The sequence below is a fragment of the Paraglaciecola sp. IT1134 genome (assembly GCF_058068185.1).
In genome coordinates, this window is the sequence record NZ_CM176486.1 from 3978844 (window position 1) to 4036514 (window position 57671).

At 47.0% G+C, this 57671-nt stretch carries 55 protein-coding genes (2 of these 55 only partly in view); 30 read left to right on the top strand and 25 right to left on the bottom strand.

What is annotated here, in order from left to right; all coding sequences use genetic code 11:
• The 3 genes from metK to mscL all read left to right on the top strand — a co-directional run.
• On the top strand, positions 1-43 hold the 3' end of the coding sequence (gene metK / locus AC3RV5_RS17435) for a methionine adenosyltransferase (RefSeq protein ID WP_489728857.1). It extends 1106 nt beyond the left edge of the window; 43 of the gene's 1149 nt are visible here — the last part of the coding sequence; its start codon lies beyond the left edge, outside the window; it ends in the stop codon at positions 41-43.
• Between the two features lie 225 nt (positions 44-268).
• Positions 269-1075: a M48 family metallopeptidase gene (locus tag AC3RV5_RS17440; protein ID WP_489728858.1), complete on the top strand. Its 807-nt coding sequence runs from the start codon at positions 269-271 to the stop codon at positions 1073-1075.
• Positions 1076-1253: 178 nt separating this feature from the next.
• Positions 1254-1679 carry a large-conductance mechanosensitive channel protein MscL gene (gene mscL / locus AC3RV5_RS17445; protein ID WP_489728859.1) on the top strand — a complete coding sequence of 142 codons (426 nt, stop codon included), beginning with the start codon at positions 1254-1256 and terminating at the stop codon, positions 1677-1679.
• Between the two features lie 78 nt (positions 1680-1757).
• Here mscL and AC3RV5_RS17450 read toward each other — a convergent pair whose 3' ends face one another.
• On the bottom strand, positions 1758-2597 hold the full coding sequence (locus tag AC3RV5_RS17450; RefSeq protein WP_489728860.1) for a mechanosensitive ion channel family protein: 840 nt from the start codon (positions 2595-2597) through the stop codon (positions 1758-1760).
• A gap of 264 nt (positions 2598-2861) precedes the next feature.
• Between AC3RV5_RS17450 and AC3RV5_RS17455 the strand changes: the two genes are divergently transcribed.
• From AC3RV5_RS17455 to AC3RV5_RS17465, 3 genes are all read left to right on the top strand, one after another.
• Complete coding sequence (locus AC3RV5_RS17455) at positions 2862-3020, top strand: hypothetical protein (RefSeq protein ID WP_489728861.1); 159 nt, start codon at positions 2862-2864, stop codon at positions 3018-3020.
• Positions 3021-3212: 192 nt separating this feature from the next.
• A complete protein-coding gene (locus AC3RV5_RS17460) occupies positions 3213-3941 on the top strand; it encodes a 16S rRNA (uracil(1498)-N(3))-methyltransferase (protein ID WP_489728862.1) in 729 nt (242 codons plus the stop codon).
• A gap of 97 nt (positions 3942-4038) precedes the next feature.
• Positions 4039-5478: a GAF domain-containing sensor histidine kinase gene (locus AC3RV5_RS17465; protein WP_489728863.1), complete on the top strand. Its 1440-nt coding sequence runs from the start codon at positions 4039-4041 to the stop codon at positions 5476-5478.
• A 223-nt stretch (positions 5479-5701) separates the two neighbouring features.
• On the opposite strand, the gene AC3RV5_RS17470 is transcribed toward AC3RV5_RS17465, so the two are convergent.
• The 10 genes from AC3RV5_RS17470 to AC3RV5_RS17515 form a co-directional block, all read right to left on the bottom strand.
• A complete protein-coding gene (locus tag AC3RV5_RS17470; protein ID WP_489728864.1) occupies positions 5702-6721 on the bottom strand; it encodes an alpha/beta hydrolase in 1020 nt (339 codons plus the stop codon).
• Positions 6722-7437: 716 nt separating this feature from the next.
• Complete coding sequence (locus AC3RV5_RS17475) at positions 7438-8184, bottom strand: glutathione peroxidase (protein ID WP_489728865.1); 747 nt, start codon at positions 8182-8184, stop codon at positions 7438-7440.
• 135 nt (positions 8185-8319) lie between these two features.
• On the bottom strand, positions 8320-8550 hold the full coding sequence (gene yacG, locus AC3RV5_RS17480) for a DNA gyrase inhibitor YacG (RefSeq protein ID WP_489728866.1): 231 nt from the start codon (positions 8548-8550) through the stop codon (positions 8320-8322).
• A gap of 19 nt (positions 8551-8569) precedes the next feature.
• A complete protein-coding gene (gene zapD, locus AC3RV5_RS17485) occupies positions 8570-9322 on the bottom strand; it encodes a cell division protein ZapD (RefSeq protein ID WP_489728867.1) in 753 nt (250 codons plus the stop codon).
• A 137-nt stretch (positions 9323-9459) separates the two neighbouring features.
• Positions 9460-10065, bottom strand: a complete 606-nt coding sequence (gene coaE / locus AC3RV5_RS17490; protein WP_489728868.1) for a dephospho-CoA kinase — start codon at positions 10063-10065, stop codon at positions 9460-9462.
• 86 nt (positions 10066-10151) lie between these two features.
• Entirely contained in the window at positions 10152-11027 is an 876-nt protein-coding gene (locus tag AC3RV5_RS17495) for a prepilin peptidase (RefSeq protein ID WP_489728869.1), read from the bottom strand.
• Positions 11028-11103: 76 nt separating this feature from the next.
• On the bottom strand, positions 11104-12315 hold the full coding sequence (locus AC3RV5_RS17500) for a type II secretion system F family protein (RefSeq protein WP_489728870.1): 1212 nt from the start codon (positions 12313-12315) through the stop codon (positions 11104-11106).
• Between the two features lie 91 nt (positions 12316-12406).
• Positions 12407-12877 (bottom strand): pilin, encoded by a 471-nt coding sequence (locus AC3RV5_RS17505; protein WP_489728871.1) that lies wholly within the window; start codon positions 12875-12877, stop codon positions 12407-12409.
• Between the two features lie 175 nt (positions 12878-13052).
• Positions 13053-13898: a carboxylating nicotinate-nucleotide diphosphorylase gene (gene nadC, locus AC3RV5_RS17510; RefSeq protein WP_489728872.1), complete on the bottom strand. Its 846-nt coding sequence runs from the start codon at positions 13896-13898 to the stop codon at positions 13053-13055.
• Positions 13899-13930: 32 nt separating this feature from the next.
• Complete coding sequence (locus AC3RV5_RS17515; RefSeq protein WP_489728873.1) at positions 13931-14470, bottom strand: retropepsin-like aspartic protease family protein; 540 nt, start codon at positions 14468-14470, stop codon at positions 13931-13933.
• Positions 14471-14540: 70 nt separating this feature from the next.
• On the opposite strand from AC3RV5_RS17515, the gene ampD reads away from it, so the two are divergent.
• From ampD to AC3RV5_RS17565, 10 genes are all read left to right on the top strand, one after another.
• Positions 14541-15101: a 1,6-anhydro-N-acetylmuramyl-L-alanine amidase AmpD gene (gene ampD, locus AC3RV5_RS17520; RefSeq protein WP_489728874.1), complete on the top strand. Its 561-nt coding sequence runs from the start codon at positions 14541-14543 to the stop codon at positions 15099-15101.
• Positions 15102-15172: 71 nt separating this feature from the next.
• Positions 15173-15985, top strand: coding sequence for a beta-lactamase regulator AmpE (gene ampE, locus AC3RV5_RS17525; RefSeq protein WP_489728875.1), 813 nt, complete (start codon positions 15173-15175; stop codon positions 15983-15985).
• A 218-nt stretch (positions 15986-16203) separates the two neighbouring features.
• Positions 16204-16959, top strand: coding sequence for a GntR family transcriptional regulator (locus tag AC3RV5_RS17530; RefSeq protein ID WP_489728876.1), 756 nt, complete (start codon positions 16204-16206; stop codon positions 16957-16959).
• A gap of 117 nt (positions 16960-17076) precedes the next feature.
• Complete coding sequence (gene aceE / locus AC3RV5_RS17535; RefSeq protein WP_489728877.1) at positions 17077-19749, top strand: pyruvate dehydrogenase (acetyl-transferring), homodimeric type; 2673 nt, start codon at positions 17077-17079, stop codon at positions 19747-19749.
• Between the two features lie 14 nt (positions 19750-19763).
• The gene (gene aceF / locus AC3RV5_RS17540; protein WP_489728878.1) at positions 19764-21455 is read left to right on the top strand and encodes a dihydrolipoyllysine-residue acetyltransferase; all 1692 of its coding nucleotides are present in this window, start codon (positions 19764-19766) and stop codon (positions 21453-21455) included.
• A 114-nt stretch (positions 21456-21569) separates the two neighbouring features.
• Positions 21570-22991 (top strand): dihydrolipoyl dehydrogenase, encoded by a 1422-nt coding sequence (gene lpdA, locus AC3RV5_RS17545; RefSeq protein ID WP_489728879.1) that lies wholly within the window; start codon positions 21570-21572, stop codon positions 22989-22991.
• Between the two features lie 390 nt (positions 22992-23381).
• Positions 23382-25448, top strand: coding sequence for a M13 family metallopeptidase (locus AC3RV5_RS17550; RefSeq protein ID WP_489728880.1), 2067 nt, complete (start codon positions 23382-23384; stop codon positions 25446-25448).
• A 210-nt stretch (positions 25449-25658) separates the two neighbouring features.
• A complete protein-coding gene (locus AC3RV5_RS17555; protein ID WP_489728881.1) occupies positions 25659-25910 on the top strand; it encodes a DUF1289 domain-containing protein in 252 nt (83 codons plus the stop codon).
• A gap of 288 nt (positions 25911-26198) precedes the next feature.
• On the top strand, positions 26199-26471 hold the full coding sequence (locus AC3RV5_RS17560; RefSeq protein WP_489728882.1) for an HU family DNA-binding protein: 273 nt from the start codon (positions 26199-26201) through the stop codon (positions 26469-26471).
• 540 nt (positions 26472-27011) lie between these two features.
• Positions 27012-28463, top strand: a complete 1452-nt coding sequence (locus AC3RV5_RS17565) for a hypothetical protein (protein WP_489728883.1) — start codon at positions 27012-27014, stop codon at positions 28461-28463.
• Positions 28464-28894: 431 nt separating this feature from the next.
• Here AC3RV5_RS17565 and AC3RV5_RS17570 read toward each other — a convergent pair whose 3' ends face one another.
• Positions 28895-29794 carry an alpha/beta fold hydrolase gene (locus AC3RV5_RS17570; RefSeq protein ID WP_489728884.1) on the bottom strand — a complete coding sequence of 300 codons (900 nt, stop codon included), beginning with the start codon at positions 29792-29794 and terminating at the stop codon, positions 28895-28897.
• Positions 29795-30061: 267 nt separating this feature from the next.
• Here AC3RV5_RS17570 and AC3RV5_RS17575 point away from each other — a divergent pair, with 267 nt between their 5' ends.
• From AC3RV5_RS17575 to AC3RV5_RS17585, 3 genes are all read left to right on the top strand, one after another.
• Positions 30062-30922, top strand: coding sequence for an HDOD domain-containing protein (locus tag AC3RV5_RS17575; protein ID WP_489728885.1), 861 nt, complete (start codon positions 30062-30064; stop codon positions 30920-30922).
• A gap of 166 nt (positions 30923-31088) precedes the next feature.
• Positions 31089-31805, top strand: a complete 717-nt coding sequence (locus AC3RV5_RS17580; RefSeq protein ID WP_489728886.1) for a DUF481 domain-containing protein — start codon at positions 31089-31091, stop codon at positions 31803-31805.
• Positions 31806-31877: 72 nt separating this feature from the next.
• Entirely contained in the window at positions 31878-32627 is a 750-nt protein-coding gene (locus AC3RV5_RS17585; protein WP_489728887.1) for a DUF481 domain-containing protein, read from the top strand.
• A gap of 203 nt (positions 32628-32830) precedes the next feature.
• On the opposite strand, the gene AC3RV5_RS17590 is transcribed toward AC3RV5_RS17585, so the two are convergent.
• From AC3RV5_RS17590 to AC3RV5_RS17605, 4 genes are all read right to left on the bottom strand, one after another.
• Positions 32831-36451 (bottom strand): FimV/HubP family polar landmark protein, encoded by a 3621-nt coding sequence (locus AC3RV5_RS17590; RefSeq protein ID WP_489728888.1) that lies wholly within the window; start codon positions 36449-36451, stop codon positions 32831-32833.
• Between the two features lie 421 nt (positions 36452-36872).
• Positions 36873-37889 carry an aspartate-semialdehyde dehydrogenase gene (locus tag AC3RV5_RS17595; protein WP_489728889.1) on the bottom strand — a complete coding sequence of 339 codons (1017 nt, stop codon included), beginning with the start codon at positions 37887-37889 and terminating at the stop codon, positions 36873-36875.
• 84 nt (positions 37890-37973) lie between these two features.
• Entirely contained in the window at positions 37974-39098 is a 1125-nt protein-coding gene (locus AC3RV5_RS17600) for a 4-phosphoerythronate dehydrogenase (protein WP_489728890.1), read from the bottom strand.
• Positions 39099-39190: 92 nt separating this feature from the next.
• A complete protein-coding gene (locus AC3RV5_RS17605; protein ID WP_489728891.1) occupies positions 39191-39568 on the bottom strand; it encodes a hypothetical protein in 378 nt (125 codons plus the stop codon).
• Positions 39569-40161: 593 nt separating this feature from the next.
• On the opposite strand from AC3RV5_RS17605, the gene AC3RV5_RS17610 reads away from it, so the two are divergent.
• The gene (locus tag AC3RV5_RS17610) at positions 40162-40692 is read left to right on the top strand and encodes an RNA polymerase sigma factor (RefSeq protein WP_489728892.1); all 531 of its coding nucleotides are present in this window, start codon (positions 40162-40164) and stop codon (positions 40690-40692) included.
• A gap of 60 nt (positions 40693-40752) precedes the next feature.
• On the opposite strand, the gene AC3RV5_RS17615 is transcribed toward AC3RV5_RS17610, so the two are convergent.
• Positions 40753-41202: a DUF1294 domain-containing protein gene (locus AC3RV5_RS17615; protein WP_489728893.1), complete on the bottom strand. Its 450-nt coding sequence runs from the start codon at positions 41200-41202 to the stop codon at positions 40753-40755.
• A 417-nt stretch (positions 41203-41619) separates the two neighbouring features.
• Here AC3RV5_RS17615 and AC3RV5_RS17620 point away from each other — a divergent pair, with 417 nt between their 5' ends.
• Positions 41620-42198: a DUF6151 family protein gene (locus AC3RV5_RS17620; protein WP_489732199.1), complete on the top strand. Its 579-nt coding sequence runs from the start codon at positions 41620-41622 to the stop codon at positions 42196-42198.
• A gap of 224 nt (positions 42199-42422) precedes the next feature.
• Positions 42423-42608 carry a hypothetical protein gene (locus AC3RV5_RS17625; RefSeq protein WP_489728894.1) on the top strand — a complete coding sequence of 62 codons (186 nt, stop codon included), beginning with the start codon at positions 42423-42425 and terminating at the stop codon, positions 42606-42608.
• A 69-nt stretch (positions 42609-42677) separates the two neighbouring features.
• Here the strand turns inward: AC3RV5_RS17625 and fabB are convergent, their stop codons facing one another.
• Positions 42678-43892 carry a beta-ketoacyl-ACP synthase I gene (fabB, locus tag AC3RV5_RS17630; RefSeq protein WP_489728895.1) on the bottom strand — a complete coding sequence of 405 codons (1215 nt, stop codon included), beginning with the start codon at positions 43890-43892 and terminating at the stop codon, positions 42678-42680.
• A 229-nt stretch (positions 43893-44121) separates the two neighbouring features.
• Here fabB and mnmC point away from each other — a divergent pair, with 229 nt between their 5' ends.
• The gene (gene mnmC / locus AC3RV5_RS17635) at positions 44122-46143 is read left to right on the top strand and encodes a bifunctional tRNA (5-methylaminomethyl-2-thiouridine)(34)-methyltransferase MnmC2/FAD-dependent 5-carboxymethylaminomethyl-2-thiouridine(34) oxidoreductase MnmC1 (RefSeq protein WP_489728896.1); all 2022 of its coding nucleotides are present in this window, start codon (positions 44122-44124) and stop codon (positions 46141-46143) included.
• Positions 46144-46297: 154 nt separating this feature from the next.
• Entirely contained in the window at positions 46298-46948 is a 651-nt protein-coding gene (locus AC3RV5_RS17640; RefSeq protein WP_489728897.1) for a cell envelope integrity TolA family protein, read from the top strand.
• On the opposite strand, the gene AC3RV5_RS17645 is transcribed toward AC3RV5_RS17640, so the two are convergent.
• From AC3RV5_RS17645 to AC3RV5_RS17655, 3 genes are read right to left on the bottom strand one after another with little or no spacing between them, the layout of a single operon-like run.
• Positions 46945-47253: a YfcL family protein gene (locus tag AC3RV5_RS17645; protein WP_489728898.1), complete on the bottom strand. Its 309-nt coding sequence runs from the start codon at positions 47251-47253 to the stop codon at positions 46945-46947. The genes AC3RV5_RS17640 and AC3RV5_RS17645 overlap by 4 nt on opposite strands.
• 26 nt (positions 47254-47279) lie before the next feature.
• Positions 47280-48437, bottom strand: a complete 1158-nt coding sequence (locus tag AC3RV5_RS17650; protein ID WP_489728899.1) for an ATP-NAD kinase family protein — start codon at positions 48435-48437, stop codon at positions 47280-47282.
• Positions 48434-49039: an elongation factor P hydroxylase gene (locus AC3RV5_RS17655; protein ID WP_489728900.1), complete on the bottom strand. Its 606-nt coding sequence runs from the start codon at positions 49037-49039 to the stop codon at positions 48434-48436. Before AC3RV5_RS17655 ends, AC3RV5_RS17650 begins: the two co-directional genes overlap by 4 nt.
• Before the next feature lie 112 nt (positions 49040-49151).
• On the opposite strand from AC3RV5_RS17655, the gene AC3RV5_RS17660 reads away from it, so the two are divergent.
• From AC3RV5_RS17660 to AC3RV5_RS17675, 4 genes are read left to right on the top strand one after another with little or no spacing between them, the layout of a single operon-like run.
• Positions 49152-49874, top strand: a complete 723-nt coding sequence (locus tag AC3RV5_RS17660) for a sugar-binding protein (RefSeq protein WP_489728901.1) — start codon at positions 49152-49154, stop codon at positions 49872-49874.
• A 1-nt stretch (position 49875) separates the two neighbouring features.
• Positions 49876-50598 (top strand): DUF8198 family protein, encoded by a 723-nt coding sequence (locus AC3RV5_RS17665; protein ID WP_489728902.1) that lies wholly within the window; start codon positions 49876-49878, stop codon positions 50596-50598.
• Between the two features lie 3 nt (positions 50599-50601).
• The gene (locus AC3RV5_RS17670; RefSeq protein ID WP_489728903.1) at positions 50602-51063 is read left to right on the top strand and encodes an acyl-CoA thioesterase; all 462 of its coding nucleotides are present in this window, start codon (positions 50602-50604) and stop codon (positions 51061-51063) included.
• Between the two features lie 17 nt (positions 51064-51080).
• Positions 51081-52220 (top strand): retropepsin-like aspartic protease family protein, encoded by a 1140-nt coding sequence (locus tag AC3RV5_RS17675; protein ID WP_489728904.1) that lies wholly within the window; start codon positions 51081-51083, stop codon positions 52218-52220.
• A 124-nt stretch (positions 52221-52344) separates the two neighbouring features.
• Here the strand turns inward: AC3RV5_RS17675 and AC3RV5_RS17680 are convergent, their stop codons facing one another.
• Complete coding sequence (locus tag AC3RV5_RS17680; protein WP_489728905.1) at positions 52345-53202, bottom strand: PA4780 family RIO1-like protein kinase; 858 nt, start codon at positions 53200-53202, stop codon at positions 52345-52347.
• Between the two features lie 410 nt (positions 53203-53612).
• Between AC3RV5_RS17680 and AC3RV5_RS17685 the strand changes: the two genes are divergently transcribed.
• Positions 53613-54452 carry a hypothetical protein gene (locus tag AC3RV5_RS17685; RefSeq protein WP_489728906.1) on the top strand — a complete coding sequence of 280 codons (840 nt, stop codon included), beginning with the start codon at positions 53613-53615 and terminating at the stop codon, positions 54450-54452.
• A gap of 176 nt (positions 54453-54628) precedes the next feature.
• Complete coding sequence (locus AC3RV5_RS17690) at positions 54629-55525, top strand: DapH/DapD/GlmU-related protein (protein WP_489728907.1); 897 nt, start codon at positions 54629-54631, stop codon at positions 55523-55525.
• Between the two features lie 101 nt (positions 55526-55626).
• Here AC3RV5_RS17690 and arsB read toward each other — a convergent pair whose 3' ends face one another.
• The 3 genes in view from arsB to AC3RV5_RS17705 are tightly spaced (at most 41 nt apart) and all read right to left on the bottom strand, a layout consistent with a single transcriptional unit that may run on beyond the window.
• Complete coding sequence (arsB, locus tag AC3RV5_RS17695; protein ID WP_489728908.1) at positions 55627-56679, bottom strand: ACR3 family arsenite efflux transporter; 1053 nt, start codon at positions 56677-56679, stop codon at positions 55627-55629.
• Between the two features lie 33 nt (positions 56680-56712).
• On the bottom strand, positions 56713-57402 hold the full coding sequence (gene arsH, locus AC3RV5_RS17700) for an arsenical resistance protein ArsH (protein WP_489732200.1): 690 nt from the start codon (positions 57400-57402) through the stop codon (positions 56713-56715).
• A gap of 41 nt (positions 57403-57443) precedes the next feature.
• On the bottom strand, positions 57444-57671 hold the end of the coding sequence (locus AC3RV5_RS17705; protein WP_489732201.1) for an arsenate reductase ArsC. 243 nt of this gene lie beyond the right edge of the window; the window shows 228 of its 471 coding nt (coding positions 244-471); its start codon lies beyond the right edge, outside the window; it ends in the stop codon at positions 57444-57446.

Consider the following 57671-nt stretch of genomic DNA (forward strand, 5'->3'; position numbering starts at 1 on the left):
GAAAACCGACAAAGCCGAGGCACTACGAGCAGCCGCCCTTTAATAGCCGCCAAATGTCAGCGCGCTTTAATTACACCAAGGCTTAGCTGTTACCCCAGCTAAGCCTTTTTGGTTGCCGAGAATAAACTCCCTCGTGCAAAAAGAACTTAAGTATTAGCCACTACATGGGGATGACATTCAAAAACTCAGGCAAATACTTAACGAATAATGCATAACGAGTTACTATCGCTACAATATCAGCAAGCAGCATTTTATGTGGAAGGCCTTAATGTCACTCAAATTTATCAAGCAGATTACTTTAGTTAGCACGTCATTACTGGTGCTATCCAGTTGCGCAACATCGCCCTTGGGGCGTAACCAATTTAAATTGTATTCCTCTGACCAGCTCGCCAATATGGGTGCGCAAACCTTTGATGGTATGAAGGCAGAACAAAAAGTATCCACCTTACCGGTCACTAATCATTTTGTCTCTTGCGTAGCCGATGCCATTACCCAACATGTGCCTAAGTCGGTATTCGCCGGAAAATGGGAACTGGTGGTGTTTGATGATCCTCAAGTGAACGCCTTCGCCCTGCCAGGTGGGAAAATAGGCGTCTATAGCGGTTTGTTGAAAGTAGCCGAAAATCAGGACCAATTAGCCGCCGTCATAGGCCATGAAGTGGGCCATGTGATTGCCGAACACGGCAACGAGCGCATGTCCAGCAGCACCTTGATCGGTGTGGGTATGGAGGTCACCAATCAATTGTTGGAAACCAATCAAATTGCCAACAATAATCTAATCATGGCAGCAATAGGGGTGGGTGTGCAGGTAGGTGTACAATTGCCGTTTAGTCGCACCCATGAAACCGAAGCGGATCTAATCGGTTTACAGTTAATGGCAAAATCCGGTTTTGACCCCAAACAATCGGTGAATTTGTGGCAGAATATGGCCAAAGCCAGCGGAGACAATCGTCAACCGGAACTGTTATCGACTCACCCGTTACCTACTACGCGCATTGATACCCTGCACAAAAATATGCCCGGCGCCCTGAGTCTCTATAACGCAGCCACCAATAAACCGGATTGCCGTGAATAAATACAGCCACCTCAAGAGCGACTCAAAGCTCTTGGGGTTTATTCCATGGTCTTAATTTGACTGCTTATTGTACAAATTACACACCCCATATACACTCAAATCACTTTGTTGTTCAAGTAACAGCCAAGAAAGAAAGAAATAAAATCCTGTAAAATAACAATCAGTTGAGGAATAAAACATGAGTTTTGCATCAGAGTTCAAAGAATTTGCTGTAAAAGGAAATGTAGTAGATATGGCTGTCGGTATAATTATTGGTGCGGCATTTGGTAAAATTGTTGCCTCGTTCGTGGCTGATATCCTTATGCCCCCCATTGGACTAGCCTTGGGCGGCGTTAATTTTGTGGATCTGGCTGTTGTGCTTAAAGCCGCAACAGCTGACACGCCGGCGGTCTTACTAGCCTGGGGCAAGTTTGTGCAAACGATCATAGATTTCGTGATTATTGCGATGGCCGTATTTGTGGGTATTAAAGCCATGAATTCCCTAAAACACAAAGAAGAAGCCGTGCCAACTAAACCAGTTGCACCGCCTAAACAAGAAATATTATTAGAAGAAATTAGAGATTTACTGAAAACTAAAAACATTCAAACGGTAGGTACCCTTTAAAAAAAAGCCAGACAAATTAATTTGCCTGGCTTTTTTATCTAAGGCTAACCAACGTTAGCTGCGTCTACATATCGTTAATTATGCTTTCTGTTCTACTGCTTCTTTATGCAAATGTACATCCATTTGCGGAAAGGGTATGGAAATGCCTTCTTGGTCGAAGCGCAATTTCACCGCTTCAGTAAACGCGTATTTAACTGCCCAATAGTCTGCAGATTTAACCCAGGGCCGCACCACAAAATTTACACTACTGTCTGCTAGTTCCAAAACGGCAACCAAAGGTTTGGGATCAGCGAGGATACGCTCATCGCCAGCAATGAGCTCATTTAATACGTCTTTGGCGTGTTTCAGATCTGCGTCGTAACCTATACCTACCACCATATCTACGCGACGTGTCTCCTTCGCCGAATAATTAGTGATATTCCCACTGTAGATACGGCCATTGGGCACGATGACTTCTTTATTATCCCCTGTGGTCATCACGGTAGTAAAAATACTGATGCTTTTCACCACGCCCATAGCGTCACCGGCTTCCACAAAATCCCCAGCTTTAAAGGGACGAAAAACTAATAACATAACGCCTGCGGCGAAGTTCTGTAATGAACCTTGTAACGACAAGCCAATAGCTAAACCCGCGGCACCTAAAATAGCGACTAATGAGGTCGTATCAACACCCAACTGGTCTAATGAAGCGACGATTACAAACAACATCAGTACGGCGCTGAGGATCGCTTTGATAAAATCGATGAGCATGTCATCATATTTTGAACGCGTCATCACCTTGCCAAAAACATTAAGCAATATGCTAACAACTATCTTACCAATAATATAAATCAGCACTGCCATAACAATATTGATGGCCCAGGGGATAACATAGACGTCAATCATCTCGGACATTTTTTGCGAATCAAACTCAACCATGCATTACTCCATTTACTATTTATTTTTTGTTAATGGCTAGCCATCAGGCTTATCCGCCACAGCAAAAATAGCCGAAATAATTTCTGCTTTTTCAGCGGCGTTAATATACCTGTAATTTATTTAAAATATAATGTTTTGGTCTACAACTTTTGACTAACTATGTTTGTTAAAAGCTGCTGATTTTTGAGAATTTATTTTAGATGATGATATACTGTGTTTTGCCGATATCGTCGGCATGGCATGATATTTTTAAAGGAATAGAAAATGTTGCTTCTTATTATATTAGCCGTGATCATTGCCCTGCTTTTCGTTTATTCATTAACGAGAGATACGGGTAAGAATACCAAGTTTGCTCGCAAAGAAGCTGACGTCAAAGCTCAAGGGTCCCCAATGGAACCGGCAAACATGGTGGAATTAAGCTAACACAAGTCTCGGTAGACCTGAACCAGCTACCGAGATTTCTGTCAATCTCACGCCAGGGCATAACCTATTGTTGATAGTCAAGGCTCCCCAATAAACCTGGGGGCTGGATATTTTGCCAAAGATAATGGAATTCACTTTCACCCCGCCCCTATGCATTGTTAACATAACAAAAATTTTTAAGCTGTAGAATCTATGCGAATCTGTCGAATATATCATCCAGATCTTTTACCTGTGGAACACGTGATCGAGCTCACCCCTGATGCCTGTCATCATGTGGCTAATGTCTTGCGGGCTAAAGCAGGCCAACCGGTCGTGTTGTTCAATGGTGACGGTAACGAATACAGCGGGGAACTGATCGATGTCACAAAACGTAAAGTGTTGGTACAAATTGATGCCAAATTATCCATAAATGTAGAGTCGCCTCTTACCATTCATCTGGCCCAGGGTATTTCCCGTGGCGATCGCATGGATATGGTGCTGCAAAAATCAGTGGAGTTGGGCGTTAGCCAGATCACGCCTCTGATAACAGAGCGTTGTGGGGTAAAACTCGACGAACAACGTTGGCAGAAGAAACATCTGCAATGGCAAAAAATCATCATTGGAGCCTGTGAACAAAGCGGCAGGAATATCGTACCCCAGTTGAACATGCCCACGGATTTTAATCAGTGGATCAATCAATCTACTAACGAATTGCGCCTCACTTTGCATCCTAGAGCACAGAAAAGTTTTCGTCATATTAATATGGGCAACGCCGGGGCGAGATTACTCATAGGGCCAGAAGGTGGTTTTTCTGAACATGAGCTCTATCAAACCGAACAGGCAGGTTTTCAAGCGGTACAATTGGGACCACGGGTATTACGCACCGAAACGGCCGCGATTGCCGCCATCACAGCCTTGCAAGCCATTTATGGCGATTTGTAAACCAAAGACGAACTTTACTTGCCAAAAATCTGTGTTATTTTGGCCCCAGCAACCGACAAATCAGAGCCTTCAATGCACTCTTCCCGTTATATAAATAATGCCAGCAAAAGATCCTGACCCCTTGACTATTTCTGCCAGCAATCAGGGTATGAAAATGGCGATCCTTGACGCCTTGCTTGTCAATGGCCCGAGTCTAGAGACAGCCGAGTCAGTGGTAAGACAAATGCAAACCGCCTTGCAGTATGGTCACTATGTAATCTGGTCGTTAAGCCCAGATAACAGCCTTGTCAGTTTGTTACCCGGCGACACACCTTATGCAGTGTTGCAGGCCATCACCGAGCTCAATGACGACCCCAGGTTATTTGGGCCCCATAATGTAGCCAACACCCATGAAGCAGAGTCCTGTATTCATATTAGCCGCACCGCTTCCTGGTCTGCGCTACACGAGGTATTTGCCCGATATAACATCGAAAACTGCTTTTCCTATCCCATCAAAGATAACCTCGGACAATTGTCAGGGGTTTTGTCCCTCTATAATCTGAACATAAATCCGTCATCTGAAACAGACGCTGAACTGCTGGATTGTGTGTTGTCAGCATTGGGTCTGATATTTTCCCAGGATCAACTCAAGCAGCGTATCCGCTTACTTGAATCTGCTCGCGACCAAGAAGTGTTCAAAAATGAGTTGGCCTCAAATGATGCCAACCTGTTGCTGCGTAAGGCACTGACCCAAAGAGATAATGTACAAGAACAACTGATCGATATGGAAAAAATGGCAGCTCTGGGAACCATGATGGCAAGCTTTACTCATGAGATCAATACGCCACTAGGCGTTGTCATCACCGCAGCGGCTCATATGGCGGAAATGCATAGAACCAGTTACCAACAATTTGTTGATAAACGCTTAAAAAGATCTGACTTGGAAGAGCTTTATGTGCAAGCTCAAGAATCCTGTCAAATCATTGAACGTAATATTTCCCGGGCCAACGAACTGACTCAAACCTTTAAGCAGCTAGCGGCGGATCAACGCAGCCATACCAGCCGCCCTTTGAACCTAAGCGCCTATATTAGTGAAGTGTTGCTGTCATTGAAGCCCAGAATGAAAAACACCCGCCATACATTTTGTCTCGATATCCCCAGCGATTTGACCATAGTCAGTAATCCTGGGGCCATAGGCCAAGTTCTGATTAATTTGATCATGAATTCAGTGCAACACGGGTTTTTCAAACAAAATTCCGGACGTATCCATATCCAAGGGAAAATTAGCGACCCCGGAGGTTCCAATATGGCCTTAGTGCTTGTCTACGAAGACAATGGCCGGGGTATGAATCCGCATACGATCAACAATATGTACAAACCTTTTTTTACCCTGAGCAGCCGGGCTGGGGGGAATGGCTTAGGCATGCACATCTGCTACAACATTATGGTCAAAATATTAAAGGGGACCATTGATTGTAAATCGACTCTGAATCAAGGGGTGAGATTCGAAATGTATATCCCCCTCAATGAGCCGTCTTTGTCCATCCCGACTAATTAGTGATGAAAAATATCAACCCGTTTTTTCAGGGCATTAGTATTGCGCGCAGTGGCGGGTACACCGAGTAACTTCTCGACTTTGGAGCCAATTTTGAATGGCCAATCTATTGGAGGGCACAAAGAAAAAAATACTACTTTCAAGTGCAAAGGACCCACCGTCATTTTTTATGGCGTGCAAGGCCTAAAAATCGGGCGGGCGCAGCATATTATGTAATGGGAACAGCTCAGTGTTGCTGTAAAAACCTCAGGCTTGCTGCGAGCATTTTACCGTGCATTGGGTTGGCTTTTGGTACGGAGCACGGCAGTACTTCCAGCACTTGGCTTTCATCAAAATGCATATCTTCTATCTGGGCCTCGTCTACCACCAAATCCGCATGACATACGGCCTGATCTTCAGGGATAACATACAATACGTTGTCCCCCTGATTGTATTGCATCAACTCTTCTACGCCGGCGTACATAGTAGTGACATCAGCTTGAGAATGAGCAGCAAAAATAGGTAAATCCAGCGGTGATTTACTCTCCATCATTGCCCTGACCGCAAAAATAACATCCGTGAGTTGAAAGGCAGAAAAACGGGCCACGCTGGGATATTTGTAAGGGTTAGGCCCTGAGGTTTGATAATCACCATCTAAGGTTTTGGCCAGCCATTTTATGCCCCAAACTTTGGCCAGGATCTCTACACTTGGCGCCAGGGCCAGGGCACCTGAGTACAACAACAAAGCCTTAACTTTTCCGGGATGGCTTAACACATACTGGGTGGCTAACGTGCCTCCGGTAGAAAAGCCGCCAATATATAGATCCTCGCCCAACGCCGGCGCTAAGGCCATGGTGGCTTCCACATGCTGCTCCCAGCGGCTGGCTAAAGTGGGATCTTGCATATCCAGATCCGCGTCCTTTTTACCGTGTCCGGGTAACAAGGCCACCACCACATTTGCCCCTTGTTGATAAATCGCCTGGGCTATTGAACGCATAAAAAATGGTGAATCACTCAGACCATGAAACAATACCACCACCTTTTTAGTTTGCATGCCGTGATGTAAAATATAGGGGGCGTTGCCATCATTTTTCAGTGTTTCGGAGCAGACTCTCAACGTGTGTTCGTTGATGGGTGCACAACTATTAATTTCACCGAGTTCGTTGTGGTAAAGCGTCTCGAATGAGTCAAAAACCTGGTCCAACTGCCCAGCAGCACTGTGAAGAGTGAAAAGCATGGCAGCGATAAACAGCACAGGTTTAACCATAAGGCAGGATCTTTTTTGCGTTTTTGAGTAATTAACTACTATATATAGGGCGTTAGCTAAATTCTAATGATTCCCAAAACTATTTTTAAGCAGACACACCAATAGACCGGGAGCCTATTTGAACGTCCATCGGACGGCCGGAGGTCAAGCGTAGGGATAGCGCGCAATACCAATAGGCCGGGAGCCTATTTGAACGTCCATCGGACGGCCGGAGGTGGAGCGCAGGGATAGCGCGCAATACCAATAGGCCGGGAGCCCATTTGAACGTCCACAGGACGGCCGGAGGTCAAGCGCAGGGATAGCGCCGCAATACAAATAGGCCGGGAGCCTATTTGAACGTCCACAGGACGGCCGGAGGTGGAGCGCAGGGATAGCGCGCAATACCAATAGGTCGGGAGCCTATTTGAACGTCCAGAGGACGGCCTTTAGGTGGAGCGCAGGGATAGCGCGCAATACTAATAGGTCGGGAGCCTATTAGAACGTCCACAGGACGGCCTTTAGGTGGAGCGCAGGGATAGCGCGCAATACTAATAGGTCGGGAGCCTATTAGAACGTCCACAGGACGGCCTTTAGGTGGAGCGCAGGGATAGCGCGCAATACTAATAGGTCGGGAGCCTATTAGAACGTCCACAGGACGGCCTTTAGGTGGAGCGCAGGGATAGCGCGCAATAAAAAAGGGCTATTAAATAGCCCTTTTTTAATGATGCAATCGCTGATTATTTATTCGCGAAAAATGCCTCTAAATCATCATTGCCACCTATGTGTTTGCCATGGATAAACACCTGAGGCCAGGAATCACGGCCACTTAGTGCTTTAAGTCCAGTGAAGGTTACCTCTTTACCCAGCATTAACTCTTCGTACTCGTAACCCTTATCAGTCAACAAGGCTTTGGCTCTGGCACAAAAAGGACAGTCGGGTTTGGACAATATGGCTGCAGGCAAAGGCTTTTGCGCATCAGGGGCCACGTAATCTAACATTGTATCAGCATCTGACACTTCAAAAGGGTCGCCGGGTAAATCAGGTTCAATAAACATTTTGTCTACTACACCATCTTTTACCAGCATAGAATAACGCCAGCTTCGTTTGCCAAACCCCAAATCGGCTTTATCAACGAGTAGACCCATGCCATCGGTGAATTCACAGTTACCATCAGGTAACAAGGTAACATTTTGCGCTTCTTGATCCGCCGCCCAGGCATTCATAACGAAGGTGTCATTGACCGAAACACAGACAACTTCGTCTACGCCATTGGCTTTAAAAACCTTTGCCAGTTCGTTATAACGGGGTAAATGGGTCGATGAACAAGTAGGTGTGAATGCCCCTGGCAACGAGAAAACCACAACCGTTTTACCGGAGAAAATCTCGTCAGTGGTGCGTTTTTCCCATTCGTCATTGACCCGCACTGGGAAGGTTACATTGGGTACTTTTTGGCCTGTTTTATCTTGGAAATTTGGGTTGGACATAGATGCTCCGCTGATTAAATTATGTTGTTTAAGTCGATGGAAAGAGTATACAGAAGCGTTATTCAGGGATGAACTGATTAAAATCAATCAGTCTAATCGCTTTTTACCATGAACTACCCTACAACGACTGGCTATTTATTCCTTAAAAAAATCATCCTGCTGCTGGGCAAGCAACGCTTCAATATCTTCAATATCCGGCATAGCGCCGGTTTCGGCGTCTTTAGTGGGCCCGCAAGGGATGGCCTTTTCTTCATCTGCCCATTCACCTAGATCGATAAGCTGGCAGGTTTTACTGCAAAAAGGTCGAAACTTACTCTGGGAAGACCATTCAACGCTTTTTTTACAGGTTGGGCAATTTACAATCATTCAATATTCTCTTCGGTTATCAACAGCAAGCAAGCTTAAAATCAACCACTTCATCCAGCCCAGTACTGCCTTGCATACTGGGGGTAAACAACATAAAACGGATCGCATAGCGATATTTATTACCACTGAGTACGGGATAATACCCCTGGTCAGTAGCGCACTTCACCCTAATTAACTCGTTTTTATCATCCGCCACACCTTGGTAAAAGCCTTTATTGGCCTGGATATCCACAAAACGCCCTCTCTCACGCAAAAATGACAGAGTGATTTGCAACGCGGCGTTGATCAATGACACCTCATTCATCCAGCGATTCACGTCCTGTTGCAGCTGATCTTTGGACTGCTTCAACCAATAATGCATATTGGGTAAATCGAAACTGCAGGTCCCTCCGGGGATAGTGAAACGCTGGCGTATGGATGCCAGGAAACGATCCTCTTTTAAGTCTGAACCGAATTTTTTGGCCCCTTTCATTTGTTCCCGCAAACGCAAAATTTTCTGCAGTGCAGCCTGTAAGGCATCATTATCTATATTCGGATGTTGCGACCACAACACCAGATTTTTTTCATGAGATTCAATATCTTTTAATACATCGGTACGTAAGTCCACACGCTCCAGTAAATCGAGCAGGGTAAATAACGAAGACAAAAAATTGATGTATTGCCAGTCTTCAGTCGCCTGTTTGACTTGCATTAGTTGGGTGAAAAGTTGCTCAAGGCGCAGGTAGGTTCTGACCTTTTCATTGAGCGGAAATTCATAAATCGCGTGGGGCATTGCTCTCTCAAAGTGGTATTAATAAAACTGTATACAATAACTAAAACGTAAAAAACTGGTACTTTCAAGCTTTGCCTAAAAATAAGTATCGTCAACCGCCAGACGATTGTCGTGCCCGAAAACCTGTCTAAAAAAAGCTATATCGCCCCGGCCATCGCTAGATATTGTTGATGTAGCCGAGTAACTTGAGCCAATAGAGCCTCTTCATCGCCACTATTATCTATCACGTCATCGGCAACCTCAAGACGTTGTTGCCGGGACGCCTGTGCGGCCATAATAGCATTGATCTGCGATTCACTGGCAGCATCTCTATCTCTGCTGCGGCTTAGTTGCAGGTCTTCAGGGACATCGACAATCAGCACTCTGTCAACGGTTTGATAACTTTTATTCTCTACTAACAGCGGTACGCTTAGTATGCAGTAGTCGGATTTTGCCTGACTGGTTTGCTGCTGCATTTGCTGGCGGATAAGCGGATGCAGCAAGGCATTTAACCAATTTTTCGCTTCGCCCTTGCTAAACACTATGTCACGCAACTTGCGCCTATCCAGGTTACCGCTTTCGTCTACCAATTGCGGGCCAAATTTGGCTAAGATAGCTTCAAGGGCCGGGCTGTTTGGTTCAACCACTTGCCGGGCGATCACATCCGCATCGATGATCTGCACACCCAACTTGGCAAACATATTACTCACCGTGGTTTTACCACTGCCAATGCCCCCACTCAACCCCACCACAAAATGACTCATAATCTCACCCATTGCCAATATTGCCTAGCTATCCAGTCACCGTATAATAAACAAGGTGCTCCAGCCCCGCTGGCAGCTAGACTGGCTTATAATCCTGCCCAGTGCCAGTATTTTCCGGCAATCCAGTCACCGTATAACAGGGCGATCCAGCCCGCTGTGGCCAAATAAGGTCCAAAGGGAATGGCTTGCCCCTTGTCTTTGCCTTGCAGGCTGAGCATGCTGATACCGACCACTGCGCCCACCAATGATGACAGTAAAATCACTATGGGTAAATATTGCCAACCGACCCAGGCCCCCAGAGCAGCAAGCAATTTAAAATCGCCGTAACCCATGCCCTCCTTACCGGTTAACAATTTAAACACCCAGTACAATGACCATAAACTTAAATAACCCACCACCGCACCGATGATTGCATCACCACTGGATACCAGCGGATTAGTTAGGCTAAACAATAGACCTAACCATAACAAAGGCAGGGTCAGTTGGTCCGGCAACAGCATCTTGTCTACATCGATAAAAATCAAGGCGACCAATAGCCAGGTAAATAACACGCCCCAAAAGGCGCTGGCCGAATAACCAAAATGCCAGGCCACCCACAAAGACGCCAGTCCCGTGGCCAACTCAACCAAAGGATAACGAATGGGTATGCGTTTTTGGCACTGACTACATTTGCCTTTGAGAGATAACCAGCTCAGCAGGGGAATGTTTTCCCAGGCACGAATTTTATGCTGGCATTGGGGGCAAGTGGAATCGGGTTTAATCAGGTTAAAGGTTTCAGACTCGGGTGCGGGGGTCCCGGGGTAAAAATAATTGTGATATTCAGCTTGCCAGGCGCGTTCCATCATTATGGGTAAGCGATAGATCACGACGTTTAAAAAACTGCCCACCATCAAACTAACGACAAAAACAATTGACAGGAAAAATACCGGAGAGTCAGCCATTAGCTGAAAAATTGCATCCATAACACGGACTTATACGGTGAAGTAAACTAGGGCCTAGCTTGCCAGAAATGTGTGCCTGGCACTAGATTAATTATGTTTAAATCACATTACCCATTTCAAAAATAGGCAGATACATGGCCACGATCAAGCCACCTATTACGACTCCTAATACCGCCATGATCATGGGCTCGAGCAAGCTCGTCAGGCCATCTACCATATCGTCCACTTCCGCTTCGTAAATGGTGGCGATTTTACTGAGCATCTCATCCACCGCACCGGCCTCTTCACCAATAGCGATCATCTGGGTCACCATCTCCGGAAATACTCCGGTAGCGCGCATCGCGGAATTCATCTGGATCCCACCGGCGACTTCTTTTTTTATAAATAAAATAGCGTCCCTGAATATGGCATTTCCCGAGGCGCCAGCCGCTGAATCCAGGGCACTGATAAGCGGTACACCAGCGGCGAAGGTGGTGGCCAGGGTGCGACTAAAACGGGCTACTGCGGCTTTTTTCAAAATACCGCCTATCACCGGAATTTTGAGTATTTTGGCATCTACCGCATCTCGAAATTTCTTGGATTTTTGATGGGTTTTCTTGAAAAGCACACCCAGCGCAATTAATCCTACACCGACAAAAATACCGTTATTTTGTAAAAACCGTGAAATGCCTAGCACGAATTGGGTAAAAGCCGGCAACTCTGCCCCAAAACTACTGAATATCTCCTCAAATTGCGGTACCACAAAAATCAATAAAATAGTGGTCACAATAAAGGCCACCACTATCACTGCTATGGGATAAAACATGGCTTTTTTGATTTTCGATTTTAGCGCTTCGGCTTTTTCTTTATAGATAGCGATTCGATCGTAAATGGTTTCCAGGGCACCGGATTGCTCACCGGTTTCCACCAGATCGCAATACAAATCATCGAATTGTTTAGGGTGTTTGCGCAAGGCACTGGACATGGGATTACCAGCTTTGACCTCATTGCCAATCTCACCAAGCATTTTACGCATAGTGGGGTTCGAATGCCCCCGGGCAATCATATCTATGGTTTGCACCAAAGACACCCCCGCGCCTAACATGGTGGCAATTTGCCTGGACATCACCGAAATATCCGTGGGGGCGATTTTTTTGGCCCCTAAGCCAAATAACGGGGTAGCTAACTTTTTCACCCGTTTGGCCGACACACCTTGGCGGCGTAACTGGTTTTTTGCTTCAAGTATGGACAGGGCGCTGATTTCTCCTTTGATATTTTGCCCGCGTTTATTCACGCCGCTGTATACAAAGGTAATAGGAGGTTTCGCCATAGGAATTATCTGCTGCCGATTAAAAAATTTGAAAAAAAAGCCCAGATAAATCTGGGCTTTTTATAAGGTATTACAAGATGCTAAACACTGATTAACACACGTTGGCGGCAGAACAGCCAGAATTTGTTTCATCTAGCGCCCAGGTTATCGCCCCGGCGGCAACTGTACCGTTTAATACATAGTCCTCTGTGGCCGTCACACCAGGCATCACGCCAGCATTGGGAACTACAGTAATGGTATAGACAACGGCTGGAGCAACTCCTGTGCTAGTAATTGCAACTGTATCCACTGCCTCACCACCTGACCAACCAGCTGGCGCGTTTGCTGCAGTTAACGCACAATTAGCAGGGATGCCGGTTTGCACGCAAATCTCTGTAGTAGTCTTAGCCGCGCTAGCGGCCATCACCACTTCACTGTAACCCGCTTTAGCGGTATAGGTTTGATAAGCGGGTAAAGCGATCATGGCTAGAATACCGATGATGGCAACCACTATCATTAATTCGATAAGGGTGAAGCCGCCGTTCTTTTTCGTTGCTGCATTGTTGATTGTAGTTGTGTTCATGGGTAACTCTCCGGCACTTAATGTGCTTGCGTGTTGTTTAACAAAGTTTGGCCAATGTCAGCTAACTGTCAGATGGCGTGCTGTAAATTCCAACTCAGTATAGAACGACTGACTCAACTGACAAGTATGCACAGACATACCTATGTGTCGGCAATAGGTTAGCTAAACTTGAGGACTATTGGCAGACCACCCGCAACGACAAGTCAATGGCCCTGATATGTTTGGTCAGGGCCCCACACGAAATATAATCCACCCCAACGTTGGCCAGTTCAGCCACCCGGGCTTTGCTTATATTACCCGATACTTCCAGCTTGCTTTGCCCTTGGGTGATACTGACTGCCTGTTTGGTATCCGCCAGGCTAAAGTTATCCAGCATAATAATATCCGCTTTGGCGGCCAATGCCTGCTCCAGCTCGGCCAGGCTTTCCACTTCCACTTCCACCGGCAGATGTGGGTGCATTTCCCGGGCTTTACCTATGGCATTGGCGATGGAGCCACAGGCCAGAATATGGTTCTCTTTGATTAGATAGGCGTCAAACAGCCCGATCCTGTGGTTTTTGCCCCCACCACAGGTTACGGCGTATTTTTGTGCCAGGCGCATGCCGGGAATAGTTTTGCGGGTATCCAGCAATTTGGTTTTGCTGTCACCCAAGGCGCTGACATAGTCCGCCACCACTGTGGCGGTACCGGAAAGGGCTTGTAAAAAATTAAGGGCAGTGCGCTCGCCGGTCAAGATCAATCTGGCATTACCATTAATGTGGCACAATATCTCATTCGCCTTGACGCGATCCCCATCCTGGTAAAACCAGCTAACACTGATCTGCGGATCCAATTGGCCAAACGTTTCATTGACCCAGGCCTGCCCTGCCAAAACACAGTCTTCACGGGTAATGATATTGACACTGATTTGCTGGGGCTCAGGTATAAGGTTGGCGGTAATGTCCCCCCGGGCGGCGTCCAGGCCACCCAAGTCTTCGGTAAGGGCAAAATTAACGGCTTGAATAATATGTTGTTGGAACATGGTCACTCTTTGATTGAAAATTATAAGAAAGTTTATCGGCTACGCAGGATCAATATATCCTTTTGTTGGCTGAATTCTAATTGTTTTAGGGCACTCATACCTAATAATATTTCGTTTGTACTGTCTGCGTAATTCAGGTGGGCACTGACATTATGCAATGTTATGCCCCCTATCTGTAAATGCGCGATAGTCGTTTGCGCGACCCGCACCCGGCCATTAGCGGTTTGTACCCAGGCCGCTCTGCCCGGTATTAAATTAAGCTGCTGGGCCAGCGCATAAGGAATGGATACATCAGTCGCCCCAGTGTCGAGCAAAAAAACCACCGGCTGACCATTGATAAGCCCGCTGGCTACATAATGACCAAAGCGATTTTGCTGTAATTTAACCTCTACACTACCCTGCCCCCGGCTACTAACTGGTTGAGGGTTAGGGTTAAACTGCTGGGCGAGCTGATCGTCAAACAATAAGGTTAACAAACCCAGACCTGCGGCCCAGGCCAGGATCAACATCCATTTACCGGTATTACCCTGACTGCGTCGCTGTGCATCTTCTAAAGGCTGGTTTTTCGACATATTCCGTTCGACATTTATAAACTTAAGCTGAATAATACCAATCCAGTCACGTTTTAACAGGGCCTCTGCATTGTCGAATCAAACCGTGGTGCGTGATCACCTGCTCAATACCGCTCGTCTGGTGGCTACCACTCATCAGGATCCCCGCCCCGGTGGGTCTGATATCTCATTATTGGTGATCCACAACATATCCCTGCCACCCAATCAGTTTGACGGCAGTTACGTCGAAGCATTTTTTACGGGTAAGCTGGATCCCGCCCAACATCCTTACTTTATCCAAATTCATACTATGCGGGTATCAGCCCACTGCCTGATCAAACGCAGCGGCGAGGTGGTACAATTTGTACCATTCGACCAACGAGCATGGCACGCGGGGGTATCAAGTTTTCAGGGTTGTAGCCAGTGTAACGATTTTTCCATCGGCATTGAATTAGAAGGGGCTGACCACATATTATACACTGACGTGCAATATGAAATATTGGCAGAGGTGACTAAAGCTATCATGCAGGCCTACCCCAAAATAAATCTGGCGCGCATAGTTGGCCACAACGATATTGCCCCTGGCCGTAAGACCGACCCCGGGGTTGCCTTTGACTGGTCGACCTTTAGACAGATGTTGGCATTCAAATAGGTGGTGTGTGGTTCGCCTCATTAACAAACCGCGCCATTCAAACAATTGAAATCAGGTTAAAAGGAATAAAAATGACATTAATCAGCCTGTTGTTGGTGCTTTTTATTGAGCGCATCACAACTAAGTCACACTACTGGCAAGCCGAGTTTTATGTAAACAAATACCTGGATTTGCTCAGTAAACGAGAATGGTTAGGCCCCTCGTCCCCCACCTGGCTGCTGAGTCTTGTCATAGTAGTGCCTGCTTTAATTCTATTTGTGGTTTTACATTGGTTTCTAGGTGGCGTACTAGGGTTTGTGATCAGTACCGCTATCCTTATGGTATGTATGGGCTGTCCGAATGTTAGGGCAAACTACAAACATTATTTACAAGCTGCACAGCGCGGAGATCTTGAAGCCTGCAGCTTGTACGCCGAACAAATAACCGGGCCGGAAGAAGAAATGCAAACCCTAGGGCAAAATCTGGTCTGGCAAAACTATCGTCATTATGCCGCTGTGATCCTGTTTTTTGTCGCCTTTGGCGCCGCCGGCGCCCTATTATATATTATTGCTCGAGGCCTGCAAAACAGGTTTTTGGGTCAATCGCCCCCCATAGATAACATTATGCATTTATTGGACATGTTACCTGTGCGCATTACTGCCCTGGGCTTTTTACTGGTCGGCCATTTTTCTCGGGCCTTCCCTATCTGGTTGGGACATTTATTGGTTCCCACTGTACCGGCCAAAACACTGTTGACGGAAGTGTGTACTGCCGCAGAAGAAATTGAACCAGATGAGCTAAATTGCACCGAAGAACCCTGCACTTTGGTGCGTCTGGCTAAGCGTAATATCATGTTTTTGATGGTAGTCATCTCAGGATTGACCCTGACCGGCTGGCTAAGTTAACTCCTCAGACCAGCTCAAAAAAACCAAGCTATGCCTCGGTTTATATAGGCTGTATGAATTTTAACCCCCTGTTATACACGCATTAATATCAAATGGGCATTTACCCATAAGCGATACTGGACTAAACTATTGGGCTAATTGGTCTTACCAATTAACCAATCAGCACGTGACGCTTCGAGCTGCACGTACTTTTTTATAGGACGGGATACCAGCTATACATGCAGCAAATTCGTACCAAAAAGTTGTCTGAGGGGATCATGGAACAGCTCGAATCTATGTTAATAGACGGCACCTTTTTGGCTGGGCAAAAGCTGCCTTCCGAACGCGACTTTGCCCTCAAGTTTGCCGTTTCCAGGCCTTCCATACGCGAAGCCATACAAAAGCTTGAAGTTAAAGGTTTGGTGGAACGAAAACAAGGCGGCGGCACCTTTGTTCGTCAGCGCATCAATACGCTGGTTACCGATCCGTTAATGGCGTTACTCACCACCCGTCCTGAAACCCAATTTGATTTACTGGAATTTCGCCACGCCCTTGAAGGCATGGCCGCATATTATGCAGCCTTGCGTGGCCAACAAGAGGATTATGACGCCCTGCTCAATGCATTGGATAAACTACCCGATGATCCACAAGGGGAAGATCGCAGTGCAGAAGCCACGGCGCTGGTCGACTTTTATTTAACCATGGCAATCGCTGCTCACAACGTGGTGTTGCTGCATGTTATGCGCAGTCTGCAGGCGTTATTGAAAGACAATATTCAACGTAATCTGGAGGTGCTTTCGGCTCATCCTAAAGCACAGACAGTAATCACCGAGCAGCGCAAGAACATAGTGCAAGCCATACTCAAACGGGACCCGGTCTTGGCCCGCCAAGCGAGTAATGAGCACCTTGCCTATATAGAAGAAACTTTATTGAATATCAATCGTCAAGACCTGCGTATGCAACGAGCGCTGCGCAGGATAGAAGTGAAAGAGTAAACAGTTATACAAGAGTAATAGCACCATAACTTATTCCACGGGCTAGCAGGTTGAGTCAACAACGTGTTTTTGTCAGTGGAGTGAATTTAATAACAACTTAAAATATAGGAGAGCACCATGGCTGATATGATGCATCCGGATGTGGATCCACAAGAAACCCAAGAATGGTTAGACGCCCTTGACGCAGTGCTGGAAGAAGAAGGCATAGAGCGTGCCCACTATTTGCTCGAAAGCTTGATTGAAAAAGCACGTCGCAGCGGTGCTCACTTACCTTACGAATCAACTACGGCTTATATCAATACCATCCCAGCAGGCCAAGAGCCAACTATGCCGGGTGATCAAACCATTGAAGCCAAGATCCGTAATGCCATCCGCTGGAATGCCATGATGATGGTGCTACGTGGCTCTAAAAAAGACCTGGAACTGGGAGGTCATATCTCCAGCTTTGCCTCTTCTGCCATGTTATACGATGTGGGTTTTAACCATTTTTTCCGGGCTCCAAATGATAAAGATGGCGGGGATTACCTGTTTGTACAAGGTCACGTATCACCGGGCATATATTCCAGAGCCTATATCGAAGGCCGTTTAAGTGCAGAGCAACTTGACGGTTTCCGTCAGGAAGTCGATGGAAAGGGTATTTCTTCTTACCCCCACCCTAAATTAATGCCCGATTTTTGGCAGTTCCCTACTGTGTCTATGGGTCTGGGACCGATGCAGGCAATATACCTTGCCCGTTTCCTTAAATACCTCACCAGCCGTGGACTCAAAGACTGTTCTGAGCAAAGAGTATGGTGCTTTATGGGTGACGGCGAAGTAGATGAGCCTGAGAGCTTGGGAGCCATTGGCCTCGCTTCACGAGAAGGCCTGGACAACCTCACGTTTGTTATCAACTGTAACTTACAGCGTCTGGACGGTCCGGTACGGGGTAACGGCAAAATTATCCAGGAGCTGGAAGGTACCTTCCGCGGCGCCGGTTGGGAAGTATTGAAAGTCATTTGGGGACGCTACTGGGATCCACTATTGGCGCGCGATTCATCGGGGAAACTATTGGATGTGATGAACGAAACCGTTGACGGTGAGTATCAAAACTACAAAGCCAAAGGCGGCGCTTACACCCGTGAGAACTTCTTTGGCAAGTATCCTGAGTTAAAAGAAATGGTCTCAAACATGTCAGACGATGACATCTGGCGTCTAAACCGTGGGGGTCACGATCCGGTTAAAGTGTACGCGGCCTATAAACGCGCCACTGAAACTAAAGGTCGCCCACAAGTCATCCTGGCCAAAACTGTCAAAGGTTATGGCATGGGTGCCGCTGGCGAAGGTAAAAATATCGCCCACAACGTCAAAAAAATGGACGTTGAATCAGTACGTGAATACCGCGACCGTTTTAATATCCCGGTGGCCGATGAAGATGTAGCAAATTTGCCGTATTACAAATTCGACGAAGACAGCGAAGAAATGAAGTACTTGCGCGCCCGTCGTGATTCATTGCACGGTTATATGCCCGTGCGCCTGGCAAAAAGCTCAGAAGATTTACCCGCTCCCCCGCTCAAAGCGTTTGAAGCCATTACCAAAGGTTCTGGGGATAGGGAAATATCCACCACTATGGCCTTTGTGCGTGTGCTGACGGTTATGCTCAAAGATAAAAAAATCGGTTCCCGGGTGGTGCCTATTATTCCCGACGAAGCCCGTACTTTTGGTATGGAAGGTTTGTTCCGTCAAGTGGGTATTTACTCCAACGGCGGACAAAAATACGTACCACAAGATAAAGACCAAGTGGCTTACTACCGTGAAGACGAAAAAGGTCAGGTACTGCAAGAAGGCATTAACGAGTTAGGCGCCATGGCGTCGTGGGTTGCCGCGGGGACCTCCTACTCAACCAACGATTTACCCATGATCCCGGTGTACATCTACTACTCTATGTTTGGTTTCCAACGTGTTGGGGATATGGCATGGGCAGCGGGAGACAGCCAGGCACGTGGATTTTTGGTCGGTGGTACAGCCGGTCGAACCACACTGAACGGTGAAGGTTTACAACACCAGGATGGCCATAGTCACGTACAGGCGGCGCTCATTCCTAACTGTGTATCTTATGATCCCACCTATGGCTATGAAATTGCGGTTATCGTGCAAGATGGTATGCGTCGCATGTTCGAAGAACAGGAAAACGTGTTTTATTATTTAACCGTAATGAACGAAAACTACGTACAGCCTGCTCTACCAGAAGGCGTGGAAGAAGGCATAGTCAAAGGTATTTATTTACTCGAGAAACACGGTACAGCCAACAGCAAGAAAAAAGTCAAGTTACTGGGTTCTGGCACTATCTTGGAGCAAGTGCGTCAGGCGGCTACCATGCTTAAGGACAAGTTCTCAGTCGCGTCTGAGGTTTATAGCGTTACCTCGTTTAACGAATTGGCCCGTGATGGGGTGGATTGTGAGCACTTTAATATGCTCAATCCTGACAAGGATGACCGTGTACCCTATATCACTAATGTGCTCAATGACGGCTTTGACGGCCCAACCATAGCGGCGACGGACTACATCAAAAGTTATGTAGATCAGGTGCGTGCTTTTATACCAGGCCAATATAAAGTGCTGGGTACGGATGGTTTTGGTCGCTCGGATAGCCGTGCAAATTTGCGCCACCATTTCGAAGTGGATGCCAAGTTTATTGTGGTGGCGGCGTTACGTGAACTGGTGAAAGCCGGTGATCTGGAGAAAAAAGTGCTGGTTGCTGCCATTGCCGAATTCGGTATAGATGCAAGTAAAATCAACCCACTTTACGCTTAGAGGATTAAATCAAAATGTCAGATAATAAAGATGTATTGGTACCCGATGTAGGTGGTGACGAAGTCGAAGTCATTGAAGTTTGTGTGGCCGTAGGCGACGTGGTTGAAGCTGAAGCCTCATTGATCACTGTAGAAAGTGACAAGGCCAGCATGGATATCCCCGCTCCTTTTGCTGGCACTATCAGCGAAATTTTGGTTAGCGTGGGTGACAAAGTTGGCCAGGACAAGCTGATCATGAAAATGACCAGCAGCGACGGGGCGAGCGAAAGCACAGTAGAAGCAGTCCCTGAAAAGGAACCAGCAGAGGCGCCAGCTACACAAGAGCAACCCGCCCCTTCAGCCGCAGAATCTGCGCCTGAAGAAGAGCCAGAAGCCGAGGGTGAGCCACAAATTATAGAAGTAACAGTGCCGGACATTGGTGGCGACACCGATGTGGAAGTTATCGAAATGTTGGTAGCTGTGGGGGACAGTATCGAACAAGAAGCGGGCCTTATTACGTTGGAAACCGACAAGGCCACCATGGACGTACCGGCTCCCCAAGCCGGTGTGGTCAAAGAGCTTAAAATTAAGGTTGGGGATAAAGTATCCCAAGGCTCCCTGGTATTGCTGCTGGAAGTGACAGGCTCTGCGCCTAAAGCAGCACCAGCTGCGGCTCCTGAAAAAACAGATACTCAAAAAGCCGCTGCTGAGTCACAGTCAAAGGTGGCACCTGCTACCAGTACGCAAAAATCTGCGCCTGTGCCTCATCACCCTTCTGCCGGTGAACGTGGTAAAGCCGGTAAAGTACATGCCTCACCTTCAGTGCGCCGGGTTGCCCGGGAGTTTGGCGTCGATTTAAGCCTGGTCACAGGTACGGGCCCCAAAAGCAGGGTGCTTAAAGAAGATGTGCAGTCCTATGTGAAATACGAATTATCCCGTCCCAAAATGAATGCCGGTTCGACCGTGGGTAGTGGTTCAGGGGGCTTGCAAGTATTGGCGCCGCCTAAAGTTGATTTCAGTAAATTCGGCGAAGTGGAAGAAATTCCACTTACCCGTATTCAGAAAATATCTGGCCCCACCCTGCACCGTAACTGGGTTACTATTCCCCATGTAACCCAGTTTGAAGAAGCGGATATCACGGAACTCGAAGCGTTTCGAAAAGCCCAGAACGTAGTGGCGGAGAAGAAAAAACTTGGCTTTAAAATTACCCCGCTGGTATTTATGATAAAAGCAGCGGCCGATGCGCTCAAAGCCTATCCGGTATTTAACTCGTCTTTGTCTGAAACTGGCGAAAGCCTGATCCAGAAAAAGTATTTCCATATCGGCATAGCCGTTGAAACCCCTAATGGTTTAGTGGTGCCTGTGGTGCGTGATGTGGATCAAAAAGGTATTTATGCCCTGTCCGCCGAGTTGATGGAGATCAGCATCAAAGCCCGGGATGGTAAGCTAAAAGCTGTGGATATGCAGGGCAGTTGCTTCACTATTTCGAGCCTTGGCGGCATTGGTGGCACAGCCTTTACGCCTATTGTAAATGCGCCGGACGTCGCCATATTAGGTGTATCAAAAAGTGAAATAAAACCCAAATGGAATGGCAAGGACTTCGAACCCAGGCTGATGTTGCCTTTATCGCTGTCTTACGACCATCGGGTTATAGACGGTGCTGTGGCAGCTAGATTTGCGGTTCATCTTAGCAACGTATTAGGCGATTTGCGCCAAATGCTGCTCTAGCCCGTTGCCGGGCGATACTCTTTAAAAATGATTATCGCCTTTTCTTTGCTAACCAGTCTTTGCCTAGGTAGAATTTCCCAGGTTTTGAAAGAATAACAATAGATTGAGGTCAAAATGAGTGAAATTAAAACTCAGTTGGTAGTACTTGGTGCAGGCCCTGGCGGCTATTCTGCAGCATTTCGTGCGGCCGACTTAGGTATTGAAACGGTAATAGTAGATGCACGAGATACCTTAGGTGGCGTGTGTTTAAATGTTGGCTGTATACCGTCTAAAGCTTTGCTACATGTAGCGAAAGTCATTGAGGAAGCCAAATCGTTATCAGCCCATGGCGTTAGTTTTGGTGAGCCAACATTCGATTTAGATAAAATTCGCCAATGGAAAGACGACGTAGTGGGTCAGTTAACCAAAGGTTTGTCTGGCATGGCCAAAATGCGCAAAGTAAAACACGTGCAAGGCTTTGGTAAATTCACCTCCAGCAATACCCTGGAAGTAGAAGGCAAAGACGGTAAAACCACGATTACCTTTGATAATGCTATTATCGCTGTGGGTTCTGAGCCGGTAAACCTGCCTTTTATTCCTAAAGACGACGCCCGGGTAATAGATTCTACCGGCGCATTGGAAATGGCTGACATTCCAGAAAAAATGCTGGTATTAGGTGGCGGAATTATTGGCCTGGAAATGGGCACAGTATATAGCGCCCTGGGCACAAAAATTGACGTAGTGGAATTCCTCGATCAATTGGTACCCGCTGCGGATAAAGACATCGTTAAGGTGTATCACAAAACCGTCAAAGACAAATTCAATATCATGCTGGAAACTAAAGTGACAGCAGTTGAAGCCAAAAAAGACGGCTTGTATGTCACTTTTGAAGGCAAACAAGCACCCGCAGAGCCCGTTAAATATGACAAGGTATTGGTCGCTGTGGGCCGTCGCCCCAATGGTAAGTTAGTTGATGCTGACAAAGCCGGTGTCACAGTTACCGACCAAGGCTTTATCAATGTGGACAAACAACTACGTACCAATGTGAGCAACATATTTGCCATCGGTGATCTTATCGGCCAACCTATGCTCGCCCATAAAGCGGTACACGAAGGTCATGTGGCGGCTGAGGTCATCTCAGGCATGAAACACTATTTCGATCCCAAGTGTATTCCGTCCGTTGCTTACACTGAGCCAGAAATGGCCTGGGTTGGTCTGACAGAAAAAGAAGCCAAGGAACAGGGGGTCAAGTATGAAACCGCCAGTTTCCCATGGGCTGCTTCCGGTCGGGCTATCGCGTCTGCCGCGACTAATGGTATGACCAAACTTATTTTCGATAAAGACACCCATCGCGTCATCGGTGGTGCCATAGTGGGTACCAACGCCGGTGAAATGCTCGGTGAAATTGGGCTAGCGATTGAAATGGGGGCCGACGCTGAAGATATTGCGTTAACTATCCATGCTCACCCCACACTCAATGAATCCATTGGCTTGGCTGCTGAAATGTACGAAGGCAGTATCACGGATTTACCCAATCCCAAAGCCAAGAAAAAATAAGCCGTTACCACGATTTTAAAAGGGCCTTTATGGCCCTTTTTTATTACGCGCTATCCCTGCGCTCCACCTAAAGGCCGTCCTCTGGACGTTCTAATAGGCTCCCGACCTATTAGTATTACGCGCTATCCCTGCGCTCCACCTAAAGGCCGTCCTCTGGACGTTCTAATAGGCTCCCGACCTATTAGTATTACGCGCTATCCCTGCGCTGCACCTAAAGGCCGTCCTGGCCATGTTAAGAATATTTACATTTAATTTTCACTTCACTTTGCACTTGGATTGACTAGTCATTAGACTGCCACTTGCCTAACGACTTATATAACGAAAGTGAGAGCACGCCTACCTCAGGGTATATTAGGCATTATTGTGTTTCATTACTTCACAAGGAACTATATGAAAAAGCTATCCCTAGTGGCTATGGGTGTTTTTGTAGCCATGGGACTTGGCGCATGCAGCCCGGCCCAAAAAGACGCACCAGAAACCACCACGGTCGTAGAACAGAAAACTCCCACGTTATCCGGGATAGATTTAAGCGCTGTTGATGACACGGTTCGTGCTCAAGATGACTTGTTTCGGCACGTCAATGGTAACTGGTTAAAAACCATCGAGATCCCTGCAGACAAATCTCGTTATGGTGTGTTTAACGTTTTATATGACGATACCCAGGATAATTTAAAAACCTTGATCCAAAAAGCGGCTGACGCCACACCCGAACAAGGTACTAATACCCAAAAATTGGGCGACATGTACAACAGTTACATGAACGAAGAGCTGACTAATCAACTGGGATTGACACCGCTACAAAACCAGCTTGACGACATTGCCAAGATTGAAACTATGCAGCAAGTGGCCGCCAAGTTTGGTGAACTTTACACCATGGGTGTGGGCGGTCCCTTTAATTTTTATACTTCACCGGATGCCAAAGATCCTGAAATCGTAGGGTTATACCTGGTGCAAGGTGGCTTAACCCTGCCGGACCGGGATTATTATTCTAAGCAAGACGAAAAGTTCGTTAATTTCCGCGCTGCCACCGAAAAATATATGGCCGATGTACTGGCTTTGGCAGGTGAAGAAAACTCAGAACAAGCCGCGAAGCAGTTGATGCAGCTTGAAACCGATATTGCCTCCAAACATATTTCACGGGTAGAAAGCCGTGATGCGGAAAAAAACTACAACAAACGCACTGTCGCCCAAGTAAAAGACTTGATGGGGGGCTTTGACTGGCAAGCTTACGCCGATGCCAGTGGCGTAGGTAAAGTGCCGGAAGTGATCGTGCGCAACATGCCCTATTTCGAAACCGTAGGCGAAATATTCGCAAACCATGATGTACAGGTTTGGAAAGATTACCTCACCTATAACCTGTTAGATGCCTATGCCCCTAAGTTGAACCAACAATTAGTGGATTTGAACTTTGCTTTTCACTCCACCACCTTAAATGGTATTCCCGAACAACAACCCCGTTGGAAACGCGCGGTTGCGGCTACTAGCGGCGTACTTGGCGAGGTATTAGGTCAACAATATGTTGAGCGTCACTTTACCCCCCAGGCAAAAACCAAAATGGATGACCTGGTTAAAAACCTGACTAAGGCCTATGGCGAAAGTATTAACCAACTTGATTGGATGAGCGCAGACACGAAAGAAGCCGCCCAAGAAAAGTTAGCACTCTTCACACCCAAAATTGGTTATCCAGATAAATGGCGGGATTACAGTGAGCTGACCGTTAAAGCCGATGATTTGGTGGGTAACTATATTCGTTCCAGTAAGTTCGACCATGATTACGAGGTAAACAAAATTGGCCAACCCGTAGATAAAGCCGATTGGGGCATGACGCCCCAGACCATAAATGCTTATTATAGCCCGGTGCGCAACGAGATTGTTTTCCCCGCAGGGATCCTCCAGTCGCCGTTTTTCGATATGACGGCCGACGATGCGGTTAACTACGGCGCCATAGGTGCAGTGATAGGCCATGAAATCGGGCATGGTTTTGATGATCAAGGCTCTAAATACGACGGCATGGGTAATTTACGCAGTTGGTGGACAGAGCAGGATCGTGCCGCCTTTGATCTATTGGGCAAAAAGCTGGTCGCCCAATTTAATCAATTTGAGCCTATCGAAGGTCAGAACGTGAACGGCGAACTCACCTTGGGTGAAAACATCGGTGATCTGGCGGGTGTGACCATAGGTTATAAAGCCTACCATATGTCATTAGACGGTAAAGAAGCGCCGGTAATAGATGGCTTAACCGGCGATCAGCGTTTCTTTATGGGGTACGCTCAGGTTTGGCGTAGTAAGATGCGCGAAGACAGCCAGCGCGCCCAATTGCTCAGTGATCCCCACTCGCCCGGTGAGTTCAGAGTCAATGGCATAGTTGGCAATGTGGATGCATTTTATCAGGCCTTTGATGTCAAAGAAGGCGATGCTATGTACCTCAAACCTGAAGATAGAGTGCAAATTTGGTAAGCCAAGGTCTGGTGCCCCAGAGCGAGTAACGATAGAAACGACCAACTTCAACTCTGAGCTTGGTCGTTTTTGCGTTCTTACTCCAGAAAGTTGCGCTAACTCGCCATTTAATGATAGCCACCGAGCCGTATTTTCAGTCGTTATTCGGCCTATACCAATTTTCCAATTGCTAACGTAAACTTAAATCATTGAATTACCCCGGAGTGACATGTGCAACAGCTTGAGATCTTCGATATTGAAAGTCCCTGCATAGGCATCTGCCAATCCGGCCCCAGAGGGTATTGCCTTGGCTGTTTTCGCTCCCGAGAAGAGCGCCTGCATTGGACAAAGCTCGACGCGCCAGTGAAAAGCAAAATAGTCAAAGCCTGTGCCTTGCGTAAAAAACGTGCTGCACAAAAGCGTAAGGCTCCGACCGTGGTTGGGCAAAATACCCCGTTACAAGGTGAGTTATTGGACAAATAATAGTTTGCTGATGCTTACCGTGGATTGCTCGCCACTCAACCTGACACTTTACAGACATAGAACCTAATTAACTCTGACGGGCAGCTCAGAGCTGTGAGTGTAATCGGTCAGGAGCAGACGTTAACGCTGCCCACAACGGTGAGCGAAGCTAGTCTAGCAGCCAAAGTCTGATTGCTGGGCCTGAGCAGTATACGTATATTGCTAAATTTATACCTTCCAGGCCTTTCCCAATGGATTTTCCCTTGGTACATTTGAGGCTGTCTGTATAGCACATAAGGAAAAGAAGAAATGAACAAATCCCAATTAATTGATGCCATCGCTCAAAGAGCAGATTTGACTAAAGCCCAATCAGGCAAGGCATTGGATGCAGCAATTGGAACTATCCAGTCTGAACTGGCTAGTGGTCAATCTGTGGCTTTAATAGGCTTTGGAACATTCAGTGTGTCCAAGCGTGCTGCCCGCAATGGTCGTAATCCTCAGACGGGAGCAACCATTCAAATAGCGGCGTCAAATGCCCCGTCTTTTAAAGCGGGTAAAAGTTTGAAGGATTCGTGCAACTAATCTGAAAGTTTCCAGAAAACAAATAAACCCCGGTTATCCGGGGTTTATTTTAACTGCCATATCTTGAATACAACTGTTATGTATTTCTCGGAGCATTCCAAGCTCCCCTGGCCTACTGGGTTCAATTGGTAACTCTTCTACTTGGGCAATTAAGTCTTTTGACGCGGGGACTATCTTGGCGATTAACCTACGCATCTCAGACCGCGCCCACTCTGCTTGCGGAAGATCAATACAATTTAACGTTAGTCAGAGCATTCATGTTTCATCCTAAAGCATTTTGCGCCATCACCAGAGAATCTTTCACACACTTATTCATGAATTATCCCGGCGTTTTCGAAAATGAATATTGAAACTCAATTTATGTTGTTTATGGCTTCACCCACAATGCCTCATTTTACTTTTGGCGAACAAATTCGTCCCTTACAACGACTTAAAGTATAAAATTTACTTGCAAGGTCTTAATAAATATATCTTTACGGCCAACAATTTAAGTTATATTTTTCTATTAGATGGATGGGCTTAGATTCAGGTACAAAAAATATGCACGGACCGATGGGAGAATCAATTTATACCAAAGCGGTCACTACTTTGGTTAAATACATTCAAAGCGACACGCCAATAAAAGATTCCCTATTTGAACAAGCTCAGCTCTATTTTGAAACCTCTGATGCAGATAAAAAATCCCGCCTCTACCTCCAGCAACAAATTAAAAGCATAGAAAGCTTATTACAAACAGCTGACGAAAAAACCAAAGCCAAGATGAACAAAAAATTCGACGCGGCCCAACTAGCGTTGAAGAAAGAACGGACCCGTCAGCAACAAACGCGCACCTTAAGGTTCGAAAACGTCACTGACATATGTACTAAGGTACTCGGCCTGGCTGAGGCAGATAACTGGCAGGAAACTCAGGTTAACAGTGCAAAATTACTCGGAACCTTGCAATTACTCACTCCTGGCGAGGGCGCAAAATTAGCGCAGCAAAACCGAAGACTCAAACCCGTCTATAAAGGGGTTATTGCCCTAAGGTTATTAGACAAACTACTAAAAGATGAGCAAATTAGTAATCAGTACATCAACCAGCGTTACCAGGCGAAATTGCGTTATCCCGAAGAAGAAGGGGATCTGACCCTGTTCCAACGCGATGTAGCTATACCTGTGCTCATTGCCGCGCTATTTCAGGATGTGGGTTTATTACACCCCAAGGCGCTGTTGATCTTAAAGGGCGAAGATGGAACCCTGGATGAATCCAGGGTGCTAGGCAAAGAAGATCGTCTGGCCTTGCTCAAAATAAGTCATGAACATACACTGGATTACATTACCCATGGTTTGGGCATGGAACAATATATCGGAAATTCTAAAGAAAAAAGGGCGGCTTTTGAGCGCAATGAAAAAGAAAGACTGAACTTTACCCGTATCCTGCTGGTCGAGGCCCCTAAACCCAAGTTGGGAGTAGGAAACCTAATCCGGGTCCCCCACATTTACGCTTCAGTCATTTTCTCTTCCAAGCAAAACTATAATTTTCTGGATCTGCCTAAAGCAGGCCTGGTCATCGCCAAGGCAGCCGAAGGAGGGGCAATAAGCAAGGTGGCCGCTGACAGTTTACTGTCTATAGTGGGGCACTTTCCCCAGGGCTATGGGATTACTTATATCCCCCAAGATGATGACAGGCAGGACATGGATCGCTATGAATATGCCATAGTCACAGAGCTCAATCCTGCAGATCCCTATATACCACGATGCCGGGTTGCAACCCGCAATCTAACCTTTATCCCCAACGGTCAGACAATCCCTGTGAAGACAGAAAGCAATCTATACTTCCCCGCAGCGAAAAAGAAACTAGAAAAAATTAATCCGGCTCGCCTGGAGGAAATACTCCGTAAGCTGGTATCAAACTTTGAAGAGCGCAGGGAGTTAGATTTGATCCCCGGCTATTGGAATCCTTATAGCTTCTTTTGTTACAAAAAACTGCAAAACTTGTGGAAGAAAGCCTGATTAATTGCCGCAGTCTATTTTTAAAAATGCCGTCATTCTGTTATATGCTGTCACTTAAAAGAAAATTAAATCCATTTAGAAGTGCCTCATCAACATGAGTATAGGAAGAATAAGCGCTATGCCTGATCTATACAACCGACCTGGGTTGAGAAAATACTGACGTTACGTAACTGGCAACTGGCCGTTTGCACAGGAAATGCCTGACAGTCTCACCGTCCGCTACCGCAGCAAAATTATTGTGCAAAATACTTTTTAAATCAGCAACCTAACGACCTAATAGCGGCCGTTAGATTGCGGATATATAAGTGAACTGATACGGTGTTTACGTCAACGTCGCTCGGTAATGAGTCCGATAGTTTCCCTTGGTAATGACACTAATTCATTTCAGGCTGTTCTATTCAGGGATGCTAGTCGAGTATGAGCTACTTCACTTAACGTAAAGCCTGAATTTCTTTAGCCATAGCCGGCCACAATTGACTGGGTAAGGTGTGTCCCATACCTTTGTATATGACTAGTTTGGCATTGGTCACTGCCTTGGCAGTAGCGTAGCCATTTACCACAGGGAGCAACGGGTCAGCTTGACCGTGGATCACCAGGCAAGGCAGTTTCAGACCAGCCAAGCGTGATGTTCTATCCGGCGCAGCTAAAATGGCTGCCAATTGCCGCCTGACCCCAAGAGCATTGATGCCTCTTTGTAACGCCAAGCTTACCAACTGCTGGGCTTTTGCCAAATCGAATGGATAATAATTTCCGTGTAAAAGTCGCCATAATTTTACGCCATGTTGCACCGATTTATGCTTGTCTGTGGACAAAGGCTCGAGCATTTTAAGCAGAATGCGTTTACTGGGCTTGATAAGCGCCCGCTGCCCCGGGGTGGACATGATCGACGTTAGGCTTAGTACTCTGTGGGGCGCTTTCAAAGCAAGGCACTGGGCAATCATGCCGCCCATGGAAGCCCCGACAACGTGGGCCTTTGTTATGCCGAGGTGGTTAAGTAAACCCAGCACATCGTCTGCCATATCCTCTAAAGTGTAGGGAGGGCTTAGTGGTCTGGCAAAAAGACTGCTGGCAGCGAGTTGCAGCGTATTGGGTGGTGGTTGCCCATAGTCCCAGGTGCTACAGCCACTGTCACGGTTGTCAAAGCGAATAACCCAAAAACCCTGATTGGCCAGCAAACGGCAGAAGTCATCATCCCAAAATATCATCTGCGCTCCCAGGCCCATGATTAACACCAGCGCCTGGGCTGAGTGATGACCAAAACTATCATAGGCAATGTGCACATTATTGAGAGTAACAATCTGCTGCGGATGATGGGATATAGAGTTTTTCATATCAATTTATCAGTCTATTAAATAAGCGGTTGTACAGCTGGCTGCTAGGGCAAAGATACCCGACACTTAGTCACTATGCCAAGACCTGCGGTGCGACTCAAGAAGCAAGTTTACTAACCACTGAGGCTATCTGGCATCCTGCAGGTCTATCAGCGGTTGGCGAAGCAAAGTATTGTTTTTCATCCCTACGGCGGAAAATAACGCAGTTTTCAAAATTCAGTTGTTTATAATCTCGTATTATTAGCAAAAACTATTCGAGTTCAATTAGTGTTAAGTGCCAGAGAGTTTGCCAGCCATGCCAGTCATTCATTCGCCTTACCAGATATCTGCGTAAAAATTCGCCGCATGCTGGACAGTGACCAGGCCAGTGCCGCAGAGATTGGGCAGGTAGTGTCCACTGATCCTGCACTGACGTCCAAACTGCTCAAATTAGCCAATAGCTCATTATTTCGTTTCGAATCGGAAATCGGTACCATTGATAAAGCAGTGAAGGTCATAGGTGGCGAGGCCCTTTATAATATGGTTATGGCTGAAACAGCCTCATCTGCATTTGAACACTTCAGCAGTGACGTCATCGACTTAAAACGTTTTTGGCTGCAAAGTATTTATGCCAGCCTAGTGGCAAAACATCTGGCTAAAATTGCCCGAATACGAGGTAGTGCCCGCTTTTTCCTCATTGGATTATTACATAACTTGGGGGAACTACTGGTTGCCGTACAAGCACCCAACCTGGCAATAAGTTGTAACACCTGTACAGTCAAAACTCCGCCCTGGATCGTGCAAAATCAAATTTTGGGTTTCACCTATGCTGACTGTGCAGGTGAATTAATGCGCCAATGGCAGCTGCCGAGCAATTTGTATCAACCTTTATTTTTCGCCCATAATGAATATAAAGCCTTAGAAATGCGAGAGGTCGGTTTAACCTTTATTACCCTGCGGGCCGCCATGTCTATGATTGAAAACGAAAAATATCAAATTAATCATTTAGTTAACCCGAATATTTTGCATGCAGTAGGGCTGGAAGAATTAGACGTCCAGGATGCGATTAAGTTTGCCTACATGGAAGCCAATAACTTACTGGACATTTTTCAGCCTACCGCTAAACCAGTTAAAGTGTTTAATCCGTAAAGGGCGGGATACGAGGATGCATTATCCTGTGCTTTTATATATAATGCCCAGCAATTTTGTCGCTTTACCTACCTGCCGAATTCGAGTAATCATGACCCGATATCTTCTTCTGCTGATTTTCTGCTTTCCCTGTCACGCACAACTGAATTTTATGCGCTCGTTGTATATGTCTGATACTCAAGGCGCCATACCGGAAGATTCAATCGGCGACATTTCCGCCACTGGCGAGCTTGGTGTGTTGTTTACCCAGGGCAATACCGACAGCAATAGTGTCAACGGCAAATTGAATGTCAGTCAAGAGTTGCAACAATGGAGTTATCAGACCATTGCTCGCCTGCGTTACCGCACCACAGAAGAGGCCGAGGATGGTATTACCAACAATGTCACTACTGCCCAAAAAAACTTTATTTCTACTCAAGTGGATTACAAACTGACGTCTCCCGACGAGCGTATTTTTCTGTACGCCGAGTACGAGAATGACCGATTCGATATTTATGACTATCAAGCCATCATTGCCAGTGGTTGGAGTGAACAGCTTTGGCGCGATCCAATCAGCGAATTTAAATATAGTGTAGGTCCAGGCTATACCCTGGCTGAAGCCAAAAACGAAGAAAAAAATGATGATTTGCAGGGACTTATCTTACGGGCCGCCCTGGAGTTTACCTTAAAAATTTCAAACACCGCCCAACTAAGTCAATTTCTGATCACCGAATCGGATCCTGCCTACACTATCACCAAATCCGAAACCTCACTGTCCACCAAGATTTTCGGCTCGTTGGCCATGAAGTTATCCTTTGTAATGGAACACAACAGTCACGCTAGAGTCAATCAGGACAGTCTGGATACAGAAACAGCCGTCACTTTAGTTTATCAATTCTTTTAGGCTCCTAGCCGTTAAGCAGAACCGTTACCTTTTTTACTATTCACACTTTAGACGTATACCAAGGAAAACCCGATGAAAAAAACACTTATTTGCGCGGCTATATTTTACGCTGGCAATGCCCTGGCTCAAACCCCGGCTGGTGAAGAAATTAAACCTTTTACAATGGATGGTGAATTCGGTTTTATTGCGACCACAGGCAATACTGAAACCACATCCCTTAAAGGCAAACTGGCCGCTTACCAAGAGCTGGAACAGTGGAGTAACGATTTCCTGATAGAGGCCTTGTACAAAAAAGATGACGTCACGCTAGCCGACGATACCACCGTATCCCAGACCACCGCCCAAAAATATTTTTTATCCGGTCAGGCTAACTATAAGCTAACCAATCCCGATCATCGACTATTCGGATTTGCCTCTTATGAAGATGACAGGTTCAGTAGTTTTAACTATCAATCCACTGTCGCTGTGGGTTGGAGTCAAAAATTGTGGGACAACGAAACCACCAAGTTCGAATATAGTGTCGGTCCGGGTTATGCCTTTGCCGAAACCGCAGATGGCGAAGATGCTGACAGCTTTATCGTCCGTGGCGCCTTGGGATTTAACTGGAAAATTTCTGAAACGGCGCGGTTTAAGCAAGTCATGAGCAGTGAAGTGGGTGAAGATAACACTAAATCTAAATCTGAAACCTCGCTGTCTGCCAAAATCAATGGCTCTTTATCTATGAAGTTATCTCTGACCTTCGATCATAACTCCAATGTAGATGGCGACACTGAAAAACTTGATACCCAAACAGCAGTGACAGTGGTTTACACTTTTTTCTAAACCCTATGCCAGATTAAAAAAAACGGCACACTAAGTTGCCGTTTTTTTTTAAATTTTTGTGTGTAAGGAGTGGGTGCTCATTTTAAAGAAATCTACGTCGAACTCTACTACCACTAATCCCCCTGCCTGGCCCTTTAACCGTGCTAACAATAAACAAACCGTCCGAAAGACACATATTTACCGTGAGTGTATGCCGAACTGTTTTAGAGGCTGTCTAGGGCGAGCTGGGCTTCTTCCGAATGAGGTGGCTGCCCATGTTCAATAATTTCAGCTAACAACTCTCTCGCTGATTCAATTTCACCAATTTCAATATAAGCATGAGCCAAATCTAACTTGGCACCGAATCCACTGTCTCCGTCCACATCTATCGTGTCAGCATCGTCTGGGATGCCACTGAACTTGCCAAACGCAGAATTCAAATCCAGATCTTTATCGCTCAGAGGACTGGGTCCATGATCAAATCGTTCATTTAATAAAGTATCTACATCCAGAAAGTCGTCGTCCTCATCGTCCGAGTCCAAGTTGGAATCATCATCGTTATTCTCGTTGAGTAAGGCCTCAAAATCGACTGCTGAATCAAGCTCGTCATCCTCATCATCATCATCCGGCTCGTCAATATTTTGCAACAATTCATCAAAACTGGCGTTTTCAAGCTCTGCCATCAGCTCTTTGTCATCTTCATCAGCTTCGTTGAGCCAATCGCCTAACCCGGGTACATCATCCAGTTCATGATTGTGCTGACCTTCGTACTGGGACGTCGACGATGGGTCTTCTTCTTGATCGTCAAGCTCAAAACCTTGTAGGGCTTTTTCCAGCTCATCATCATCAAAGTCGGTTAATGACCCAATATCATTCAAATCAGGCAAGGCTGAAGTCGACGAACTCGCCGCAACAGGAGCAATATTATTGTCCAGCTCTGACTCAATTGGAGTCTCGTGTTCCTCATCATTATCAAAATCAGCCAAGGCCTTATCAAGCTGATCATCCAGCGCTATTTCATCCGATGATTCGTTATCAACCGGCCGGGGAATATCTGTGTCAACGGGTTCGGCTTCGGCATTCTGTGCGTTGTCAGCTTGGTCAGGGATATCACTATCATCGACTTGAAGTTCATCCCCTAGCTCATTATCAGCCGGCTGCGGAGTACCTGTGTCAGCGCTCTGGATTTCGGCATTCTGTTCGCTATCAGCTTGATCAGAAATATCACTATCATCGACTTGAAGTTCATCCCCTAGCTCATTATCAGCTGGCTGCGGAGTGTCTTTGTCAGCGCTCTGGATTTCGGCATTTTGTTCGCTATCAGCCTGCTCCGGAATAATACTATTATCTGCTTGGACTACATCCCCTAGATCGCTCTCAACCGGCTGCGGAGTATCTGTGTCAACGGGCTCGGGTTCAGGTTCGAAATCCTGTTCACTATCAGTCTGGTCCGGAATATCACTATCATCGACTTGGAGTTCATCCTCCAGCTTGTTATTAACCGGCTGCGGAATATCTGTGTCAACGGGCTCGGGTTCAGGTTCGAAATCCTGTTCACTATCAGCCTGCTCCAGAATATCACCATCATCAGCTTGGGATTCATCCTCTAGTTTGTTGTCAACCGGCTGCGGAGTATCTGTGTCAGCGCTCTGGGGTTCGACCTGGGATGATTTGTCATGATCTGCAGCCGTTGTTTTAGTGTTGTTACCCAGCTCATCTTGGCCATCACGCTGTTGTTCCCCTGCGTTTGTAGCCTCTACTTCTGGCAACTCAGCTTCAGGCGCTTTTGCCGGGGTTTCTTGTGGGCTGTCTGGTTTCTCTTCTGGTGTCGTTTCAACGACTAAGTTGTCAGATTGTGAATGATTTTCCGGTGTTTCCTGAACCTTCGATTCAGCACCTACCGGGCTGGGTATATCCGGTTCCCCGTTTATATCTTCCAGACTGGCAGTTTGCTCTATTCCTTGCTCCTGTGCGGGGCCAGGGTTGCTAGCGGCAGGCACTGAAACGGCCGGTGGCATATCACCATCGATGCCGTCTTGTTCAGACTCAGCAATTAAATCATCAACGATCTCATTGTTACCAAAAACATCGTTTAACTCATAGTCTTCTTCACTATCAACAAAAATATCACCCAAGTCTTCGGTGATTTTATCCAGTTGCTGAATACCGCGTTGTGTCTCACCGTTAAACGTTTCCGGGGGCTCTTCATCATCGGGCAACATGTCTTGCATTAACTCGACTTGTTCGAGTTCATCAATCAAGGTGCTGGTTATATTGTCCAGCTCTTCGCTTTGGGAGGTGATTTCCTTGTCCAGTTGCTGCAAGATTTCTTCGTTAATCGGATCGCTAGATTGAATGTCACGACCGCCGGGTAATTCCACTACGGGCTCTGCCAGCAGCTCATCGATACTAATTTCAGGTTGATCTTCTTGATCCGCGACCTTGGCAATAACATCATCCACTTCTTCGTTCACAGTTGAAGATTCTGGCGTTTGTGCTGTTTCTGTGGTTTCTTGGCTTTCAGTCGTGTCTACCACGGGGGATTGACTCTCAGAGCTGTCATCAACAGGCGGGGTCTGTTCGTCCTGCACGTCTTCGGCGCTGGATAAATCAATGTTGTCCAATTCGTCATCAATTTGAGTTAATAGATCATCTTCATCTCCAAACAAACTGTCTAAATCGTCCTGATCTATGACATCACTGCCCTCTTCGAAATCAAAATCTTCAGTGGCTTCGGCGTTTTCCGGCACCAACATGTCATCGCCGAGATCATCAAATTCGTCTAAGGCGTCGTCCAGGGATTCTTGCAGCTCTTCGGCGAGCACGTCATCCTGAGCCTCTTCGTTACCAAAAAGCTGGTTGTCGCCAAACTCTCCGCTTAGCTCTTCACTTAACGCGTCCGATAAATCATCCATCTCAGTTGCGACATGGCTATCTAAGGGTTCATCTTTGGATGCCAACAAATCCAGGTCCATTTCACTTGCGGATTGCCGTTTGATTAACCAATAAGCAAGTCCGCCTAATAGTAATAAAGTTAACAGGATTGAGCTGATTATTAAGGTCAGTGGTTTGCTTAACCAGGCAAACGCCGTATTTTGGTTGGCAGCCAGTGCGGCTTGTTCTTCCTTGCGGGATTTATTCAGCAGTTCGTCAATACTTTGGCCCATCTGAGTCATCTGCTGCTCTCGAAGCACTTCCTGGCTACGCAGAGATTCTAAATCGTTATTAACCGAGTCTAAACGTTCAAACACTTTCTGATTTTCAGTGAGTATGCTTTGTACACCGACAATAGACTCGGCAAATTGCTGCCGTATTGCCTGAAACTGGCGATTTTGTTCCTCGTCAATTGCGCCAAGTTTTTGTTCCAGAATTTGTTTGGTTTCATCTAGATCCGTTTTACTGGCAAGCTTGTCCGTCGATGCAGACCTTTTGACGTTAGCTGCTTGCCCGCCGTCACCGGTTTGCAGAATTTGGTTGTCTACAGCGACTTTGTCGATGGCTTGTTTTTTATTTACCCGAGAAATGTAACGCTGGGAAGGTAGACGTAAAATGGCACCGTCCATGAGTAAATTGATATTATTACGTTCGAATGAATCAAGATTCAGCTCGTATATTGCTTGCATGACCTGGTATATGGAGGTGTTTCTATTCTGTCGGTATTGACTGGCAATGGCCCACAAGGTATCACTGGCAACTATAGGCCCGTAAGTTACGCCCGAGTACTGGCTGTCGGAATTTTTTGGGCCCTTAATACGAACTTGCTGAAAATCATCAGCAAAAACAACTGAGGTAAGGTTAAAACTGAGGCTCGCTATAAGCAGTATTACTAGCTTTCGCAAATTCATTTTTCCGTTCTACGCCTCAAAAATTTGGGGTGAATGCCAGGTTCGATGGCCATTTACCATTTCTAATTATTATTGTCGCCACATTCAATATTAGACTCAAGTGCAACTTCACTTGATGATCAATAGTCGGGTTCGAAATCAAGTTGCAGTCATCTTGCCAGATGCTGAGCAAAATACATTCCATGTTTGATAGCACCGCCTTGACGCGAGCATACTATAAACCAGAAGTTCAAGATGTTCTAGAAAGGCAAAAGGCCTCAATTTAACTAAGTGACCTTGTGGTTAAGGCCGGCAATTTCGCCCAAGTAATCAATAAATACGGCACTCACTAGTTAACTATCGGCTAAAATATAAAAAAAGTTAGGCCCATTGACTAGCTGTACAACCAGTCAAGGGCCCATATGATGCAAGGTACAGGCTATTACATATAATCGCGGATCAAGACTTCGGCAATTTGAATACTATTAGTGGCGGCACCTTTACGAACGTTGTCAGATACCACCCATAAGTTAAGACCGTTTGGATGACTGATATCGTTACGCACCCGGCCGACAAATACCTCGTCTTTGCCGCTGGCATCACCAACCTGGGTAGGGAATTCTTCCCGTTCAGATTTCAAAATGATCCCCGGGGCGGCGGCCAACAATGCTTTGGCATCCTCTGCATCTAAGGGCTGACGAGTTTCCAGGTGAATGGCTTCACCATGGCCGAAAAATACCGGCACCCGCACTGCTGTAGCATTTACCCGAATACTGTCGTCTCCCAGAATTTTCTGGGTTTCCCAAACCATTTTCATTTCTTCTTTAGTGTAATCATTATCCATAAATACATCGATTTGCGGGATGACGTTAAACGCGATCTGGCGGCTAAAGGCTTCGACTTTTACTTCTCGGCCACTGAGCATGGCGGCAGTTTGCGCTGCCAGTTCATCCATCGCCTCTTTCCCTGCACCCGATACTGACTGGTAAGTGGACACATTGATACGCTCTATTCCCACCGCATCGTGAATGGGTTTTAACGCCACCATCATTTGAATCGTCGAACAGTTGGGGTTGGCAATAATATTTCGATTGCGGAAATCTGCTAACGCATGGGCGTTGACTTCAGGCACAATCAAGGGAATATCCGGGTCGTAGCGGTATTCAGAGGTATTGTCGATAACCACGCAGCCTGCTTGGGCAGCCATGGGAGCATATTTAGCTGACACACTGCCACCGGCCGAGAAAAAACCTAGTTGCACCAGGCTCCAGTCAAAATCATCGGCGTCGAGTACGGTAATATCTTCGCCCTTAAAAGTCACCTTGCCACCTGCCGAGCGTGAGCTGGCCAGTGGGTAAAGTTTATTGACCGGAAATCCTCTTTGTTCAAGAATTTCAATCATGTGTTGCCCTACTAAACCTGTAGCACCCAACACGGCGACATCAAAAGACCGAGACATTAAACGTAACTCCTATATAAATTTATTAAAAAACAATCATCTTTGACACTGTCATACCGTTGTAGTCAATCGGTTTGCAGCGCCTTATTTACGGGCAAAACCCAGGGCGTAGATTGCCTCTGTTCCTGCCGAATTTCCAGTATTTACCTTAAGTGCCGCAAATTCTCTTCGAATAGAATAGTTTTTTCGGATATATCCAAATTGATCCGGCTGCTGAACACTGTGTTTAAACTGCTGTGAGTCTTGACTGATATCATACACGCTCAGGATCAGATAGGTAAACAATGCTTGGCCAGTTAACCCTAGGGGAACATCTATACTGTCTGGCTCTGCAGGGGGTAAAAAGTCAAGCAAGGATTTTTCCACTGGCTTGTGTAAACGCTTGCATATCTGCTGATATAGAATTTCCGTGCCCCGTGCTTTGCCTTCTATGGTATGCCCGGCTATATGCGCTGTGGCCAAGGCAATATAAGGCACCAGTGCGAGATTAATATGCGGTTCGTTTTCCCATACATCCAGCACCACCTTTAGCTTTCGGCCATTTTCAAAACAGTTTAATAAAGCCTGGTTGTCCACCACTTCTCCGCGACAGGCATTGATCAATAATTGGTCATCGCGCAGCTGTGCCAACCGTATGGAATCGAACATGTGGTAAGTGGCATGATGCGACCCTTGGATCAAAGGCACATGTAGGCTGATAATATCGCATTGCATGATGTCCTCCATTGGCACCCATTCCCGGGGGTCGTTTTGTGCTTGCAGTGGGGGATCACATAATTTATAGCTTATCCCTAAGGCTGTCAGTTTAGTTGCCAGGGCAGTGCCCACATGGCCTGCCCCCACTATACCCACGGTTTTATCCGCCAATTGCCAATCCAGACGCTGGGCCATCACAACTAAGGCACTTAATACATACTCGGCCACGGCTGTGGCATTGCAACCGGCGGCTGAGGCAAAGTCCAGTTGCCGTTCATGCAAGTAGGTTTTATCCAGATGATTAGTGCCAGCAGTGGCGGTAGCCACATATTGAATACCGTGGTTGAATTGCAGTAACTTGGCATCCACCTTGGTAGTAGACCGTACCAGCAGAATATCTGCATCGGCCACCTGACGGGCATTCACAGTGCGATGGGAAAACACCTGACACTGGCCAAGATCCGCAAAAAACTGCGCAGCATAAGGCAGACTGTCTTCGTAAAAAATATTCATATTTTATTAACGTGGGACCCAAGTGAACAAAAAGAGCAGAATTATGCCATGAGCCCAGGCAATGCTGAAACATAAATAGCGATAGTGTCTATTTAAAGGTATCCAGCAAAAATTGTTGACAGAGGCAAGACCTCCTGGGGTGCTTCGAGCTGGGGATAATGCCACACATCGAGCCCATGAGTTTTTGCGTTTGGCACTACTTTGCGAAAGTGCGCTAACATATGCAAACCAGAAATAGGATCCTGTACCCCGTTAATAAAACATTGAGCCACCGAGGTGTTTTGCATGGCATGCAACCACCGTTCGGCGTGTTCGTGGCGCTCATCAATATAGGTCAGCAACCGCGGTATCGTCTGCTTGCCATTATTTTGCTCAAGTAAGCGCCACAACACTTCGATATGAGCAGGATCAGGTTGACTGTCAGCAGCGAAAATTTTAGTAAAACTGCGCTGCAAGCTTTCAGATGTCATCCACCTGCTGATGAGCGGTACCAGTGGGCTTTTCAACAGATTTTGCTTAAAAAGTGGTCGATGATAGTCAGCACATAATCCGCCATTTAAATAACACACGCTGCCAAGGGAAAATACATGCTAAAAATGCTGTGTAAGATTGAATTCGCCTCTCCTTTTTGGGTGTAAATATTGCCGCTAGAACTGTAAATTAGTCCCTGATTTCGGCGTTGGTCTTTGTCGGTACCCAGCTAAAGTGATTGAAAAAAAATGCGTTTATATGTTTATACTCCGCCGATTGTAATGTATTGCTAGCACCAGGATGCTGGTCTACAGGCCATTTCAAAGGGCCCGCCAATAACCAGGTAAAAGACCCACGGAAGGGCTTCGGCAAAATGGGCCATATATTGCTCACTAACCGTAATCTGTCGCAACCGAAGTCAGCCACATGTATTGGCATATTGCTTGTTGTAGCTGTTATTTACTCAGTCTGTGTTTGGATAAACACACACACCTAATTAATAAGCGCTATTCACTTGTTACTGCAGTCACAAATCAGGCAGGCAAGTCTATTGTTTGCCACAAAACCTTTACCAACTTATTGGGCTTGCGACATGCTTAATGAGCAACTCGCAGAGCTAATTTACCGCACCAGTGTAGGGGAAAATAGGGCATTCACTCATTTGTATAAACATACCCAGAGACGGCTGTTTGCCATCGCCTTTAAGATTGTCGGTCGCAAAGAACTGGCTGATGAGACAGTGCAAGAAGCTTTTGTGCAAATCTGGCTCAATGCGGCTCAATTCGAACTGGGCAAGGCGCAGGCTCTAACTTGGATGATCAGCATCACCCGCTACCGGGCGCTGGATTGTCTGCGTTATCAAAATCGGCGTAAAGAAGAACTGCTAACCGAGTTCAATTTGCCGCAAATAACCGACCCTTGCCCTTCGATTAAACATGAACATCAGCAGTTACGCCAAAAAATAGACAAGTTGCAAACTAAACAGCGTGATTCCATCAAGTTAGCCTACTACTCAGGGTTATCGCACGTTGAGATAACCCGTTATATGGACAAACCATTAGGTACAGTTAAGAGCTGCATCAGGCGTAGTTTAGTGGAATTACGCCAAACTATGACTGTATAAGGCGGTGCCGTCCCCATAGTTCGGAATAGGATGCAGCTAACGCCTCCAAATTATCATTAGCTAAGACGCTGCCGGGTAATAAAACAACAGCTTGTTTGCCATATTTTCTGGTCCGAGTACCGTGCTAACAACGCGCTCGAGATACTGGGTCGTTCTGTAGAGTATTTTGGTACCCTGCCCGGCATGTAGCCAAACAAAAGCCGCCACATTGCCCATTAAAGTTACATAAAACACCAGACGAAAACTGACTTTCCGGGTTTTGTGCCGCAAACGCTGCTGGGCCACAATGGCGCCCGGCCAGCCACCACACAAAGCCAGTAGCTGTAATGTATTCTCAGGCACCCGCCACTCATCATTTCGCGCTGCTGCCTTATCTTTGGCATAAACACTATAGGTCACCAGGCTAAGTACTACATAAATCAGCGTCAACAACAAAGGTGTATAACCCAAATAATAGGAGCTCAGCAACGTCGCCAGTAAAAGGTAAATCGGTAGGTAATGTATTTTCATGGTTATTTATACTAAGTTTCCTTCGGTTAATAACGCCCACGTTTTTTTGGGCTATATTATGCGAATGAAGCGGAAATCATAGACATATCGACGCCGTCAACAATTCTGATTGTACAGACAGTTTCTTCGCTTTTGTGCAATAACCGCAGTTCGGGGACAAATTGGGTAATTCCCTGAAGTAAATTGTGCACAACGCTGAGAAGAACCATATAAAAGATACACATGCGGGGGGGTGTAAAAATATGATCTGGATTGCATTGGAATTTAGGGGGATTTAAACACACTATTTTATCGTTAATTAGATAGACAGCCAGCATAAAAATCCCGTTTGGGGCAAAATCACTATGAAGTTATGAACCGTCTTTTTGAACTGAATATTTCGATAGCTCAGTTACCCGGAGGTGACTCGTGAATAAAGTGAAGCACGCTGTTCGTTGCTGCTGTGGATCTATCAAGGGCTTTGTAACTAGGCCCTCCATCAGTAATAGAGCAATCTGCTACTGCAAGGATTGCCAAGGCTTTGCGCGCTATCTTGGCGTGCCCAGCAACATCCTTGACCCAGACGGAGGGACGGACATCGTTCAGTTGCCGCAGAGTTCCGTAACTATCACCGAGGGGGTAAAATACCTAGCATGCATGCAACTCACCCCTAAAGGCCCGAATAGGTGGTACTCAAGTTGCTGTCAGACGCCAATCGGCAATACTAGCCAGGGGAGAAACCCTTTCTTCGTTGGGCTGGTCCACAATTTTTTGGCAAGCCAACCGATCGAGTCAACGTTTGGACCAGTGACGTGCAGATTGAACACAAGACGTTGTTCTAATCCTGGCCTGAAAGATTCCGGCGTTGCGCTAGCAATCATCAAGTTCATTGGTATTTCGTGTCTGGGCCTATTTTCAAAATCGGTTGGTCCGTTCTTCAGAGCTGACGGCCAACCAGTGAGTCAACCTAAGGTTCTGTCGGCAGATGAGTTACAAGAACTCAGAGACGTCACCTAATCTCCAGCCCTCACAAACACCCTGCACCGTGATTTCGGCCTGGACGACTCCGCACAGGGCGTTTCCTAAAGACCAATAACATAGACAGCCAGCATAAAAATAATGGCTCTACATAGCGCGCTACAAGCAACCGTGCAAAATAATTGCGAGTAAAAAGGCGGATAAGTGGATATCGGGCAGGCCATGAGTGGCCTGTCATACCTAGCAGGATGTTGGATGGGCAGATGGATTACAGTCAAACGCTTAACGGCTGGTTTGAGCGCAAAGTCTTTGTTAAAAATGGCCAAGATGTTGAGACCGATGTGCAACAAAGCGCCACGCCATATAGCTCAAACAATTACTTCGCCCAGTGCGAAAAAATCAATAAATTTGGCTTTGGCAGCGGTGCTGCCTACATCAGCGATGTCTAAGTAAGTCACAGGCCACAAAAAAGCCCGCTTGTCCGGGCTTTTTTAATACTTTAAAATAAAACCTGAGGCCTAACCTGTGTAACGTTGTATAACCAAGGTTGCGTTAGTACCGCCAAAACCAAAACTGTTGGACATCACAGTATTGAGTTTAGCTTTGCGGGTTTCGGTCACCACATCCATGCCCTTGGCCGCTTCATCCAGGGTTTCGATATTGATAGACGGGGCAATAAAGTCATTTTCCATCATCAACAGGCTATAAATCGTTTCGTTCACCCCGGCTGCACCCAGGGCGTGGCCGGTCATCGCTTTGGTGGCACTTAGGGGCGGGATTTTATCGCCAAACACTTCGCGTATCGCCCATAACTCTTTAACATCACCTACTGGGGTAGAGGTGCCATGGGTATTAATATAATCGATGGGGCCTTTGACACCCTGCATGGCTTGCTGCATACAGCGCACCGCACCTTCACCTGAAGGAGCAACCATGTCGGCACCGTCAGATGTGGCACCGTAACCGACTATTTCACCGTAAATCTTGGCGCCACGAGCAAGCGCATGTTCCAGCTCTTCGACCACCACCATGCCGCCGCCACCTGCGCCGACAAAGCCGTCGCGATTTGCATCATAGGTACGCGAGGCTTTGGTCGGGTCATCGTTATATTTGGTTGACAGGGCACCCATGGCATCAAATTCCATAGACAAAGTCCAGTGTAGCTCTTCGCCCCCACCGGCAAACACGATATCCTGTTTGTTTAGCTGAATTTGCTCCAGGGCATTACCTATACAATGGGCACTGGTTGAACAGGCTGAACTGATTGAATAATTCACCCCCTTAATTTTAAAAGGTGTCGCCAGACAGGCAGAAACTGTACTGCCCATGCACCGAGTGACCATGTAAGGCCCGACCCGTTTCACGCCTTTTTCCCGCAAAATATCCACAGCTTCAACCTGATGCTGGGAAGACGCGCCGCCTGAGCCAGCAATAATACCAGTTCGCAGGTTCGACACCATGTCTTCGCTCAACCCTGAATCTTCGATAGCCTGTTGCATGGCAACATAGGCAAAACCTGCGGCATCGCCCATGAAACGTATGGTTTTACGATCTATATGTTCTTTTAAATCTATATCGACTTTGCCCCAAACCTGGCTGCGCATACCAACCTCGGCAAATTGCTCTGAAAACGTTATGCCAGACTTACCTTCTCTAAGGGACTGCGTAACGTCACTTTTATTGTTACCAATACTAGAAACAATGCCTAGTCCGGTGATAACCGCTCTTCTCATGATGAACCCTTCAAGCAATAAATTGCTACGTATTAAATTGCCGCATATGGTAACCATTTTATTGTATAAAGTGGTCTGCTCTTTGGTAAACAAAATTCAACTAATAAATCACTCAATTGCAAAACTGAATCTGTAAAAAAATAGCCACACTGTTTGGTATGTTTAGTCCCTTACCTTAAACTATCACGGTTTTGAACACTAGCCCCTGCACATTCGGAGACGAATTAGATTGAGCATAAAAACCGCCGATATTGAGTTTAACGCTCATGGCACCCCCGTCGCCACTGATTTTGACGACGTTTATTTCTCTAATGCCCAGGGCGTCGCAGAGACCCAGTATGTTTTTTTGGCCAATAACCAATTGCCACGACGCTGGGAGAATTGGCAAAAACGCCAATTTGTCGTTGCCGAAACTGGCTTTGGTACGGGTTTAAATTTTCTGGTGACCCTGCAGGCATTTGAGCTATTCTGCCAAAATAGTCCGGATTGTGATTTTAATTTGCATTTTATCTCCACCGAGAAATACCCCCTAAACAAGGCCGATCTAAACCAGGCTCTATTGTATTTTAGTGAATTTAGCGCCAACAGTGTCGACCTTATCCGCCAGTATCCCTTACCTCTAGCCGGCTGTCACAGGCTGTCATTTTTGCAAAACCGGGTGACTTTAGACCTGTGGTTAGGGGATGTACATGATACTTTGCCCCAACTCTATGCCCCAGACGTTGGCTTAGTAGATGCCTGGTTTTTAGATGGATTTGCCCCGAGCAAAAACCCCCAGATGTGGTCCCAGGAGTTGTTTGCACAAATGGCCAGACTCGCCACGCCAGACTGCACCTTTGCCACTTTTACCGCCGCGGGTTTTGTCAAACGAGGCTTACGCGCCGCCGGCTTTGATGTACATAAACGCCCGGGCCACGGGCATAAACGGGACATGCTGGCGGGCCATATTGATGATACTGGTCAGGACAAACAACAAGCCGGTTATTTTGCGCGCAATCCTTCTCAGCCCCATTACAACCCAGGATCGGGTGATAAGCCACAGGTTGCCATAATCGGTGGTGGCCTGGCCGGTGCCAATGGTGCTTATGCCCTGGCAAAGCGTGGTTATCAGGTCAACGTCTATTGTCAGGAATCGGCCTTATCTCAGGGCGCATCGGGCAACCCCCAGGGGGGCTTTTATCCTCAACTTAACGCCCAGGCCAGTGTTATAAGTCAAATCAACGCCTTAAGCTTTAGCTACGGGGCAAAAATATATCAGGAATTATTGCAAGGGGGACATGACTTCGCCCACCAGTGGTGCGGCGTACTGCAAGTAGCCTTTAATACCAAAGTTGAGGCGCGCCATGCCAAATTGATTGACAACAAAATCTGGCCTGAGGGCCTAATACATGCCGTCACGCCGCAACAGGCCAGCGCCTTGAGCCAGCTTGACTTGCCCTACAGTGGACTATTTATGCCTCTGGGAGGTTGGCTCAACCCACCTGAATTGGTCGCCGCCCTAATAGCTGCAGCCGCTAAACTCAGTCCTTGTCAGGTAAGTACAGGCAAACAGCTCACTTCCCTGAGTCAAACAGAACAAGGGTGGTTGTTGCAGTGGCAAGATGGCACTCAGTCCTTGGCTGAAATAGTGGTGCTGGCCACAGGGGCCCAGAGTACCAACCTTGCCCCCTTAGCTGACTTTCCACTGCGACTGGTGCGGGGCCAAGTGGAAGCCATTGAAGCCCAGGATCCGCTGCGGGGATTAAGCACCGTATTGTGCCACAAGGGTTATTTAACACCGGAACATCATGGGCATCATGCCTTGGGCTCAAGCTACATCAAAGGTGATGCCAACTGTGAATATAGGTTAGACGAGCAAAGCACTAACTTGGACATGCACCGTCAGGCGTTAACAAATTGTGCGTGGGCTCAGGACATTCAAGGCATGGCAAAGGGACGCGCCTCTATTCGTTGTAGTAGTCCGGATCATCTCCCCCTGGTAGGTGCTATAGCCAACCTGGAGGTGCAAAAGGGCCAGTACGCCGATTTATACAAAGCCCTGCCTCTGGCACATTATCCACAGGCAGAGGATCTACCTAATCTGTTCATGCTCAGCGGCTTGGGCTCAAGAGGCCTGACAACTGCACCATTAATGGCCGAACTGTTAGCCAGTCAGATTGCCAACCAGCCATTGCCACTGGGCAATACTTTGCTTAATGCTCTCAATCCCAATCGATTTTTGATCCGCGACTTGATCCGTCGCCAGCTTTAGGTTCCTGCAGCAGCTAAAAAACGGTCTCGCTGCGAGCCATGGCAATAGAAGAACGTTTACTACAAAGCCAAGTCACCGTTAAATTCCCGATCCAGCGGGAATTTTGAGGCAACTTGAGTATAATTAAGCTATTTAGAGATGTTGAGACTCAAGCATGAGCGACAGCCCCAAGTCGTTTTTCAGTACCTTGCCAGGCGTATTTACCGGGTTAGCCTCATTAATAGCCGCCATTACCGGTTTGTATGTCGCCACTGACGGCTTCAAACAGGTTACTCAACAAACCGAGCAACCGGCTAAAAAGATTGTGCTGGACGAAGATGAACACCAACAACAAATGGCCGCCTTGCAACGTCAAAAAGAGTTGGACGATTTGCGTATCAATCAGGAACGGCAAAAACTACTGGCTGAGCAGGAATTGGAAACCTTGCGAAAGGCTAGCCGCCAGCGAGTAAAAGAAGTGCAGCGAGAAGTACAACAAGAGTCCCAAGCAGACCCACTACCCGTCGTAGTAAACGTCACTGGTAATTGGTATCTGACCAATGATTTTGGCACCTTCACTTTCGTATTAGGCCAAACTGGGACCCAGATAACCTTGCAGGAATTTGATGGCATGGGCAACATAGTGGGTACAGGTCAAGGATTTGTTGAAGGTCGCCAAGTATTTTTAAGTTGGGTTGAACCCTATATGTTTGTCACCAGCATTAGTATTGAAGCCCAATTGCAACTCAACCCGAGTGCCACTCGTTTAAGCGGTACTTTGCTAGCCCAGGGTAATCAAGTTCCTATACAACTGTACCGTAATTAAGCATATTGATGGAAAAGCTGCTGCCATAGGTCCAGTACTTGTTGCTGATCTGCCTCAGCTAATTCTTTGTTGGCAAAAGCAACGTTCAAACTGCTGATCATGTAATCGTCTATCGCTTCGAACGAATAATCATCGTTGCTTTTGGCATGACTGTGGAGCAGTGAAAAATGCCCGGTTAAATAACTGGCAATAAAAAGTTGCTGATCGCTTCCCTTGAGCACTACCTTATCTAGCTCAGTTTGAACATCATCAACAAAGAGGCTAAATGTCTGTTTAACGGTGGGGGAATTCATTGAATTTGGCATAATTTGAGTCACTTTAACGTTTAGGTTTATTCGAATTTAGCGATGGGATACAAAACTTGATCATGGAAACCTGTGATCACCGGTATTAACCCGGCTAGCTGGACATCGAGAGCAATATCTCCAGTGTCGGCGATTAAGGGTTTGTGGTTCAAGGCTTGCAGTTTGGTCTTTGTCGCCACCAGCATAAAATTTTGCCGACCTATGCTGCGTAAAACTTGTGGGCTAAGTTGTTGATTGCCCCTGCCAAAGATATGCCCCTGACCACCAATTAAGGTAAGCACCAGTGTCGCCTTAACGCCGCATAAATGCTCGACCAGTTGGTTGGCAGTGACATCCTTGGCGAGTAATTCCCCTCCCATTACCACATCCACCCCTAACAGGGTATTGGCAAGCCCAAGCTCTTGCATAATAAAATCGACCGTGGATCCTGACCCCATGACAAACAGCCGTCGTGGCTGGAGTTGTATCTGTTCAATAACATGAGCGGCGATATCCGCCAGCACCATTTCATCCGACTCTTTGCCCCCCATTTTGACCGCTTGCATATATCGCAATTCACTGGGCACGCGCATTTCACCATAATGTTTGGCATTGACCCGTCCCTGTCTGAACAAATCTTCATCTATGTCCATCACGTCGCCGTCGTTGAGGCTGACGATCTGCCCTTGCACCAGCATAGCCGCGACTCTACCCGCAGCTTGGGGGGTAACGGCATACACCCCAGAATGTATTTTGCAGCCGGCTGGCACCCCAAGCACGGGTATGGACTGGCCGATTTCGTGGCAAATATTTCGCGCCGTGCCATCACCGCCTGCAAATAGCAGCAAATCCACGCCTAATTGGGCTAACAAAGCGGCGCAGCATTCGCTATCTAGCCCTTCACTTTGCGCCTGGGCCGGCTGATAGATAACCGAGTAGTCAAAGCCCAATTCTTGGGCCAAGTCTGCGCCCATTTCACCTTGGGCGGTATAAATGTGAATACGATCTTTAAAAGGCAGCAATTCTAACAAGGCCAAGCGCGTACGCTCATTGGCCCGTTTCTCAGCTCCCATGGCTAGGGCCTGAGCACGGATCTGAGCCCCGTCACTGCCCTTTAACGCCAAAGCCCCACCGATCCCAGCATAAGGATTGATGATCAGCCCCAGGCGAAATATCGGGTTATGGGGTGTTGGTTGGTCCATCATAGGTTCTCGCAAAGGCTAACAGGGCTATTGTTGTTTGTGTCTTTAAGTAAGCTAAAGTCTTGGGTGCAAAGTTTAGGGGTGGCATAAAAGCCATGTAGCGCGGTGATAAATAGCTGGGCCCTGGGTGGAAACCCCTGTTCTAGATAAGAAAGGGCCTGACGCTGCACGTTAAGAGTAAAACCCAGGGTATCCGGCTCGACACCATTTAAATTGTCCGTACTGACCCGAAAAGCTGTATTTGCCGCCACAGAAAAAGCCCATTCTATGGCTTGGGGTTTAATTTCTACTTGTTCAAACTGTTTTTGTTGTTGGCTATTCCGACCGTCCGGGCAATACCAATAACCATAATCGGCCAACAATCGGCGCTGGGCTCCGGCCATGCACCAGTGGGCAATTTCGTGCAGAGCGCTAGCAAAATAGCCGTGAGCGAAGACAACCTGGTGATAATGTACCTGCTTGGAGGCAGGCAAATATTCGGGCTCATGCCCGCCTTTGATCAAGCGAGTATTTTGCGCCTCACCAAATGTGCTATCGAATAACGTAATAAGGTCTTGATAGCGATGGCGCTGGACGCTTGAAAGATTTAAAGAAGATGTATTCATTGCGGGCGGCATTCTACCTAACCCAACACTATAAACTCAAGAACTAACAAGGCTATTGTTTTCATCTCGGCTTTACGCCAAGCTATGACAAACTGACCAAGAACGAACCATTATGTTAATAAAATCTTTATTGTTAAGTGCTGTTTTGTGCAGCTCTGGTGCACTGGCGTTTGATGTATCTTTTACGTCCGTAGCACCTGTAATTGACGGGCAACAAGACTCAGTGTGGCAAGCTGCCAACTGGCATCCCATGCCTTATTCAATGGCGGGCACCTTGCCTTCCAGCGAAGATTTTAGTGGACGTTACCGACTGTTGTGGGATGCACAATATCTGTATTTACAGGCTGAAATCACCGATGACCGGCTGATGGATCAGACCGCAGATCCATTAGTGAAATATTGGGATGATGATGCATTGGAAGTTTTTATCGATGGCGATGCCTCAGGTGGTATTCACCAATTTAATCACAGCGCTTTGGCTTACCACATAGCACTGGATAATCAGGCCGCGGATATCGGCGATGATAAAAAAGCCCATTTATATAACGACCATCTAGTCAGTAACTGGAAACGCCAATTGGATAAACCCAATACCCTGTTATGGGAAGTTGCGATCAAACGTTACCCAAATGACTACACTGATGCCGCACCCAAAGCACCGATCGCGTTGAAAACCGGAGACAAAATCGGTTTTATGCTGGCTTATTGCGACAACGATAATAGCCCCGAGCGCGAGCATTTTATGGGCTCCCATGAGATAGAGGCCCTAGACGGTGATAAAAATCGCGGTTTTATCGATGCTGACGTATTTGGTGAAATTCGCCTGGTAAAATAGTATGCCAGATTTGATCAGTCATATTACCCGGCAGTTGCACGCGGTGGCTACTATGCGTGAAATTGCCCGGGACGCCAATTTGCTCGACACTATAACTGACGTACAGGATTGGCAATGCCAGCGTATATTGGCAACCCACCAGGAGATGTTACATCAACCGCGATTTGCCCCAGCTCTGCACTTTTTTGTCGATCACGTTTATGGCCCCCAAGACTTCAGCCAACGGGATCAAGATATTGGGCGCCTGGTACCTAAATTGGGCAAATATCTACCAGCTAGCGCATTAGTCTCTTTGGGGGATGCATTACAGTTAAATGCCCTGTCTTTCGAACTGGATTACGCCTTGGCACGTAACCTAAAGTCCCAAACCATCGACCGTCAGCTGTACGCCGGGGCTTACCTGAATTGTGACAACCAGCCCCAGCGCCAGACACAGTTACAACTTATGCAAGCTTTAGGTAACCACTTAGCCGATGCGGTGGCCACTAAAGGTATTTCCACCCTACTGATGCTTTCTCGACGGCCCGCAAAAAAAGCCGGTTTAGGGGTATTACATCAATTTATGTCCAGCGGACATAAAGCCTTCAAACACCTGGGTAAGGCGGATGACTTTATACTGCCCATAGTCCAGCGTGAACAACAACTGATGACCGCCTTGTTTGACCCAGCAGAGGACAATCCATTACCAATGATTCCACTCTACACCCCGGCACTGGAGGTGTGAAATATGCAACGTACGGCTGAACACGTTAACTGGCTAATGCCCGAACCTTTTATTACTCAGTGGACAATTGCTAAGGCGCAGATTGATCATTATAACCATGCCAATAACGTCGCTTATGTCAGTCAACTGGAACGCACCGCCTGGGCCCATTCCAATGCCTTAGGACTGAGTATTGAACAATATCAGGCACTGGACCGGGGTATGGCTATCAGTCGTCATGAAATCGACTATCAGGCTGCGGCCTTATTAGGTGACACCCTGCTTTGCGCTACCTGGATTGTTGCCTGCGATAAAAAACTCAAACTTACACGTCAGTTCCAGTTTATTCGCCAGTCTGATGGTCTGAATATGCTCAAGGCTCGCACTGAGTTTGTCTGCATCGCCCTATCAAGCGGCCGGCCTAAACGTATGCCCGACATATTTGTCAGCACCTATGGTCAGGCACTAAAAAGTCCTGCCTGTTGACCTTGCGCGTCTGGCTTTTGAGTTTAGTTTTAGCCCTGTCACTGGGGTTGAATCTTTATTTGTTTACTCGTCTGGGGCATAACCAGCTAGTGGAGCCAACGGAGGTTCAACAACAATTATCTGTCGGACAGCCTGGTAGCCGGGATGTTACTGCCATGGCCCATGACGAACTAAAACCTGCCGCCCCTGAGTTTGCCGTTTCCCGCCGAGGCGGAAATCCCTCCCCTAAAGACATGGGTTTACTAACACCTCAGCTGCGGGAAACCTGGTTACACCAAAACCGAACATGGCTGGGCGACGGGCAATATCAGAGGGTCGCTCACTTTTTACGGGAATACTTAAAACAGTACCCCAGGGATCTGGAGTTTTTAATTCTGGAAGGGGATCTGGTGGCAAAAACAGGCTTACTCAGTGACGCCATACTGCATTATTACGCCCTGCTAGATTTACCTCTTAGTGAGGCACAACATACACGGGTTAAAGGTACCATCCAAGCGCTGACGAAAAATACTATCACCCAACTTAAAAAAGCCTATTCCTGGAACATATTAGCGGTATTTGTGGAGCCATTGTTACAAATCGCCCCAACCAATAGAGAATTTATTCTGGCCCTTAGCCAGGCTTATGCCGAACAGCAGCAAGTCAGTTTGATGGAAAACACCCTGGCGGCCCTGGATTACTACGACCCGGATGCCATGGCTATCAGAAACATCATCCAAGTTGAACAAATTGCAAACCAAGATACCCTATCAACCGATGATAGCGTAGATGATGACGTTGCCATTGGGGTTGACCTTAGCCAACATGGCGATCAATACGTGGTGAGCGTGCAATTGAGCGGTAATAGCCTGAATTTACTCATTGATACCGGCGCCTCTACTACGGCCATTTCTCGCCAGGTATTTAGTCAGTTAAACAATAAATATAAAATCAATTTCATTGGTCGCTTTTTAGTCAACACCGCAAACGGTGAAGTACTGGCACCCATGTATCAGTTTGCCTCGCTACAAATCAATCACGCTATAGTGGAAAATATCTCTGTTGTGGTGTTGCCCATGGCTCAGATGGAACATGCCGATGGGCTGCTGGGTATGAATTTTCTACGGGAATTTGAGTTTCGCCTCGACCAGAAAAATGCCAGGCTGTATTTAAACTAAATTGAACAAGAGCAACGGAAACCCCGCCAACACCCGAACAGGCCTTAGCGGTGTATGACAATGACGACTCAATAGCTAACCGAGATACTAGATTGTATTGGGGTTAATCACACCGACTCAGGGATTATTCCACATCGTCGGCATCTTTAATGCGTTCTCTGCGCTCTTGTTCTTCGGCAAAGGCCGCTTTGATTTCTTCCAGTACCGTATCTACGTCTGCAGCTTCTTCACTAAAGACAAACTCCCCGGTTAACTGGGTATTCAAATCCAGTTCCCCTGCTTGATACAAGGCCCACATTTCTTCGGCATAGTGGGTTTCACGCAGTTGCGGAGCGTACTGGGCATAATATTCGGTCATATTGCCTACGTCACGTTGCAACATTTTAAACGCGTTGTTGTTGGCCGCCGCATCGACCACTTGGGGAAGATCGATGATCACCGGGCCGTAGGCATCCACCAGCACGTTAAATTCCGACAGATCACCGTGTACCAGGCCCACACACAACATACGCATTACGTAAGTCATGACCAGGGCGTGATCCTCCAGCGCCTGTTCAGACGGCATATCCACGTCATTTAGGCGTGGCGCCACATCACCCTCGTCATCGGTAATGAGCTCCATCAGTAATACGCCGTCGTAACAGCCATAGGCTTCTGGTACCCGTACCCCGGCTTTGGCCAAGGTGAATAATGCATCTACCTCGGTATTTTGCCAGGCATCTTCTTGTTGTTTGCGACCAAACTTGGAACCTTTCTCCATAGCTCGGGCACGGCGGGTATTACGTACCTTGCGCCCTTCCTGATACTGGGCCGCTTTTTTAAAGCTACGCTTCATCGCTTCTTTATATACTTTTGCACAACGCACTTCGTTGCCGCAACGCACGGCATAGACAGTCGCTTCTTTACCACTCATCAATTGGTAAAGCACTTCGTCTATTAAACCGTCATCAACTAAAGGTTGGATTCGTTTTGGAATTTTCATGGCGTCGTTATACAGCAGTTAGCCAATGCATGGAATAGCTGCAGGAGAGGGAACTAGGGTTAATCAACTTTACGCCTTATAAGTGACTTAATATCGGTTGGCTGATTTGCCAACTCCATGTTGGGTATACAACCCAGTGCAAAATACTGGCCACTAGATTAATGGCGCTTATACACAAGATCAAGGGTATCCTGCAGTTTTACCAATAATCTGCAGCGCTTTGGATATTTTCGCCTGTTTCACGGCGGTTGTTTTCTCTCAACCACAGTTTGGCAAATCACATCCGCAGCAATGCATGTGTGCTTTGACCTGCGTTAACCACTAACCGATAACCAGGTTTTTGACCAGACACAACTAATGTTATGCTTGCGCGGTCAGATAGTTAGTCTTGCTCGCCCAATAGGAAAATGATGATCATAAAAAAATTAAAATTCATAATGTTATGCACTTGGTTTGCCGCCATAACATGCGCTTTTGCCGCGCCCGATGATATTCATCCACTGGAACAAGAAACCGGACTTAAACGTTTCGATAAAAACATCTCATTGGGGGAAGATCAGCATAGCCAGTCCCAACAGGATATCAAAGGGGTACACGTAGGCGACAATGTGCTGGCCCAAGCGATAACCCTCTATGATCAGGGCGCCAAGTTACACCATATTGCTGGCAGTAGTCGCAGTGACAAGGTCAAGTTGAGTTTCTACCAACCCTACCAGAACTCCCGCCTCGAACAGCAACTTGAATTACACTTCAATAAATTCAATGGTTTTATCACTCGAATTGACAGCACCTATAAAATCGAAAGTGCTTATTTAGGCATAGGGCCAATTTTAGTGGAAGTGTTGCAATCGGCAGTAGCCAAGTACGGAGAGCCTCTGCGCCTGAGCCAAATCAGTCAGATTGCAAAATACTCGGAGTCCCCGGTTCCCCTGCGCACTTTTATCCGCAACCTGCAGCCTAATTCCCAGGTGGACAAGTTGGTTAAGGATTATTTCAATCAGTTAAATATTTCCCGCAGCGCCGGCTTTGTCAGTGGCGAGGGTGATCGCGCGGTATTACGCACCGGCTTCAATCGCTGTTATTTTTGGCAACAGAATGATTTCACCGAAATTTTATCTTTGTGCTCTTTTGCCCCCAATGCAGCAAATGCCGATAATCGCGGGGTGGAGTTGTCGTTGATGAATTTCGCCGTACAGCAAAAAGTGGCCGATAAAGAAAAGGCCAAAAGCGCATTATCCCTAAGCCTATGACGCTGCGACTGCCCCGCGGGCTGAGTTGGCAGCCTGCCGTCAGACTTGACGGTCCCTCAGGTCAACCTCATCTGTACACCTGGGTATAACCTATAAGCAAAACATGGCTGTCAAAGCTATCAATTCAAGACATAATTCAGCTATCAGCTGAATAATTAATAAATTAGGAAAAATAAATGACTGTAAAACGTATTGGTCATCGTTATATCGATGCCGCCAGTGGTAAGACTTTGGATGTATGGTTTCCTCGGGCAAATACGCAACTGGCTCGCAGTTGTCTGGCGCAAAAAGTCGGGATAATAAAAAGTGATTTTGTGCAAATCGACATTGACATCGATAGTGCACCCAAAACCATAGAAGACGCGTATTTGCGTTTACATTTATTGTCCGAAGGTATCGTTAAGCCAAATGGCATTAACCTTGAAGGCATTTTCGGTTTGTTAACCAATGTGGCTTGGACGTCCGCCGGACCTGTGTTACCCACTGAAGTTGACACATTACGTGGCGCTATTGCCAGCGAACATCATCACCTGACCATCACGTCCATCGATAAGTTTCCCCGTATGACAGATTATGTTGTACCCGAAGGCGTACGTATTGGTGACGCTGACCGGGTGAGATTGGGCGCACATTTGGCCCCAGGCACAACCGTAATGCACGAAGGTTTTGTGAACTTTAATGCTGGCACGCTGGGGGATTCCATGGTCGAGGGTAGAGTAACACCCGGGGTAATAGTAGGTAAAAATTCCGATGTAGGTGCCGGTGCATCGATCATGGGTACCCTCTCTGGTGGCGGTAAAACCGTGAACTCTGTTGGCGAGCGCAGTTTGCTTGGTGCCAATGCCGGTATAGGTATCTCACTTGGGGATGACTGCATAGTGGAAGCGGGATTATACCTAACCGCTGGCACCAAGGTGAAAACGCCAGATGGTCAGGTGGTTGCCGCCCGTCAGTTATCTGGCATGTCCGGTTTGCTTTACCGTCGTAACAGTCAAAGCGGGGCGGTAGAGGCGCTGGTTGCCGATTCGTCGAAGTGGGGTGGGCTGAACGCCAGCTTGCACAGCAACGATTAATATACCCTGCATTCTTAAAACTGCATGTTTGTTGGCTACACGCATTCGCCGCCGGCATGCAAATTCCATGATTTTAGGTCTATACCCAAGTGACCTCAGCTTTAGCTTGCCTCGTGCGAGCTAAACCAATGGCGGGTGCGATTAGCAAAATAAACCAGGGATAACATAACCGGTACTTCCACCAATACCCCCACCACTGTGGCCAGAGCAGCCCCTGAATGTAGACCGAACAGCGAGATGGCCACCGCTACTGCCAATTCAAAAAAATTCGATGAACCGATCATACTGGCAGGCGCAGCCACATTATGCGGTAGAGCCAGACGCTTGGCGAGAAAATAGGTGAGCGCAAAAATGCCATAAGTTTGCACCAGTAGCGGAATGGCTATCAACAGGATCATTTGCGGTTTAGCTAAAATCGTCTGGGCTTGAAAACCAAATAACAACACCACAGTGGCCAGCAAACCTACGATAGACCAGGGTTTGAGGCGCTCAACAAAATGACTTACCCCAACATGCGCACTGGAAGAAGCGTTTAATTTATTTTGGCGCTCAAGCGCCCCGCGTGTGAGCACACCGGCGATCAGCGGCAACACCACATATAACAGAACCGACACAAGCAGGGTTTGCCAGGGCACCTGAATATCGCTCACGCCGAGTAACAGCGCAGTCAGTGGCGCAAAGGCAAAGATCATGATGATGTCATTAATCGACACCTGCACCAGGGTATAGTTAGCGTCTCCCTTGGTTAGTTGACTCCAGACAAACACCATGGCAGTACAAGGCGCCACACCCAGCAGGATCATCCCGGCTATGTATTCATTGGCGGTTTGTGGGTCAACCCAATCGGCAAAAATGCCTTTAAAAAACAACCAGCCTAGAGCAGCCATGGTAAAAGGCTTGACTAACCAGTTGATCACTAGAGTTAATGCTATGCCTTTGGGTTTACTGCCCACATCTTTAATGGATGAAAAGTCGATTTGGATCATCATAGGGTAAATCATCAACCAAATAAGCAGGGCCACTACCAGATTTACATGACCGTATTCCCAACCGGCGATCACCGCGAATACGCCTGGCTGTAAACTACCCAAAGCCACACCCAAGGTAATACTCAATGCCACCCACACTGAAAGATAACGCTCAAAAAGACCCATGATTTTCTCCGCTAAATACTTATTTACAAACGCCTAAATTGAGCGTTGATTGACTCTCTGGCTCACTTGGTCTGCTGTCTCTACTCGCTCTGAATACCGGTCAACCAGATAGCTGGCATTGTCTCGTGTCAGCAAGGTAAATTTCAGCAATTCTTCCAGTACGTCTACAATTCGATTGTAATAAGGTGAAGGTTTCATTTGGTCATTGTCATCAAATTCCATAAAGGCTTTGGCAACCGAGGATTGGTTTGGGATGGTCAACATACGCATCCAGCGACCTAATATGCGCATTTGATTGACTGCATTAAAGGACTGAGAACCACCACTGACTTGCATCACTGCCAGGGTTTTACCTTGAGTGGGCCGCACACTACCTATCGATAGTGGTACCCAGTCGATTTGGCTTTTCAGTATGCCGGTCATGGCGCCGTGACGCTCGGGAGAACACCATACCTGACCTTCAGACCACATCATCAGTTCTCGCAGTTCCACAACTTTAGGATGGCTTGCTTCGTCGCCGTCTGGCAAAGGTAAACCCGTGGGGTCAAAAATACGGGTTTGGGCCCCCATGGCTTGCAACAAACGGGCGCTCTGCTCCACCACTAAGCGACTAAATGAACGGGCGCGCAGCGAACCATATAATAACAATATCCGTGGCGGGTGCCCCGACGGATCAATACAAAAATGGGTATTATCCGGGTGCTGAAAATGTTTATCTTCAATATTGCCTGGCAATGCCACTGCTATTTTTTGACTTTCAGCCACTATCTCGCCCCCAGTGTGTTTAATGCCTGGCTCAAGGATGCCTGATCCGTTCCGACAAAATCAATCTTCAGCAAAGCCTGCACCCGTTGTTCAACCTCGTTGATAGTCGTACGAAACGCATCAGCAATCTGCTCTTCGTTGCCTGCCAATTTGGATGGATCGCTCAGGCCCCAATGTATTTTGAGACTATCACCAAACCACAGGGGGCAGGTCTCTGCAGCAGCTGA

What these genes read in the sequence shown, in the direction of transcription:
- AC3RV5_RS17515 (WP_489728873.1), bottom strand. Translation starts at nt 14,470, where the DNA reads ATGTCGAAAAACCAGCCTTTAGAAGATGCACAGCGACGCAGTCAGGGT.
- fabB (WP_489728895.1), bottom strand. Translation starts at nt 43,892, where the DNA reads ATGAGAAGAGCGGTTATCACCGGACTAGGCATTGTTTCTAGTATTGGT.
- AC3RV5_RS17615 (WP_489728893.1), bottom strand. Translation starts at nt 41,202, where the DNA reads ATGAAAATACATTACCTACCGATTTACCTTTTACTGGCGACGTTGCTG.
- AC3RV5_RS17440 (WP_489728858.1), top strand. Translation starts at nt 269, where the DNA reads ATGTCACTCAAATTTATCAAGCAGATTACTTTAGTTAGCACGTCATTA.
- AC3RV5_RS17650 (WP_489728899.1), bottom strand. Translation starts at nt 48,437, where the DNA reads ATGATGGACCAACCAACACCCCATAACCCGATATTTCGCCTGGGGCTG.
- AC3RV5_RS17595 (WP_489728889.1), bottom strand. Translation starts at nt 37,889, where the DNA reads ATGTCTCGGTCTTTTGATGTCGCCGTGTTGGGTGCTACAGGTTTAGTA.
- AC3RV5_RS17670 (WP_489728903.1), top strand. Translation starts at nt 50,602, where the DNA reads ATGCAACGTACGGCTGAACACGTTAACTGGCTAATGCCCGAACCTTTT.
- AC3RV5_RS17640 (WP_489728897.1), top strand. Translation starts at nt 46,298, where the DNA reads ATGAGCGACAGCCCCAAGTCGTTTTTCAGTACCTTGCCAGGCGTATTT.
- AC3RV5_RS17625 (WP_489728894.1), top strand. Translation starts at nt 42,423, where the DNA reads ATGGATTACAGTCAAACGCTTAACGGCTGGTTTGAGCGCAAAGTCTTT.
- AC3RV5_RS17455 (WP_489728861.1), top strand. Translation starts at nt 2,862, where the DNA reads ATGTTGCTTCTTATTATATTAGCCGTGATCATTGCCCTGCTTTTCGTT.
- arsB (WP_489728908.1), bottom strand. Translation starts at nt 56,679, where the DNA reads ATGGGTCTTTTTGAGCGTTATCTTTCAGTGTGGGTGGCATTGAGTATT.
- AC3RV5_RS17585 (WP_489728887.1), top strand. Translation starts at nt 31,878, where the DNA reads ATGAAAAAAACACTTATTTGCGCGGCTATATTTTACGCTGGCAATGCC.
- AC3RV5_RS17475 (WP_489728865.1), bottom strand. Translation starts at nt 8,184, where the DNA reads ATGTCCAACCCAAATTTCCAAGATAAAACAGGCCAAAAAGTACCCAAT.
- aceF (WP_489728878.1), top strand. Translation starts at nt 19,764, where the DNA reads ATGTCAGATAATAAAGATGTATTGGTACCCGATGTAGGTGGTGACGAA.
- AC3RV5_RS17560 (WP_489728882.1), top strand. Translation starts at nt 26,199, where the DNA reads ATGAACAAATCCCAATTAATTGATGCCATCGCTCAAAGAGCAGATTTG.
- AC3RV5_RS17570 (WP_489728884.1), bottom strand. Translation starts at nt 29,794, where the DNA reads ATGAAAAACTCTATATCCCATCATCCGCAGCAGATTGTTACTCTCAAT.
- AC3RV5_RS17680 (WP_489728905.1), bottom strand. Translation starts at nt 53,202, where the DNA reads ATGAAAATTCCAAAACGAATCCAACCTTTAGTTGATGACGGTTTAATA.
- AC3RV5_RS17665 (WP_489728902.1), top strand. Translation starts at nt 49,876, where the DNA reads ATGCCAGATTTGATCAGTCATATTACCCGGCAGTTGCACGCGGTGGCT.
- AC3RV5_RS17605 (WP_489728891.1), bottom strand. Translation starts at nt 39,568, where the DNA reads ATGACATCTGAAAGCTTGCAGCGCAGTTTTACTAAAATTTTCGCTGCT.
- zapD (WP_489728867.1), bottom strand. Translation starts at nt 9,322, where the DNA reads ATGCCCCACGCGATTTATGAATTTCCGCTCAATGAAAAGGTCAGAACC.
- ampE (WP_489728875.1), top strand. Translation starts at nt 15,173, where the DNA reads ATGACATTAATCAGCCTGTTGTTGGTGCTTTTTATTGAGCGCATCACA.
- AC3RV5_RS17500 (WP_489728870.1), bottom strand. Translation starts at nt 12,315, where the DNA reads ATGGCGAAACCTCCTATTACCTTTGTATACAGCGGCGTGAATAAACGC.
- AC3RV5_RS17610 (WP_489728892.1), top strand. Translation starts at nt 40,162, where the DNA reads ATGCTTAATGAGCAACTCGCAGAGCTAATTTACCGCACCAGTGTAGGG.
- mscL (WP_489728859.1), top strand. Translation starts at nt 1,254, where the DNA reads ATGAGTTTTGCATCAGAGTTCAAAGAATTTGCTGTAAAAGGAAATGTA.
- AC3RV5_RS17565 (WP_489728883.1), top strand. Translation starts at nt 27,012, where the DNA reads ATGCACGGACCGATGGGAGAATCAATTTATACCAAAGCGGTCACTACT.
- AC3RV5_RS17660 (WP_489728901.1), top strand. Translation starts at nt 49,152, where the DNA reads ATGTTAATAAAATCTTTATTGTTAAGTGCTGTTTTGTGCAGCTCTGGT.
- AC3RV5_RS17685 (WP_489728906.1), top strand. Translation starts at nt 53,613, where the DNA reads ATGATCATAAAAAAATTAAAATTCATAATGTTATGCACTTGGTTTGCC.
- lpdA (WP_489728879.1), top strand. Translation starts at nt 21,570, where the DNA reads ATGAGTGAAATTAAAACTCAGTTGGTAGTACTTGGTGCAGGCCCTGGC.
- AC3RV5_RS17580 (WP_489728886.1), top strand. Translation starts at nt 31,089, where the DNA reads ATGTCTGATACTCAAGGCGCCATACCGGAAGATTCAATCGGCGACATT.
- AC3RV5_RS17590 (WP_489728888.1), bottom strand. Translation starts at nt 36,451, where the DNA reads ATGAATTTGCGAAAGCTAGTAATACTGCTTATAGCGAGCCTCAGTTTT.
- AC3RV5_RS17460 (WP_489728862.1), top strand. Translation starts at nt 3,213, where the DNA reads ATGCGAATCTGTCGAATATATCATCCAGATCTTTTACCTGTGGAACAC.
- yacG (WP_489728866.1), bottom strand. Translation starts at nt 8,550, where the DNA reads ATGATTGTAAATTGCCCAACCTGTAAAAAAAGCGTTGAATGGTCTTCC.
- AC3RV5_RS17530 (WP_489728876.1), top strand. Translation starts at nt 16,204, where the DNA reads ATGCAGCAAATTCGTACCAAAAAGTTGTCTGAGGGGATCATGGAACAG.
- AC3RV5_RS17550 (WP_489728880.1), top strand. Translation starts at nt 23,382, where the DNA reads ATGAAAAAGCTATCCCTAGTGGCTATGGGTGTTTTTGTAGCCATGGGA.
- AC3RV5_RS17645 (WP_489728898.1), bottom strand. Translation starts at nt 47,253, where the DNA reads ATGCCAAATTCAATGAATTCCCCCACCGTTAAACAGACATTTAGCCTC.
- AC3RV5_RS17470 (WP_489728864.1), bottom strand. Translation starts at nt 6,721, where the DNA reads ATGGTTAAACCTGTGCTGTTTATCGCTGCCATGCTTTTCACTCTTCAC.
- nadC (WP_489728872.1), bottom strand. Translation starts at nt 13,898, where the DNA reads ATGTTCCAACAACATATTATTCAAGCCGTTAATTTTGCCCTTACCGAA.
- aceE (WP_489728877.1), top strand. Translation starts at nt 17,077, where the DNA reads ATGGCTGATATGATGCATCCGGATGTGGATCCACAAGAAACCCAAGAA.
- AC3RV5_RS17505 (WP_489728871.1), bottom strand. Translation starts at nt 12,877, where the DNA reads ATGAACACAACTACAATCAACAATGCAGCAACGAAAAAGAACGGCGGC.
- AC3RV5_RS17465 (WP_489728863.1), top strand. Translation starts at nt 4,039, where the DNA reads ATGCCAGCAAAAGATCCTGACCCCTTGACTATTTCTGCCAGCAATCAG.
- AC3RV5_RS17690 (WP_489728907.1), top strand. Translation starts at nt 54,629, where the DNA reads ATGACTGTAAAACGTATTGGTCATCGTTATATCGATGCCGCCAGTGGT.
- coaE (WP_489728868.1), bottom strand. Translation starts at nt 10,065, where the DNA reads ATGAGTCATTTTGTGGTGGGGTTGAGTGGGGGCATTGGCAGTGGTAAA.
- AC3RV5_RS17655 (WP_489728900.1), bottom strand. Translation starts at nt 49,039, where the DNA reads ATGAATACATCTTCTTTAAATCTTTCAAGCGTCCAGCGCCATCGCTAT.
- AC3RV5_RS17600 (WP_489728890.1), bottom strand. Translation starts at nt 39,098, where the DNA reads ATGAATATTTTTTACGAAGACAGTCTGCCTTATGCTGCGCAGTTTTTT.
- AC3RV5_RS17450 (WP_489728860.1), bottom strand. Translation starts at nt 2,597, where the DNA reads ATGGTTGAGTTTGATTCGCAAAAAATGTCCGAGATGATTGACGTCTAT.
- AC3RV5_RS17495 (WP_489728869.1), bottom strand. Translation starts at nt 11,027, where the DNA reads ATGGATGCAATTTTTCAGCTAATGGCTGACTCTCCGGTATTTTTCCTG.